Origin of the sequence: Streptomyces sp. NPDC053542 (genome assembly GCF_044544685.1) — a bacterium.
Lineage (GTDB): Bacteria > Actinomycetota > Actinomycetes > Streptomycetales > Streptomycetaceae > Streptomyces.
The window spans coordinates 328,547-385,931 of the sequence record NZ_JBITXL010000005.1 but is presented as its reverse complement, the minus strand read 5'-3'; the positions used below and the strand labels follow the sequence as shown (position 1 = coordinate 385,931).

Sequence of the window (57,385 nt, the reverse complement as noted above, 5' to 3'; positions counted from 1 at the left end):
CCCCGTCGATCTCTCGACGGGGCTTTCGGCGCACTGTGCGCTCGGCAGGATTCGAACCTGCAACCTTCTGATCCGTAGTCAGATGCTCTATCCGTTAAGCTACGAGCGCTTGACTTCCCGGCCATCTTCCGGCCGGTCGGCGTTGCGGGAACAACATTACATGAGCCGGGGCGTAGCGCGAAATCCATTGCCCGGGCCCCGTCCGACCTGCGAAAACAGCGAAGCCCCGACCAGCTGGCCGGGGCTTCACCCACAGTGCGGAGGCGGAGGGATTTGAACCCTCGATGGGCTTTAAGACCCAAACCGCATTAGCAGTGCGGCGCCATAGACCGGACTAGGCGACGCCTCCACGCAACGCCACCCGCGCGAACGCGATGTGGTGTGTGCAGATGATGGCACAGCTCAGCGTGCTGTCACCAATCGAGCTCTACGGTACTAGGCGCACGGGCCGCTCGGCAAAGCACTTCCCGCCGGTACGGACCGCCGATGGCGACCGATTCGCGGGGCTCGGTGGCGGTGCGCGGTCGCCCGGTTGCGCAACGTACGGCGCGGTGGAGCGTTAAGAGGACAGGGGGTGCCCGCCCCCTCCCGTCCCTGTGTCCCACGCCCTGGAGAGCCCGATGGCGCTGCGCCGCCTTGCCGCACTCGTCCTGACCGCCGCCACCTGCGCGATCGTGCCCGCCGTCGGCGCGCCGACGGCCGGTGCCGTCCCCCCGTCGGAGCAGCACCGGCTGATGCCGGTCCCGCTGTCGAACGGCGGGGACCACCTGACGGTGACCGTCACCGACTCCGGAAGTACCGCCATGGACGGAACGCACGAACTGAAGTGCCACCCCGCCGGCGGCGATCACCCCAAGGCGGCGGAGGCGTGCCGGGCGCTGGACAAGGTGACGCGCTGGGGCAAGGACCCCTTCGCGCCCGTCCCGCCCGACGCGCAGTGCACGATGCAGTACGGCGGACCGGCCACCGCGCACGTCACCGGCCGCTGGGCCGGGCGCCCGGTGGACGCCACCTTCAAGCGCGACAACGGCTGTGAGATCGGCCGCTGGGACAAGCTCGTCCCGCTGCTGCCCTCCGCCGCCTCCTAGGAGAGCCCGCCGCCGGAGCCCAAGTCGGCTCAAAAGTCGACGTCAGGGCGGTACCGGGAGACAGGGGCCGGAGGCGGGCCGGACAGAAGAGGGGGTTCCGCTTCCCGTGAAAACCGGTCGGACACGCGCGAAAACCGGCCGGGTTTCGTGACCAAGTAGGGCCTCAGATCCGGACGCGGGGCACATGTCGGGCGTGCGGCGAGTCGCACAGGGCCGTGGCATTACCTCCTCGTCATCCGCCTCCGCGTCCCCGCCCGGTGCCCGTAGACTCCCTTCCAGTGACACGCCACGGTGGGTTTCAGTCACACACCACGGTGGGTGTCGGCAAGATGCGGTCACCAGGGAGGAAGCGTCGTCGTGAGCAGCAGGCCATCCCGAGGCGCTGCTCGCCTCGCAGCCATACTCGACGCACTGCCGGACGCGTTGCTCCTCGTCAACTGCAACGGCACGGTCGTCAACGCCAACACCATCGCCCTGGAGACGTTCGAGGCACCGGGCACGGCCCTGGTGGGCCGCGGCCTGCTGGACCTGCTCCCGACGTTCGACTCCAAGCGCATCCCCGGGTCCATGCGGCGCCCCGACGACACGCGCGGGGCCGGGCGGCAGAAGCCGACACGGATGATCGCCCGGCGCACGGACGGCACGGAGATGCTGGTCGAGGTGACCAGCGCCAACCTGGAGGACGGCCGCACCCCGTACGAGTCGGCCTTCGAGGCCGCGTACGCGGACCACCGCTCCTCGTACACCGGCGACGAGCTGCTGATGCTCGTCGTCCGCGACCTGTCCGGACAGCTGGACATCGAGAGCGAACTGGCCCGCCAGCAGCGCCAGACCGAGATGATCCTGCGGGCCGCCGCCGAGGGCGTGGTGGGCGTGGACGCGGAGGGCAAGGTCGTCCTCGTCAATCCGTCCGCCGCGCAGATCCTCGGGTACCGGGCGAGCGAGCTGGGCGGCAAGGAACTGCACCCGCTCATCCACCACTCGCGCGCCGACGGCACCCCGCTGCCCTGGGCGGACACCCCGCTCGCCGACACCCTCAAGTCCGGCCGCAAGCACCGGGTCCGCGCCCAGGTCCTGTGGGCCAAGGACGGCCGCGCGGTCTCCGTGGACCTGACGACCGCTCCGGTACGGGACGGCGACCAGCTCGTCGGCGCCGTCATGACCTTCACCGACCGGCGCCCGATGGACGCGCTGGTGGCACGGCAGGCCCAGCTGCTCGCCGTACTGGACCAGTCGCTGCGCGGCCCGCTGGAGCAGCTCCGCACCGAGCTGGGCACCCTGGCGTCGGACCCCGCGGGCCAGCTCTGGCCGGAGGCCAACCAGGTCCTGCACCACCTCACGGCCGGGTACAGCCGGATGACGACGCTGGTGGACAACGTCCTCAGCTACCAGCAGCTCGACGCGGGCACGGACAAGCTGCAGCGGACCGAGGTCTCGCTGGACGCGGTGGTCGCCGCGGGCGTGGAGGGCGCGGTCGAGCTGATCGGCCCGGGCCGCGCGCAGTTCGCGGTGCACGCGCCGCCCCTGAAGGCCGAGGTGGACGCGGCGCGGCTGGCGCAGGCGCTCTCGCACCTGATCGCCGATGTCGCGGGCGTCGACTCGACGGGCAACACGCCCGCGGGCGCGGCGCCCGCCGGGGACTCCACGATCGTGGTCGCGGCCGCCAAGCGCGGCGCGGTCGTCCGCATCGAGGTGCGCGGTCCGTACAGCGGCGGCGACCCGGTGCACGGCCCGATCGTGCGCGGCATCGTCCGGCTGCACGGCGGCGTACTGCAGACCCACGAGGTGCCGGGCGGCGCGGGCGGCAGCGCGTACGTCCTGGAAGTACCGGTCAAGGCGGACGGCTCGGCGGTACCGAACCCGGCCGGCCAGCAGGTCGGCGGCACGGACGGGACGGTGGAGATGCCGGCGTCCGGGGCCGAGACCGGTGCCGGTGCCAGGACCGAGGGCGGCGCCAAGGCCGAGGGCGGTACCGGTGCCGGTTCCGGTACTGGTGCGGCCGCTGCGGAGGCCGTGCCGCCGGGCGGCCGGCGGCGGGGCAAGCCGGAGCAGGAGAGCGCGGGCGGCGGACTGCCCGCGCTGCCGGCCGCGCCCGCTCAGGGGGCCGCGGACGCGCAGCAGGGACAGCAGGGACAGCAGCCGGGTGGGCGTCGGGCCCGCCGTGCGCTGTCCGACACCGCGGGACGCTCGATCCCGAATCAGCTTCCGGCGCAGGTACCGGCCCAGGGGGCGAACGCGCCGCAGCAGGCGACGCAGGGCGGCCTCGAGCAGCAGCCGTCGCGCTCCGCCGCGAGCGCGCTGACCCCGGCCGCGGGGCCGGGGCGTCCGGGACCGGGCCGTCCGGGACCGGGGCGTCCGGGTCCGGGACAGCAGCCCGGTGGTCAGGGCCCTCGCGGTGATCAGGCGTCCGGCCAGGCCGGGCAGGGGCCCGCTGGGCTCAGCCCCGCGCGCTCCGGGGGCGCGCCCGCATCGGCGCCCGCCGGGCAGCAGGGGCAGCAGGGCCCGCGTACGCCCTTCGCGCTGCCGCCCGCCGCGGCCGACCAGCATCCGGCCCAGGCCGCCGCTCAGGCGCAGGCCCAGGCCGCTCAGGCTCATACCCCCGCCCAGCCGCAGCCCGGTGCGCGGCAGTCGCAGCCGCAGCCCCAGCCCGGCGCTCAGCAGCCGCGGCCCGCGCTGCCCGCCGCCGGGGCGCAGGCTCCCGACCCGCGGACGGCCGCCGCCCAGGCGCCCGGTCCGCAGCTCCCCGCCCAGGCCACGGGCCCGCAGGGTGCTGCCGGTCCGGGTGAGCCGGTGCCCACCGGTACCGGCCGCCGCCGCGCCCGCCGGGCTCCCGAAGAGGCAGCGGGGACCGCCGCGGGAGCGCCCGACGGCGCGCTGCCCGCGCTGCACGGTGCCGACGCCGGGGACACGCCGACCGGCCGCCGCCGCGCGCGCCGCGCCGCCGCCGAGGAGCGGGCCGCCGCTTCGATGGCCGACTCGGAGTCCACCGGTACGTTCGTGGTGGGCGCCGGAGGCCAGGTCACGCACCCCGAGGACGACACCGCGACCCCCGCGGCCCCCGCGCCGACCGGCCGCCGCCGCGGCCGCCCCAGCCCGGCCGAGGCCGCCGCTCCGCACGCCCAGGACGCCCAGGCAGCGCAGGCAGCTCAGGCAGCTCAGGCAGCGCAGAACGCACAGGCAGCACAGGCAGCTCAGCAGCCCGAGGACGCGCGTCAGCCTCAGCCCCAGACGCAGGCTCAGGCACAGCCCCAGGCGCAGGCACAGCAGCCCCAGCCCCCGGCCCCGGCCCCGGACGCCGGCCGCCGCGGCCCCTCCGTACCGCGTCAGTCCGCGCCCGGACAGCAGGGCGCCGCGGGCCGGCCCCTGCCCGTACCGGAAGAGGAAGCGGGGCCCGCGGCCGGGCAGTCGGACGGCCGGTCGTTCAGCGTGCGCACGCTCGGGCAGGGCGTCCCCTTCGCCCAGCAGATCGCCGACCAGCACCAGCCGGCCAACGGCCGCCCGGGCCGCCACGGCCAGCCCGCTCAGGGCGGACAGTCGGCCGCTGGCGCCAACGGCACCCTCGGTGGCGCCGGCAGCGCCGGCTCCGGCCGCCGCCGGAAGCTCGCCGCCCCGCCGCAGGACGGCGAACGCGGTGCCGGTACCGGTACCGGCACGGGTACCGGCTCCGGTTCCAGTTCCGGTTCCGAGATGGTGCCCGCCACCCGTGCCCCGCAGGGCGGCCAGCCGCAGCCGCAGCCGTCGCTGATGGAGTCCACGGAGGGCCGCGCGTTCGCGATCTCCGCGCCGGGCGAGGGCCAGGAGGGCCCCGAGCCGCTGGACGGCCCGAACGGCGCCATAGAGGTCATGGACCACCAGCCGCCGCCCATGGACGACGAGCTGCCGCCCGAGCCGCTGGACAACCCGCGCCGGCTGCTGGTCTGGCCGGCGCCGGACGCCTCGACCCAGCAGGCGCTGAGCGACCGCGGCTACCGCCCGGTGATCGTCAACTCCCGCGAGGAGGTGGACGCGCAGATCGCGGCGTACCCGGCCGCGCTCTTCGTCGACCCGCTGACCGGGCCGATCACCCGCAAGGCCCTGCAGTCGCTGCGCGAGGCGGCGGGCGCCGCCGAGGTGCCCGTCCTGGTGACGGCGGGGCTGGCCCAGGCAACCCGGGAGGCGGCGTACGGCGCCGACCCGGCCGTACTGCTCAAGGCGCTCGCGCCGCGCGACAGCGAGCAGCACCCGTCGCGCGTCCTGCTGATCGAGGAGAACGACGCCGTCGCGGGCGCGCTCACCACGTCGCTGGAGCGGCGCGGCATGCAGATCGCGCGGGCCGCGACGGACGCGGACGCGGTCAGCCTGGCCACCCAGATCCGGCCCAACCTCGTGGTGATGGACCTGATGCAGGTGCGCCGCCGGCGGGCCGGGATCGTGGACTGGCTGCGCGCGAACGGGCTGCTCACCCGCACCCCGCTGGTCGTCTACACCTCGGCCGACATGGACCCGGCCCAGCTGCCGCGGCTGGTGTCCGGCGAGACCGTACTGTTCCTCGCCGAGCGGTCCACCAGCCAGGACGTCCAGGGCCGCATCGTCGACCTGCTCGCCAAGATCGGCACCAACTGATCGGCACCAACTAGCGCACGGGGCGGGCCTCGCAGGGCCCGCCCTACGGCTTGCATGCCCGCCCTGCGGTTGCATGCCCGCCCTACGGCTTGCAGGACCGCCCTACGGCTTGCTGATGATCCGGCGCACCACCGTTCCGATCGACTCGCGCAGCCGCGCCCGCGCCTCGTCCGTGTCGCCGACCAGGATCTTCCGCATCTGCGGCATGGCCGCGTACCAGGCCGCCACGCCGAGCAGGATGAACGCCAGGTCGCGCGGCGGCAGGGTGGTGTCGATGACGCCGCGGCGCTGCGCGTCGGCGAACGCCTCGGCCTTGCGGTCGTAGTGCGAGCTGCGCTCGTCCTCGCGCGGCAGCGGCCCCGTGCCGTACTCCAGCCCCTCCCACAGCAGCAGCCGCAGCAGTTGCGGGTGGGTGTCGTGGTACTCCAGGAGCCGGTCGACCCAGGCGTCCGGGTCGTCGGCGTCGATCGGCAGGTTGCGGGCGTGGTCGAGCAGCCGCTCCTCCAGGACCTGCGCGAACAGCTCGCTCTTGTTGCCGAAGTAGGCGTAGATCAGCTGCTTGTTGGCCTTGGCCTCGCGGGCGATCCGGTCGATGCGGGCACCCGCGATGCCGTACGCGGCGAACTCGGCTGCCGCCGCTTCGAAGATACGGGCCTTGGTGGCCGCGGGGTCCCTGGTCCCTGTCATGGAATCAGCGTAACCAACCGTTTGGTTGACACTACCGGCGCTCGCGCGGAGACTTACAACCAACCAGTTGGTTGCTACCGGGGAGAAGCCACCGCCGCCATGCCCACCAAGCCATCGGCCACACCGTCCACCGCCACGGTCACCGACACCGGGCCCGCACCCACATCCGCGTCCGCGCCCGCATCGCCCGGCACGGAAGCGCCGACCGCCGCGCCGCAGGGCCGCACCGGCCCGCCGCCCGGCCTCCTCCTCGCCGTCATCTCCCTCTGCACCGCGGCGACGGTCGCCAACATCTACCTCGCCGCGCCCCTCCTGGGCCTGATAGCCCGCGGCTTCGGCCTGCCCGCCGCGGGCGTCAGCTGGATCACCGCACTCTCCCAACTGGGCTACGCCCTCGGCCTGTTGTCGTTCGCGCCGCTGGGCGACACGGCCAACCGGCGCCGCCTGATCGCCGTACTCTCCGTCGTCACCGCCGCCGCGATGGCCGTCGCGGGACTCGCCCCCGGCCTGCCCGCGCTGGGCGCCGCGCTGCTGGTCGCCGGCGCCACCACCGTCATCCCGCAGCTGCTCGTGCCGCTCGTCGCCGAGCGGGCGCCCGCCGCGCGCCGCGGCCTGCACGTCGCGGCCGTGGTCGCGGGCCTGTTCACCGGCATCGTCGCGGCACGCGTACTGGGCGGGCTGGCCGGCCAGGCGTACGGCTGGCGCGCCGTCCTCCTCGGCTCGGCCGTGCTCACCGCGCTGATCGGCTCACTGACCGCCGCGCTGCTCCCGCCCGAGCGCCGCGAGGTCTCCGGCGCGCTGCTGACCCGCATCGGCCGGGGCGTCGCGCAGGTGCCCGGCATGCTGCTCGCCTCCGCCGACCTGCGGCGGGCCTGCCTCCGCCAGGGCGGACTGTTCGGCGTCTGGAGCGCGCTGTGGACGGCGGTGGTCCTGCTGCTGACCGGCGCGCCGTACCACTTCTCCACCGCGACCGCCGGGCTCTTCGGCCTGTTCGGGCTGGTCTCCGCAATGGTGGCGCCGCTGGCCGGCGGCCTGATCGACCGCTTCGGCACGGACCGGGTGGTGGCCGCCGCCTACACGCTCACGCTGGTCTCCGTACCGCTCTTCCTGCTCGGCGGACACCAGCTGTGGGCCCTGTGCCTGGCCGCCGTCCTCGTACACGCCGGTCTGGTCTGCGGCCAGGTCGCCAACCAGACCCGCGCCCTGACCTCCACCGGCTCCCCCGCCACGGCCAACACCGCCTACATGGTCGCGGCCTTCTTCGCCGGCGCCCTGGCCTCCGCCCTCACCGGCCCGGTCTACACCCACTGGCACTGGCCCGGCGTCTGCGCCCTGGCCCTCCTCTGGCTCGCCGCGGGCCGCTTCCTTCCCCACCGCCGACCGGGCCGCCGCTGACGGCCCGGCGCATGGCGGCCGGGTCGCGGTACGTCCGCGGAGCGGCCCCCGGACGTACCGCTCCCCCGGTCATCTGAGCGGTCGTCCGAGCGGTCAGCCGAGCCGCGTCACGTCCAGCCCGCCGTCCGCGTACTGCTTCCGCAGCACCTTTTTGTCGAACTTCCCCACGCTCGTCTTCGGGACGGCCGGGATGACCGCCCAGCGCTCGGGGAGCTGCCAGCGGGCGATGCGGCCGGCGAGGAACTCCTTCAGGTCCTCGTAGCCGGTCGTGGCGCCCTCCTTCAGGACGACCGTGGCCAGCGGGCGTTCGCCCCACTTCTCGTCCGGGACCGCGACCACGGCGGCCTCGGCGACGTCCGGGTGCGCCATCAGGTGGTTCTCCAGCTCGACCGAGGAGATCCACTCGCCGCCGGACTTGATGACGTCCTTCGCGCGGTCGGTGAGGGTGAGGTAGCCGTCGGGCGTGATCGTGCCGACGTCGCCCGTGCGCAGCCAGCCGTCCGGGCTGAACTTGTCCTCGGGGCGGAAGTCCTCGCCGTCCGCGCCGCCGTAGTACGCGCCCGCGATCCACGGCCCGCGTACCTCCAGCTCGCCGGCCGACTCGCCGTCCCAGGGCAGGTACTCGCCGCCGGGCCCGGCCAGCCGCGCCTCCACGGAGGCCGGGAAGCGGCCCTGCGTACAGCGGTAGCGCCACTCCTCGTCGCCGGTCACGCCGGCCGGCGGGTGGGCGACGCTGCCGAGCGGCGAGGTCTCGGTCATGCCCCAGGCGTGCACGACGCGGATGCCGTGCCGGTCCTCGAACGCCTTCATGAGCGAGGGCGGGCAGGCAGAGCCGCCGATGATGACCGTGGCCAGGCAGGCGACGTCGCGCTTGGTGGCGTCCAGTTCGGCGAGCAGGCCCTGCCAGATGGTGGGCACCGCGGCGCCGATGGTGGGCCGTACGGTCTCGATCATCTCGGCGAGCGGGGCCGGCTGGAGGAAGCGGTCCGGCATCAGCAGCGAGGAGCCCGCCATGAAGGCGGCGTGCGGCAGGCCCCAGGCGTTGACGTGGAACATCGGGACCACCGGGAGCGCGATGTCACGGCTGGTCAGCGCGAACGCCTCGGCGTTGTTGACCTGCATGGAGTGCAGGTAGAAGGAGCGGTGGCTGTAGGTGACGCCCTTGGGGTCGCCGGTGGTGCCGGAGGTGTAGCAGAGCGCGGCGGCCTGCCGCTCGTCGGTCTCGGGCCAGGCGTACGTCTCGGGGCGACCGGCCAGCAGTTCCTCGTAGTCGTGGACCCGCGCGGTGGTGCCGTCCAGTACGGAGCGGTCGCCGGGGCCCGCGACGACGATGTGCTCCAGCGTGGGCAGCTGCGGGAGGAGGGGGGCGAGCAGCGGCAGCAGCGAGCCGTTGACGAGGACGACGCGGTCGGCGGCGTGGTTGACGATCCAGACCAGCTGCTCGGCGGGCAGCCGGAGGTTGAGGGTGTGGAGCACCGCGCCCATGGAGGGGATCGCGAGGTACGCCTCCAGGTGGACGGAGTTGTTCCACATGAGGGTCGCGACGCGCTCGTCGTCGCGTACGCCCAGGTCGTCGTGGAGGGCGTGGGCCAGCTGCGCGGCGCGCAGGCCGGTCTCCCGGAAGGTCTGGCGGTGCGGCTCGCCCTCCCCGGTCCAGGTGATCACCTCGGCCTCGCCGTGCACGGTGGACCCGTGGGCAAGGATGCGGGTCACTGTCAGCGGTACGTCCTGCATCGTGCTCAGCACCGGGCCTCCCGAAGACCAGTTACGGGTGAGTAGATTTCCGCTGATTCTGCTGCCGTACCAGGCGGTATGTCACTACTGTGCGAGAAAAACAGGCGTGTGACCCGTCACGCCGGTGTTCTGTTGACGTGCGGAATCGGTGGCGGGAGCACCCGTGGCACCGGCACACCGACGTGCGGGAGCACCCGTGGCAGCGCCGAAGCCACCGGCGCGGGCCACCCGCCCTCAGGCCGCCTGCGCCAGGTCGGGGTCCTCGCGCAGCTTGGCCAGCGCCCGGGAGACGGCGCTCTTGACCGTGCCCACCGAGACGTCCATCACCTCGGCGGTCTGTGCCTCGCTCAGGTCCTCGTAGTACCGCAGTACGACCATGGCGCGCTGCCGGTCGGGCAGCCTGAGCACCGCGCGCCACATCGCGTCCCGCAGTACCTGCCGCTCCGCGGGATCGGGGGCGGCCGTGACGGGGCCGGGCTCGGGCAGCTCGTCGCAGGCGTACTCCTCGATCTTCCGCTTGCGCCACTGCGAGGTACGGGTGTTCACCAGCGCCCGCCGTACGTAACCGTCCAGCGCGCGGTGGTCCTCGATCCGCTCCCAGGCCACGAAGGTCTTGGTCAGCGCGGTCTGGAGGAGGTCCTCCGCGTCGTTGGGGTTCGCGGTGAGCGAGCGGGCCGCGCGCAGCAGCGCCGGGCCCCGGTCCCGTACGTACGCCGCGAACGACGGGAAGGACGGGAACGAGGCGACGGAAGGGAGCGCCGAGGGCGACGGGAACGGCGTCGGCGACGGTGCCATCGCGGCGGTCGAGGCGCCCTTGCACACTGGCGTGGTCATGCCCTCCACGCTATGAGCGCCTGGCTCGGCGGGGATCGGCCCGAGGTGCCGAAGCCGCATCCGTCTCTGGTTGTACGGCTGGAGCTGCCCCCACCTCCTCAGGGCGGAGCGCGACCCCACCCCCGTCAGGGTCCGCCCGACGGAGCTCTCCCGGCCGGGACCGTCCCGACGGGGGTGGCCGGTCACTGGATCACCGCTACCGGAGCGTCGACCCAATTGCGGTCGATCCGCAGCGCGCGGCCGCCGTGCGTCTCCACGACGTGGCCGACGTACTGGTGGATCCGGCGGTTCGGGTGCCAGGACGCCGCCGGCAGCCACCGCTCACCGTAGGCGGACGGCGGCGTCTTCCAGCGCGCGAACCACATGATCTCCGGCAGGTCGGTGATCCCCTGCGCGCGCGCCTGCGCCATGTGCCGCACGCCGGCGTTCGCGCTGCTGTAGAAGCCCGTGAGGTAACCGGAGCGGCTCACCTCGCGGTTCCAGGAGCGGATGAAGCGCAGCGTGCGGTCCGCGCAGGCGCGGTTCGACAGGCTGTACGCCTCGATGTCCAGGTAGATCGGGCTGCGCGGCATGATCCCGTACGCGCGGGCCCGGTTCACCGCCACCCTGGCCTCGGTCACGCCCTGGCCGTAGGGGTCGGCGCCGATGGCGTACTTCCGCTTGTGCTTGTTCTTCACGCACGGCGCCTGCGAGCCGAGGTAGATGGGCAGCACCCGCCAGCCGGCCCACTTCGCGCCCTGGAACCACTGCGGGCTGAGATTGTGCTGCTTGGGACAGGCGCGGCCGCGCCCCGCGAAATAGACGCCGATGGCCCGGTACTTGGTGCCGTTCCAGGCCCGGAGCGAGCTGACCGCCGGGGCCTCGCACGTGTCGAGCCCGAAGCCCTTGTAGAGGTACGGGCCGTCCGGCGGGGCCTGGGCGGGGGCCCGGGCCGCGGGGCCGGGGGAAGCGGCGGGGTCGGCGGCCGCGGCCTCGGCGGCGCGGCCCGCCTTGCCGGCGCCGGACGCCTCCGCCGGCCGCGCGTCACCGGCCTTCGGGGAGGTGGAGAACCAGGACGGGATCAGCGCTGCCAGGAGGGCGAGGACCAGCCCGACGGTCGGCAGCAGCGCCAGCAAAACGATACTTTTTGCGGATTTTGTCCATCTCATACGCCGAGTGAACGGGGCACACTCCGCCACCCGGGAACGGACACGCCAAGGGGACCGCCCATTCAGTCGTATGCCGGGTGGGGGCTGCCGTGTGCGGGGGCGTGGGGCGGGTGTGTACGGGGGCGCGTGCGCGGGGGCGGCCGGTTGACGGACGTACGCCGTCCGCTCCTGGCCGTCAGCCCTCGTCCGTGGCCAGCAGCAGGCCCGAGGTCGGGACCCCGGTACCGGCCGTGACCAGCACCCGGGACGCCCCCGGCACCTGGTTCACGGACGTGCCGCGGATCTGCCGCACGCCCTCCGCGATCCCGTTCATCCCGTGCAGATACGCCTCGCCCAGCTGCCCGCCGTGCGTATTGAGCGGCAGCGCGTCCGCCGCGACAAAATCCGCCGCCTCACCGGGCGCGCAGAACCCGAATTCCTCCAGCTGCATCAGCACGAACGGAGTGAAGTGGTCGTACAAAATGCCGACGTCGATCTCCCCGGGCGTCAGCCCGCTGCTCCGCCACAACTGCCGCGCCACCACGCCCGTCTCGGGCAGGCCGGTCAGCCCGTCCCGGTAGTAGCTCGTCATCTGCTCCTGCGCGCGGCCCGCGCCCTGCGCCGCCGCATTGATCACGGCGGGCGGGCACCGCAGGTCCCGCGCCCGCTCGGCCGACGTCACCACGATCGCCTGCCCGCCGTCCGTCTCCTGACAGCAGTCCAGCAGCCGCAGCGGCTCGACGATCCAGCGGGAGGCGGCGTGCTCCTCCAGGGTGATCGGCTTGCCGTAGAAGTACGCGGCGGGGTTACGGGCGGCATGCCGCCGGTCGACCATCGCGACATGCCCGAACGCCTCCGGCGTCAGCCCGTACACATGCAGGTACCGCTGCGCCGCCATGGCCACCCAGGAGGCGGGCGTCAGCAGCCCGAAGGGGATGTTCCAGCCGAGCGCCGCGCCCTCCGCGGACGGCTCGCGCTGCTGCACGCCGGAACCGAAGCGGCGGCCCGAGCGTTCATTGAAGGCGCGATAGCAGACCACCACCTCCGCCACGCCGGTCGCCACCGCCATCGCCGCCTGCTGCACGGTCGCGCACGCCGCCCCGCCGCCGTAGTGCACACGCGAGAAGAACGACAGCTCGCCGATGCCCGCCGCCTGCGCGACGGTGATCTCCGGGCTGGTGTCCATGGTGAACGTCACCATGCCGTCCACGTCCCCCGGCGTCAGCCCGGCATCCGCCAGCGCCGCCCGCACCGCCTCGACCGCCAGCTTCAGCTCGCTCCGCCCGGAGTCCTTCGAGAACTCGGTCGCACCGATGCCCGCAATGGCCGCCCGCCCACCGAGCCCGTCCCCGCTCCGGACGCTCATACGGCGCCGCCTTCGAGGGCGACGGTGACGGTACCGGTCACGTGGTGTCCCAGCCCGTTCTCCCCGATCACCCGCACCACGGCCACCCCCTCTTCGCCCTCTTTCTCCATTACCGTGCCGCGCAATGTCATCGTGTCGCCCGGGTAATTGGGCGCCCCCAGCCGAATGGCCACCTTGCGCAGTACACACCCGGCCCCGAAATGATCGGTGACGTACCGCCCGACCAACCCATTGGTCGTGAGGATGTTCATGAAAATATCCGGCGACCCCTTTCCCCTGGCCGCCTCGGCATCGTGATGCACGTCCTGAAAATCCCGGGAGGCGACAGCTCCGGCAACAATCAGCGTCCGGGTGATCGGCACGACAAGAGGCGGTACTTCTTCCCTGGCGGGTGCGACGACTTCACCGACGGATCCAACGTCTTCACTGGCAGGTGCGACGTCTTCACTGGCGGGCCCGACGCCTTCACCGGCGGGTGCGACGTCCTCACTGGCAGGTGAGACGCCTTCACTGACGGGTGCGACGCCTTCACTCGCAGGTCCGACGGCGCGGAACACCGGCAGTACCCCCTCCTCCTCCCCCTCCACCCGCTGGAATTCCAGCCGTACAGGCATCCCGATCCGCACCTCGTCATGGGCCACGCCCACCACGTCGCTGACCATCCGCACGCCCTCGGCCAGCTCGATCACCGCCACCGCGTACGGCGGATCGAAGGCGGGAAACGGCGGGTGATGCATCACCACGTACGAGAAAACGACCCCGTCGCCCCCCGCCTCGACGGTCTCCCACTCCTGACTCCCGCACCTGTTGCACCCCGGCAGCCAGGGAAAACGCAGCCGCCCGCAGCCACCGCACCGCTGGATCAACAGCCGCTTTTCCGCGACCCCCGCCCAGAACCCGGCATTGTCCCGATTGACCACGGGCCGAGGCCGACGCGCGGATTCCGCACGCGCCCCGCCCGCTCTCCCCGCGGACGATTTCCCACCCGGCGCGTACTTGAGCACCCGGAACCGATGCGTCCCGACGACATCGCCCTCTCCGCCCTCCCCGCCCCGCCCGATCCACACATTCATCTTCGTCGTGACGAAGTAACCCTCCCCCAACTTCGTCGACTTCCGCCCCGACACCGACTCGATCACCGCGTCGAAACGGACCTCGTCCCCCGGACGCAGCACCCGCAGGTACTCCTGTTCGCAGTCGGTCGCGACCACCGCCGTGTACCCAGCGCCGTCCAGCAGCGCGAACAGCTCGTCGTACGCCGCCGACCTTCCCGTGTGCCCGGAGAGCCCGCCCATGGTCCACGCCTGGAGCATGGTGGGCGGCGCGATCGCCGCCTCGCCGGTGTACGCGGGGTTGGTGTCGCCGACCGCCTCGCACCAGTGCCGGATCATCGCCGCGTTGACCGGGTCCTTGCCGGTCCCGCCGGCCATGGCGGCCCGCCCCGCGTACGCCTTGAGCCGCTCGTCGAGCCCGGAATCCGTACCGCCCACCACCGCCCCCTCCGCAGCCGTACACGCAACACGCACCAGCGAGCGGTTCCTGACTGTCCGTCAGAAACCGCCCGCTGTCAAGGTACGAAGATTCGAAGGGGCAAAGGCGCGAAGGCGCAAAGGTACGGGCGGCCGGCTCTCCCCAGCGCCGGCCGCCCGTCGTCCTCAGGTCACCGAAGAGGTCACCAGAGGTTCGTGAAATTCACCGTCGAGTTCGACTGGTCGACGTGGGTGAACCCCGAGCCGTTCACGCTCGCGGTGTTGTTCTGGTTGGACGCTCCGTCCCCGTTCGCGACCTGCTGGGTCGTGGTGGAGTTGCCGTTGTTGTCGTTCCCGACGCCGGTGCCTTCCTGGCTCGCCGACACCGCCCCCGACCCGGCCGACGCGAACGAGCCGTTGTCCGCGTGCGCGACCCCTGCGAACAGGGCCGCTGCGAGCGGCAGTGCGGCAACGGCGGCGATGGTGCGAGCGGTACGGATGCTTGCCATGACTTCCTCCTGCGGAACCACTTGGACGGGTAACCCCTGGGTGGTTGGCCGACCCCCCCGGGCCTGTTGCGTAACGACGTCGCGCCACCAGAACTGCCCATGCGACACCCCCCGAACCGACAACCACCCCCGATTCCCCCGCAAGCGTGACCCCCACCCCTCAAACACCCCGATCAACGCACGCCGGGGGCGCAACGAGGCACACCGAACTCCCGCTGATCGCCCACGACCTGCCCGCGCGCTGCGAATCTGAGAGTACGAGGGCGGAACCTCCGACAAGGAACCAGAAATCCCGTCGCCACGGTTCGTCACACACTCAAGGCAGCAATAAGGAAAGCAGGATAGAGAACCCCAATAGCGCCGCCGACGAGACCAAAAACGCACTGGCCGCGCTTTATCTTGCTGACGAGCCCAAGCACACCAAAGACGACAGCGAGTATCCCAGCGAGCAGCGGGACAGCGAGCCCAATGAACCCACTGAGCCCTGCCGCCACGACAGATGCGACACCAAGAACGATCGAGACCGGACCATAGAGAGAGGCGGGAGAATCAGCCGAACCGACAGCCATGCCGCATTCCTTGCTCCTAGGCGACGAAACCCTGCACGCAAGGAACACAGCCCCCGCACGCCCATCATGGCATTGGCTCCCACGACCCTTACCTGCCCGGCCCCGCTCCGGCCGTGCCCCTTACGCGCCCCACCGCTGCCGGCAATCACGGAGAACGGCACCCGACTGCAGCGCACGCCCATGAGAAAGGCCCCCGACCAAATTCCCTGATCAGAGGCCATTCATCTGCGGAGGCTGTGGGATTTGAACCCACGGTGGCGTTGCCGCCACGACAGTTTTCAAGAGAAGGCTGATACGAGAGTCAACATAGGCGCTGACCTGCGGGCATTCCGACGCCCGCTATCAGCCACTGCGGCTCGGTCCACAGGTGGTCCACACCTTCAGGTGCAGCCAGCTCAGCACCTCATGGCGTGCCCACGCAGCCGTTGCTCTCCGTCGGAGTTGGACCTCAACAACCGTGGATGGCCCGTTCCACCTCGATCACGCGGTCCCGCCCTTTGAGCGGTCCACCCACAGGTGATCTTGAAAATGTGCAGCCATCACGCTTGTAGTGATCGCTGAACAGTGTGAACAGCCGGTGCCACGCCGCTCGCCGGCCCCCGCCGCAGGACCGCCATCGACGGCTGTTCCCTGCCGAGACGCGCTATAGCAGCGAGGGCCAACGTGGAGCTCGCACGTCGCGCGCAGCGGTGAACCTCCAGGACTTACTTGATTCCCCGCGCTGGAGCCACTCGGTGGCGCTAGCCTTGTGCTGTGACGAGCCAAAACTTTGCAATCCAGGAAACCCAGGTGGTTGTTCTTGCTGCTGGCGACACCCCACAGGCTGCCGCCAACGCCAGAGGGCATTTGTTTGAGTTGTTTGTCGCCCGGATGCTTCAGCATTTCGGTTACGAAGATCCCCGGTTCGACAACCTGAACGTCACATCCGATGGAATCGAGTTGGACGTCGTCGCTCGCCATCGCCTCACTCGCCGTACGGCGATGGCTGAGTGCAAGGCGTACACCTCACCGGTTGCCGCGAAGGAGCTAGTAGCTTTTTACGGGAAACTCCACACGGAAAGAATAACCAGCGACGACGACGAAATAGACGGTTTCTTCTTCGCTCTTCCGAGGATCACACAGCATGGCGTAGAGAAAGCGCGCGCGATCGAGTCCAAGGACACATCATTCCGTTATCTCAACGCAGACAGTATCGCTGATATTGTAATGCAATCCGGCATGACCGCCTCTGCCCCCTCCAGCATATCAGGTGTTCTGTCATCGGATCCTGCCATAGTGATCACAGAGTATGGCATTTATTCTGCGGTAAAGTCGTTGGATCCCGAATCCAGGACTACTCGTGAAGTATTGGTATGGGGCGCCTCTGGCAATGTTCCCTCTCCCGTTTTGTCCCTGCTAAGGGGTTCGGAATATGCGAGTAGCGCTGTAATCCGGGACGCGAGATTTACCGAAAGGTCGCCTAAAGAGCGGCCGACTGAAGGATCTGAGTCCCTGGTGATCGAGGTCAAGGGAAGCGCATCGGACTTCGAGTACCAGTTGCCGGCATCTCCTCAGTATTTCGTTGGCAGAAGAAAGGTGGTGGAAGAAGTAGAAGGGGTCATCTCGACGGGATCAGCAGTTTTGGTCGTGAACGCGCAATCGGGGTGGGGTAAGAGTTCCCTAGCATTGAGACTCAAGCAGTCCGCCCAAAAGAAGGGGGGAGCGTGTGTTGTATTCGACACAAGGACGGCTACGAACTCTAACTACGTTTCCTCCGCGCTGCGAAAGGTAGCTCTGCAAGCTCAGACACGGGGATTGCTTCAACTGCCGGATGAGTCATCTTGGGCCAGCTTGGCTAGCTCATTGGAGACGCTAAGGGCGGCGAGGTGGGATGACACAGCTGGCCCTGTCCTCGTCTTTTTTGACCAGTTCGAGAACGTCTTTCAGGACGAGGCCCTGACTCGGGAGTTCCGAGATCTCGCCCTCGGAATACAAGAGATCGACAGTCCGCTAAGTATCGGCTTCGCTTGGAAGACTGACCTAGTAGGATGGACAGAGAGCCATCCGTATAGGCTTCGCGACGAAATTAGATCGAATGCTCGTGTCATCCATTTGGCCCCACTGGGCCCGAGCGAAGTAGATACGCTACTCCGAAAGCTAGAAAAGAGCCTCGACACGACCCTGGTGCGGGACTTGAAAGAACGCCTGCGGGAGTACTCCCAAGGACTTCCCTGGCTCTTCAAGAAGCTAGCAGGTCATGTATTGAGCGAGGTCAAGGATGGCGTCAGTCAGGCACAACTGGTAAGCGAAGCCCTCAACGTCCAAAGCCTCTTCGAGCGAGACCTTGCCGAGTTGACCCCAGGAGAGCGAGAAGGGCTTTCCCAGATCGCGCGATTCGCCCCAGTTGCAGTATCTGAGGTAATGGAGAGAATACCTACTGAGGTAGTGCAGCCTTTGCTCGACCGAAGGCTCATCGTGCAGGTAGGAGAAAGACTGGACACCTACTGGGATATTTTTCGCGACTTCTTGATAAACGGCACTATCCCAATTGAAGACTCCTTCATCCTGCGCCAAGTCCCCACGTCTGTAGGCCGCCTCCTCAGAGAAGTAGTGGCGCTCGGTGGAGACGTTGCAGTTTCTGAACTCGCGCATCTCATGGACATCAGCGAGGCGGTTGTTTATAACTTGAGCCGTGACGCTCGACATTTCGGAGTTCTAGCGTACGAGCCGACCCGTATCCGGTTGGTAGAAACATTCATCGAGAGCGGCAGTAAAGAAGAGTATTTGCGCGCCAGAGTAGCAGTATCGCTACGTAGGCATAGGGCGCACTCGACCCTGACGCGGCTTTTCGAGCAGAGTAACGGATCCGTCTCGCTACAAGCCTTTGCAAGTGCCCTCCCAGGCGCCTTCCCCGCTGTTGCGGCCAGTGAAAAATCCTGGGGGATTTACGCCCGCGCGTTCGCTCAGTGGTTCGACTATGCCGGAGTCGCCAAACTGGAGAACCAGTTTCTTCGCGTCATCGAGGAGACAGACATTTCCCCTGCCTTTGACATTCTCACCGGCAGTCGGGGCAGCAACGCACGCAGGGTTTTCCCTAAGGGGACTCCTGGACCTGCAATTAAGCTAATGAAGTCTCTATGGAGTGGCGAGCGCGTGAAACTGACATCTAAGAATAAACCGGCGAACGAGTTGCTACTGCTCGGCATCGCAAGCGTAAATTCGGATGGCAATCTGTTCCTTGCGGATGAGGCGCCGATAGACGACGATGGGGAACTCGTCCCCTCTAAGCTACTAGAGCTGATTAAGCGACCACCAGGTATGGAGCAAGCCATTGAGGCTCTCATGGCAGACCCTCAAGCAAAAACGCATTACCTCGGCGAGTTTATCAGAAGCGCCGCGAATGCCGATTGGGCGCCGGGTACTGTGGCGCTCACGGGAAAGCAAGTTCGGGGTTGGGCGAAAATGGCTGGCGTTCGCGTGAAGCATGGGCTGGCGAGCACGTGATCCCGGATTACGCACCAGCCGATGGTGGGCATTTTCAACTCTCCCTAGAAAATCTACGGGGCGGGGCATCGTCGTATCAGGGAGCCGACGGACCTTGTAGAAGCCAGCCACGTCGCCTGGATACCGCTGGCAGACGTATCCGAACTCATGGCTAAGGGGCAGCTGATGGGCTCGGACACGCACGTGGCCCTGCTTCTGGCCAGCGGGCCTACATCTGCCCCGTAAGCAGGTCAATTCGACGCCGCTGGCGCATTGAGCCGGTACGGCTCGCCAGTCGCCGAGGCTGGCCCAAGAGGTGCCCTCCGCAGCTCACGCGGTCTCGAGTAGGTGGCGACCGTCATGGGCGCGTACGTGAGGGGCCGTGGCGGAGTTCAAAGCGTCGAGAACGCGCACCGCGTAGACCTCGGCCATCCTCGTCTCGACTTCAGCAGGAGTCAGCCACTCCACGGCCGTCGATTCGCTCGACGTGCGCTCCACGCCATCGACCGGCCGGCACCGGAAGACCAGGGCCACGATGCCTCGCGTCATGTTCTTGTAGACGCCGGTCAGGCGCTCGACTGAGACGTGGATGCCCGTCTCTTCCAGCACCTCACGTGCGGCGCCGTCCTCTGGGCGCTCGTCCAGTTCAAGCACGCCGCCGGGAGGCTCCCACGTGCCGTTGTCTGCGCGTCGGATCGCGAGTACACGGCCGTCGTCACGGACAACGACGCCGGCGACCGAGACCGAGTGAAGCGGCATAGACGCGCCCTCCAGGTAGCGTTGCTTATGTACAGGAGCTTAGGAGGTCCAGAAGGACATGGCGCCCACACCCTCCAGGGATGCCGGGAAACCACGGTACCTACAGATCGCTGATGACCTGATCCAGCAGATTGAGGAGAAGGTTCTGCCTGCTGGTGAGCAGGTGCCCAGCGAAGCTGAGCTCATGAAGAAGTACGCCGCGTCGCAGGGCACGGTCCGTAAGGCGATCGGCGAGCTGCGTACGACGGGCCTCGTGGAAACGCGGCACGGCAAGGGGTCGTACGTGAAGCGCCGGCCCCCGGTACGGCGGAAGTCCTCCGACCGTTTCCGCCGCTCGCACCGCATGGCGGGCAAGGCGGCCTACTTGGCCGAGGCAGAGCAGTCGGGCAGCAAGCCCACCGTGAGCGTCCTCTACGTCGGGCCGACCGATGCTCCGGAGGAGATCGCCGAGAGGCTGTCGGTGCCGACAGGCACGAAGGTCCTCTCCCGTCGTCGGCTCTACTTCAGCGACGGCATCCCGACTGAGGAGGCCACGTCGTACCTCCCGTGGGACATCGCCCAGGACATCCCGGAGCTGTTCGAGGAAAACCCCGGGGGCGGGGGCATCTACGCCCGGCTGGAAGAGCACGGGCACGTCCTCAAGGAGCTGACAGAGACGCTTCGCGTCCGACTTGCCACGAAACAGGAGGTCGCGGCACTGAGCCTGAGCCCTGGTTCGCCCATCATTCACCTGACGCGCAACGCAGAGTCCGAAGCGGGCCGGGTGGTGGAGGTCTGCGACACCTACATGGCCGCTGACCAGTTCGTTTTGGAGTACCGCGTCCCGGCTGGTGACTGACTCGCCCAGCTTCTGAGTACCTGACCCGCCGCGGCAATCTGCGCGGCGGGTTGACTCATGTATAGGAGTTGGGCACTCTTCTGCATGTCACTCCTGCACATAAGTGCATGAGTGCAGGTGCTGCTGTTTCCGCGGCGGCACCGTCATGCCCGGTTCGAGATAGCTCGCGGTGCGCTGCGGGTCCTCGCGCTGGTCGTTCCTTGAGAACTCAACAGCGTGACGAGGCCCGCCGCCTCCTCCGATAAGGCGGCCAGCGCGGGACAAGGCCCGCGCATCAACCTCTTCGCAGCACTTCACGCTGCGGCCGGTTGCCTCCTCCGCCCGTCCGGCCCCTGTGGCCGTACGGGCGGGGCTGAGGGGAGCCGGAACCTTCTTGACTCCGCACGAACGCGGCCCCGGTGCTGGCACACCGGGGCCGCTTCCTTGGGCCGTCCCACAACGAGAGGAGCCCGACCCATGAAGCACATCGGCACCGTTCACAGCCCTGTTACCGACCGCGAGCCGACCGCCGCGGAACTGGACGCGATCGAGCACGAGATGCCGCTCATTGAGGCGGAGGTCGAGCTGCTGGACGCCTACATCGTCACCCTCTACCGGCCGGCCTCCGAGCTGGACACCCGCCGCCTCCTCCGCACCCGCCGCAAGGTGCTGGCCGCCCGCCGCGCCATGGCCCACCGCCGCGGCCTGGACGGATCGCCGGAGGCTGCCTGATGCCGAAGACATTCCAGGCCCAGATGGCCAACAACGGCGGCCGGTGGCACCTGTACGTCGTGCTGCTGAGCACGCCGGTCAGACAGTGGCCCGAGCACGCATGGCCCCGCACTGCTCCCACCCCGACGCTCACCGAGCGGGCCCGGACGCTGGCCGGCCTCGGCTATGAGGTCGCCCCCGCGGCCGAGTGGGAGTGGATCGAGGACAGCGACACCCCCGGCGACCCGGCGTCGCCGGTCCGGCTGATCGCCACCGTCACCGTCCGCCCCCTCCGCAAGGAGGGGAGGGCATGATGAGAACGGTAACGACGCCGCTGGTGGAGCAGATCAGGGCGTTGAACAAGCTCCAGGCCGGGCTGACCGCCGTCCTGATCGTGGTGGCAGTGATCGCTCTGGTCTTCACCGCCACCAACGTGACCACCTTCGCTACCGACCACCACGTCTCCCCCTGGATCGCCTGGCTGCTGGACCCGATGGTGGCCCTCGCCCTGGGGGCGGTGCTCATCTTTGACGGGCGGCTGTCGGAGTACGGGGTACACCCGTCCGGCTGGGCCACTGGGCTGCGCTGGTTCGCCGGTCTGGGCACCTGGGTCATGAACTGCTGGGGCTCGCTGTGGCCGGAGGGCACGCCTTTCGGTGTTCCCCGCGCGGTGGATCCGGCGGGGCTGGTCCTCCACTCCATCCCCCCGGCTCTGCTGATCATCCTGGCCGAGGCCATCACCCACTACCGGCGCGCGATCCTGGCGAAGATCGCCGAGCTTCGCGCCCAGGTGGACACCGCACCGGCCGAGGGGGACGCGGTGGTGGAGAAGGTGGACGGCCCGGCCGTCCACGCGGCGTCCGCTCCACCGTCCACCTCCCGCCAAGCCCCGGTGGCCACTGAGGCTGCGGTGCTGCGGGGGCGGCGGCCTTCGCTGGTCATCTGCGGTGACCGTCGGGTGTATCCCCTCGCCGTCCCTGCGGCGTCCACCCCGGAGCCGGAGGAGGCGCCGGAGCCGGAGAAGCTGCCCTCTGTTGAGGCGATGAACGTCATCCGGACGTGCTGGGTGATGGGCGAGACCATCGCCGAAGCGGCCCGGAAATCCACCCGGTCCACCTCCTACGTCCACAAGGTCTACCAGCGCCTGACCAAGGAGCAGGAGGCCGCCGAAACGGTCCAGGAGGCCGACCGGTACGCGCTGGAGGCCGCCGGATGACCGTCCTCATTTTGGCCTGGTGGGCGGTCACGGCCCTGGCGCTGACCGGCCTGGCAGCCATCTCGCCCCGCCGCATCCTGCCCGCCCTGTGCACCACCGCCGTACTACTGCCCGTCGCCGTGGGCCTCGCCCTGGCCTGCGCCGCCCTGTGAAGGAGGGCTCCATGACCACCCCACCACCGATGCCCTCCGAACCGCCCACCGTCCACCTCCCCGAGCAGGGGGACGCCTCGGACGACTGGTGGAACCGCCTGTACGCCGACGAGGACCAAGCCCCCACCGAAGACCCGGCCCCGCGCCGGATCGCCGTGCCATCGGATCGCCTCCCGGACTGGTGGGCAGACAAGCCCGTCCACCTCAGTCCGGAGGAGGACACCGAGCCGGAGCCGGTGGATACCGACGCCGACGAGGTGGACGAAGAGCCGGAGGAGCTGGAGGAGGACGAGGACCAGGAGGACGACCTCGCCGCTCCGGCTCCGGTCTCGAAGGCTCCGGCCGCCGACTCCTTCTGGCGGGGCTGGGCGCCTGCGGGCACGGTCGGCATGCAGCTGCTGCACCCGACCCGCGGCCGCAAGGTCCTCTACAACGTCTCGGCCGCCGCCCTGGGCTGGGGCATGAACGCCGTCCAGCCGCTTGAAGAGCTCATCGAAGCGTGCGGCCGGGAGTACGGCCGGGTCGGCGCCGTGGTGCTGGGCGGCGTCGTCGTGCTCGCTGTCGGCGTGCTGATCGACCACAAGACCCGGCACTGGTGGCCGCCGCTGGCCTGGATGTGCCGCATCCCCCTGGCCACCACCGTCCTCGCCTTCCTCCTCGCCCAGTTCTAAGGAGCCCACGTGAACACCCTCGCCGCTGCCGGCATCCAGTCCGGGCAGATCCTCGGCACCCTCGGCGCCTCCGGCGCCGCCCTGGCCGCCACCGTCTTCCTCATCGTCGGCATCAAGGGCAAGCACAAGATCAAGCTCGACGCCGACCAGGCCGCCATCGTCGGCCTGATCGCCGGGACCCTGTACGCCACCGCTGCCGCGGTATGGAGCACGCCGGGCAGCATCGCCAAGGGCATGGCCGCCGCCGTGCAGTCCGGCGTCGGCGGCAACGTCGGCATGGGCGCCATCGCCCTGGTCATCGTGATCGTCCTCTACGGGATGAAGCTCAAGCCCCGGACCGCCGCCCTCCTTGGCATCGCCGCCGCGAGCATCTTCGCGGCCGCCGGCGGCATCTGGGGCATCGTCTCCACCTTCCTGGCCTCCGGCCTCAACCAGGTCCTCGGAGTGGCCTGATGACCGACGAAACGACAGGGGAGCGGCCCATCGAGGAGGCCGCCCCCGACCGGGCCCGCATCGACCTGCGGCCCTACCTGCCCAACCGGGAGGCGTTCGAGGCGCTGTTCACCGGCTCCACCGCGCTGATCGGCCGGGGCTGGGCGTGGATCACGGCGGAGGACTGGAAGGAAGCCCTCACCCGTCTCGGCTACGTCGCCGGGGGCGGGTACGTCGCCGCCTACCTTGTCTGCACCCATCCCGCCTACGGGATGCCGGTCGCCGTGATCGGCTGGTGTGCAGCGGCCTGGATGCATGCCCCCTCCCCTCCCCCGGCCGAAAGGCCGGCGCCGTTCGACGAGGACGACGACCAGGAGGAGCTGGAGCTCGACGAGGGCCTGGAGGAGGACGTCTGCCCCACCCCGGAGCTGGTCGCCGCTCTTGTACGGAAGCTGGCGGGCACCGAGCACCAGGGCGCCCACCTCGCCCAGCTGCTCGACACCGGCCTGCTCGGCGACTGGGACCAGGACGACCTCAAGACCGCACTCGCGAGCTGGGGCATCCCGACGGACAAGTTCAAGCTCTACCTCGGCGGCCGCCAACGGGTGCGAGTAGGGGTGCGGGTGCGGGACCTCCCGGCCGGGCTCGGGGAGGTCCCCACCGCGGCCGGGGAGGGGGACCCCTCGGCCCCCGCCCTGGCGCCCGCTGTGGCCGCCGCCCACACCCCGCCAGCGGCCGCCGCGGTGGAGGCCGATGCGGCCGCCGCTGAGCCCTCCCCTCCCCTCGCTCCCAGCCCCTCTCCTGAGACCGGGGTAGCGAGGTAGAAACCGCAGGTCACAGCGGCCGCTACCTGACCGGCTACCTGCCCGCTACCCACCCCCGCTACCACTCCGAAAGGGGCTTCGGTGACCCTTCACCGCTACCGCTGCGACCGCTGCCGCAAGACCTGGCCGCCCGTCGCCACCCCCGAAGAAGCCGACGCCCAGCGCGCCCGGCACCGTGCCATCGCGCACAGCGGGGCCGCCCCGGACGGCGACGACATTTGGCGAGTGGAGGAACGGCCGGTCGACGGTGTCGGCCTCTCCCGCCCGGCCCGCCGGATGCTCATCGGCATCGGCGTCGGCGGCACGGTAATGGCCGTCTGGAACTGGGTCCACGGCCGGTGACGGTTGCCTGTCCGCCCCGCGGCCATCGCCGGGGCGGGCGGGGAGCCGGACAGCGGTCCGCTCCATGAAAAAGGCCGGGACGACCGCGACTTGGCGGAAGAGGTCGTCCCGGCTCCCATCTCGCAGAGACAGGAGCTCCATAGTGGCATTACGCCGAGACATGCCCATCAGCGACCCCGGCCGAGACGGCGAACGCCCTGCGGACGTACGGGAGTACAGCCAAACCACCGGCGGCTGGACCCGCGACCCCAGCACTCGTCCCGTTCCCGGCACCCCGCAGAACACGGGCAAGGGAGGCCGGCAGTGAGCGAAAAGGAAACCCTGCCCCCGGTCGTGTACGAGTGGTGCGCCACCTGCGGCCAGTGGGTCCCGGCCGGTCATCAGTGCGGTCAGGGGTAGCCGATGGACAGGAACAACCCGGCTGATCGCATCTGCCGCATCCAGCGTTTTGGCAGCACTCGCGTCACGCCCCAGCAACGAGCCGCCGCCATCACACTCCTGCGGAGTCTGCTGCGGGCCTCCTCGTCCCACGGCATCACCCTCGCTGACTGGGACAAGGTGACCGACCTTCCCGCCGCCTGCCTCGGCGTGATCATCACCCACCACTGACCCACACCACGAACAAGGCCCCGCGCATCGGGCAGGGCCTGCACATCGCGCATGACAAGAGCGGCCCGCGTCTCGCCAAAGGGTGGGCCGCTCTCGTCTGCCAGAACTCCCCAGAGAACTGGAGACCTCCAGCATGACCCACCCCACCGACATCCGGCGAGCCTCCGGCAAGAGCCCGCGTGGCGAAGGGGGTGCCGGCAAGTGAGCGCCCCGCCCCCGCCCCGCTACGACAACGTCCGTGCCCTGCCCAGCGTCCCGGAGCCGCGGACCGACCGAACGCCGCCGCAGAATCTGGAGGCCGAGCAGTCCGTCCTGGGCGCCATGCTGCTCTCCACCGAGGCCATCGCCGACGTAGTCGAGACGCTCGATCCCGGCGACTACTATCGGCCCGCCCACGAGACGATCCACCGCGCGATCTGCGAGCTGCACGACCAGGGCCAGCCCGCCGACCCCATCACCGTCGCCGACTACCTGGGCAAACGCGGTGATCTCAACCGTGTCGGTGGCGCCTCCTACCTGCACACCCTCGTCCAGTCCGTGCCGACCACGGCGCATGCCGAGCACTATGCCGAGATCGTGCGGGAGAAGGCCGAACGGCGCCGCCTGATCGAGGCCGGCATGCGCCTGGTCCAAGCCGCCTCGTCCGCGGATACCGACACCGACCAGCTCCGCACCGCCGTGGTCGAGCAGGTCACCGAACTGACCGCCCGGCCCGCCGACACTGCCAGCGCGGACGTGGCTCCGCCCGGGCCGCCGAACCCCTTCTACGACCGGCAGCCGGGCCTGCACCGCCCCCACCGGCCCGGCCCCACCCCGCACCCGGATGTGTTCTGCGGCTGGGCTGGCGAGACGGTGCGCGCGCTGGACCCCACCACCGAGGCGGACCCCGTCGCGGTACTCGTGAACCTGCTCTCCGCAGCGGGCGCGATCATCGGCCGCCGCCCGCACCTGATGATCGGCAATGACCGGCACCCCACCCTGCTCTGGGCCCTGACCATCGGGCCGACCTCCTCCGGCCGCAAGGGCTCGGCGACGTCGACCGCGAGGCGGGTGCTGGCCGAGGCCCTGCCGGACTTCTTCGGGCCCGAGCACACGCCACGTGGGCTGAACTCCGGGGAGGGGCTTATCGAGTACGTGAAGGACGACGACAGCGAGGAGGCGTCGCCAGCGAGCTTCGACAAGCGGCTGTGGGTGGTGGAGTCGGAGTACGCGGTCACCATGAGCCGCGGCCGCCGGGAAGGCAGCTCGCTGCCCGGTGTGCTGCGGCAAGCATGGGACGGCGACTCCCTCGGCTCGATGATCCGCGATTCGCTGAAGGCGACGGATCCGCATATCGCGATCCTGGGGCACATCACCCCCGAGGAGTTCCGGGCCAAGATGCAGGACTCGGAGATGGCGGGCGGCACGTACAACCGCTTCCTGCCGATGTTCTGCCACCGGAACCTCATCCTGCCCGGCTCCCGCGGCGCCAGCCCGGAGTTGGTGGCCAACCTCGCCGCAGGGTGGCGGACCGTCCTGGACGATGCGGCCCGTGTTGAGCAGGTGAAGTTCAGCCCAGCCGCTTGGGAGTTGTACTGCGACCAGGTCTACCCGGCCCTCAGCGACGACTCCGCGGGCGGCGTCATCGCTCAGTTCACCGCGCGGGCCGCGCCGTACGTTCAGCGGGTCGCCATGGTCTACGCCCTGTGCGACCACACCGACACCATCTCCGAAGCCCACATGCGAGCCGCGTGGCAGCTGCTCAACTACGCCCGCGCCTCCGCCGTTCACCTGCTCGGCGACACCACGGGCGATCCGAAGGTGAACAAGCTCGCCGAGGCCGTCCGCGCCGCTGGCCCCGACGGGCTCACCGCTGACCAGATCCGCCGGCTGTTCAAGAACAGCACGCGCGCGGAGCGGGACCGGCTGGCCGCCGAGCTGCTCGACCTGCCCGGCTATGCCCGTCGCCAGAGGGCCACCGGCGGCCGCCCGACCACCGTCCTGACCTACGCGGGCTGAGGGCGGTAAGGGCGAAAAGGTCGATAAGCCTGCTGACCTGCGTAAACGACGGGGCGATAAGGGGTGCGATAAGCGGGGCGGTAAGTCAGCCGCTCCGCAGGGCCGGGACTTATCGCACCCCTTTCCGCACCCCTTATCGCCCCCATGAAAGCCCAGGTCAGACGGCTTATCACCCTTACCGCCCTTATCGCCCCGCCAGCGGCCAAGAACCAATACCTCACCGCACCGCAGAGGAGACACCAAGGTGTCAGCCCGGAAGACGCTCAAGCTCCACGAAGTCCTCGAAGAGATCGACATGAGCCGTGCCGCCTTCTACCGACTGCGCGCCCGCGGCCAGGCTCCCAAGATGTACAAGCTCCCGAACGGTCAGCTCCGATGCCGCCGCAGCGACCTGGACGCCTGGTGGGAGAGCTGCGAGCAGCCCGCCGCCTGACTGACCCTTCCGCCGTTCCATCAGGGGCCCGCCGACGCGGTTCGGCGGGCCCTTCGCCGTACGGAGCCCCATGCCTCTGACCTTCGAATTCGCTATCTACACCATCCGCGAGCGGGCAGATCGTCCCAAGCCGTTTCAGCTCCGCTGGAAAGTTGGCCCACGCCCGCACTCCAAGAGTTTCAAGACCAAGACGCTCGCTGATGGCAGGCGGGCACAGCTGATGGCCGCAGCGCACCGCGGCGAGATGTTCGATGTGGAGACCGGGCTGCCGCAGTCCGAACTCCGAGCCCTGACGCCGCAGGTGACCTGGTTCGAGCATGCCAGGGACTACGCCGGCATGAAGTGGAAGCGATCGTCTGCGAAGGGGCGCTCTACGCGTGCTGACGCTCTCGCCACCATCACCCCTTCCTTGGTCCTGGACACCAAGGGTGCGCCCAAGCCCGCCGTCCTCCGCCGCGCGCTGTCCTGCTGGGCATTCAACTTCTCCGACCAGCAGGGAGAGCCGCCGGCTCCTATCGCATCAGCCCTGGAGTGGGTTGCCCGGAAGTCCCTCCCCATGTCTCGCCTGGAGGATTCCGACACCGTACGGGCCGCGCTGGAGGCATTGAGTCTGAGGCTGGACGGGAAGACCGCTGCGGCCAACACGATCACTCGGAAGCGGATGGTCTTCAACAACGCTCTGCGCTACGCGGTCGAGCGGAAACTGCTGCCGGCCAACCCGCTGCAGTTCGTGGACTGGTCCCCGCCGAGTACGGACGACGAGATCGACTGGCGCTACGTTCCCAACCCGCGGCAAGCCAGGGCGCTCATCGATGCGGTCGGAACGCTGGGGCCGCGTGGCGAGCATCTGCAGGCGTTCTTCGGGTGCATCTACTACGCGGCCACCCGCCCGGCCGAGGCCATGAACCTCAGGGTCACGGACTGCACGCTTCCTGAGACCGGGTGGGGCGTGGTGCTGCTGTCCGGCAGCTCCTCACGGGTCGGCTCGGCCTGGACGAATGACGGCAAGTCCTACGAAGAGCGGGGCCTGAAGCGCCGGGCGCGCGCCTCGGTGCGCGACGTGCCGATTCCGCCGGAGCTGGTGAGGATGCTGCGTACCCACATCGACAGGTACGGGGTGGCGCCGGACGGACGACTGTTCCGGGCAGCGCGGGGCGGCGTGGTGCTCAGCAAGGAGTACTCGGACGTCTGGCAGGAGGCCCGCAAGGTAGCGCTGTCCCCGCACCAGTTCGACAGCCCGTTCGCGGACGTGCCCTACTGCGGGCGGAAGGCCGGCATCTCGCTGTGGCTCGCCTCTGGTGTCGACCCCGTCGAGGTGGCCCGCCGCGCCGGCCACAGCGTCGCCGTGCTCTACCGGTTCTACGCCAGGGTGCTGGACGGCCGCCGTGACCAGGCCAATGAGGCGATCGAGCAGGCACTTCGCGAGGCCGACTGAGCCGGATTCTGGTCCACGCCTGGTCCACACGGGCTGATCCAGAGCGGTATATGGCGGCTCTGGGTGAGACAGGGTGAACGCAAAGAGGGGTGCCCGCATCGGCTGGGCACCCCTTCTGACCAGCTACTTTGCTGACCTGGGCGGAGGCTGTGGGATTTGAACCCACGGTGACGTTGCCGCCACGACAGTTTTCAAGACTGTTCCCTTAGGCCGCTCGGGCAAGCCTCCCCGCGGCACCTGTCGGCGGTCGGCCGACGGTGACGCGGGGATCAGGGTAGCGCGTCAGCTCGCTCCGTGCGCTGTCCGAGCGGCCGGTCCCCGGGATCGGCGGGCGGGCCGTCCGCGCACGTCAGCGGTTTCCGGGCGGGTCGGGCCCAGCACCTCAGCGGTTTCCGAGCGGCCCGGACCCACGTCAGCCGTCTCCCGGCCAGCCGGGAGCGAGCGTCAGCCACCTCCGGCCGGGCCCCTCCGGCCGGGCCCCTCCGCCGGGCCGGGTTCGCGACGGGACGCGCGTCCCCGTCAGCTGTCCCCCACCCGCTGGCCGAGGGTGATCTTGGTGGTGTGCTGTTTGCCGGCGCGTTCGTAGGTGAGGGTTACCTTGTCGCCGGGGCGGTGTTGCCAGATTTCGCTGATCAGGGTCGGGCCGCTGTCGATGACGGTGTCGTCGAGCTTGGTGATCTTGTCGCCGGGCTTGAGGCCGGCCTTGTCGGCCGGGCCGTTCGGGGTGACGGCGGCCGTCCCGCCGTTGCCGCGCTGGGCGATCGTCGCGCCGTCGCTCGTCTCCCGCATGCCGACCTGCACGCCGATCTGGGGGTAGATCGGCTTGCCGGTGCGGATCAGGTCGTCGGCGACCCGCTTGGCCTGGTCGATCGGGATGGCGAAGCCGAGGCCGATGCTGCCGGACTGGCTCTCGCCGCCGAACGGGTCGCCGCCACCGCCGCCGCCCGCCGACTGGATCGCGGAGTTGATGCCGATCACGTTGCCGGAGGCGTCCATCAGCGGGCCACCGGAGTTGCCGGGGTTGATCGACGCGTCCGTCTGCAGCGCGGACATGTACGAGGCGTTCGTGCCGCCGCCGTCGCTGGAGGCCACCGGGCGGTCCTTGGCGCTGACGATGCCGGTGGTGACCGTGCCCGACAGGCCGTACGGGGCGCCGATGGCGATGGTCGCGTCGCCGACGGCCACGTTGGCGGACTTGCCGAGCGGGAGCGGGGTGAGCGTGGCGTCGTCGGGGTTCTTGAGCTTTATGACGGCGACGTCGTAGCCCTGGGCGCGGCCCACGACCTCGGCGGCGTACTTCTTGCCGTTGGAGAACGTCACCGTCAGCTTGCCGCCGTCCGCCGCGCTCGCCACGACGTGGTTGTTGGTGAGGATGTGGCCCTGCTTGTCGTACACGAAGCCGGTGCCCGTGCCGCCCTCACCGCCCGCGCCCTGCGCGTCTATGGTCACGACGCTGGGCAGCGCGCGCTGGGCGATACCGGAGACCGAGGTCGGCTTGCGGTTGAGGGCTTGCGGGTCGCCGGAGGCGGAGACGGTCGTGGAGGACGTGTCGTTCTCGCCGGCGGCCCAGTAGCCGATGCCGCCGCCCACGCCGCCCGCGACCAGCGCTGCCACCAGTACGGCGGCGATCAGGCCGCCGCGGCGGCGCGGACCGGCGGGCGGGCCTGCCGGGGCACCCCAGCCGCCACCGCCGTACGGGGGCTGCGGCGGGCCGCCCCAGCCGCCCGCGCCGCCACCGTACGGAGAGCCGCCGCCGTGCGGTCCGTCGCCGCCCGGCGGGACGGGCGGAAAGGCCGCCGTGTGCTGCGGGTCGGAGCCCGGCACCGGCTGAGCCCCGGCGCCGGTGCCCTCGGGCGGCTGAGCCCCGGCACCGGCGCTCTCCGGCGGCAAAGCGCCGGTGGACGCGCCGGCGCTCGGCAGCTGCTTGGGCGCGGGGGCCGAGCCGGCCGCCGGCGCGAAGGCCGGCGGGGGTGGTGCGGTCCGGGGCGTCTGCGGAGCCTGCGCGCCGGACGCAGGCGCGGCCGACCCCTGGGCCCCGGCGGGTGCCTGCGGCTCCGCCTCCGGCGGGACGGCGGCGCCCTCGTTCTCGGTGCTCACAGCTCTCTCCTCAGCTTCCTGACCATTCCGGCCCGATATCGGGGCCGGCATGTTCGAGCGATGCGTGGCGTATCGGCTTGACGGTGACATGTCGGCGTGACGTTATACGGGAGTGTCCGGTTCAAGCCTTTCCCACGGGGCGTCAGGGCGCCGTAAGCCAAGGCTGTGACCTTGCCTTCATCCTTTATCCCGGACATTTGCGGCGCATCCCCGGGTAATGCTTCAGGTGCGCCCGGACGGTCCGTCACCGCGCGATGGCACGATAACTCGGTGACCACTGCGCGCTCGGTACAAGGTGTCCACCCCGACCCGCCCGCCATTTCCGTCATCGCACACCGCGGGGCCTCCGAGGACGCCCCGGAACACACGCTGGCCGCGTACCGCAAGGCCATCGAGGACGGTGCGGACGCCCTGGAGTGCGACGTCCGGCTGACCGCCGACGGCCACCTCGTGTGCGTGCACGACCGCCGGATCAACCGCACCTCCAACGGGCGCGGCGCCGTCTCCGCCCTGGAGCTGTCCGATCTGGCCGCGCTGGACTTCGGCTCCTGGAAGGACGACGCGGCCGGTGAGGCGCCGGACGGCCGCCACCCGGAGCTCGGCAGCGACCACGAAGCCGCGGGCGATACCGAGCGTACGTCCGTACTGACCCTGGAGCGCTTGCTGGAACTGGTCGCCGACGCCGACCGCCGGGTGGAGCTGGCCATCGAGACCAAGCACCCGTCGCGCTGGGCGGGCCAGGTCGAGGAGCGGCTGGTCGAGCTGCTGGAGCGGTTCGGGCACACCAAGCCGCCGCCCGGCACGCCGTCCGCAGTCCGCGTCATGAGCTTCTCGGCCCGCTCGCTGCAGCGCGTACGGGCCGCGGCCCCGGCCGTGCCCACCGTGTACCTCATGCAGTTCATCACCCCGCGGCACCGGGAGGGGCGGCTGCCTCCGGGGGTGCAGATCGCCGGGCCGAGCATCCGGATACTGCGCGCGCACCCCGATTACGTGGCCAAGGCGCACCACGCGGGGCACGAGGTGCACGTATGGACCGTGAACGAGGAGGCGGACGTCGCCCTCTGCCGCGAGCTGGGAGTGGACGCAATCATTACGAATCGCCCCAAGGAGGTGAGGAATCAGCTGAATCTGACGTAAGGGGCGACAACCGATAAACGGTGGCCCGGAAATCCCCGCGCGGACATATCGGCGGCTCATCGTTCACAGGGAGTGCACCGGCGCATTCAGAACGTGTCTGATCGTCCCGAGTGCGTCACCGGACACGGATTGGCCGGTTTCCGGTCCATCCCAATGGGGCATTCATCCCGTGGCGTGGGGCAAAGGAGGTCTCGGGGGTGGCGTTGGTGGTGGCACAGGAGGTGCCGACGTCGTCGACCATGGCCGTACCCCATGGTCCTGCGGGCGTGGGCTCGGCCAGGCGGCGTATGCGCGATGAGCTGCTGACAAGTGGAGTTCAGGACACGGTCGTCGATGACGCCGTACTCATTCTTTCCGAACTGCTCAGCAATTCCTGCAGACACGCGCGTCCGATATGCGCGGACGGCTCACCGGATGGCGAAGCCAATTCGGTCCGGGCCGCCTGGCGCATCGACGCGCGGGGCCAGTTGACCGTTTCGGTCACCGACGGAGGTGGCCCGACCCGACCACTTCCAGCCACTCCCTCGGTCACCGCACGTGGTGGCAGAGGGCTGGCCATCATCCGCTCGCTCGCCAAGGACTGGGGCGTACGGGACGGGCACGGCGAGGTCACGGTGTGGGCGACGCTGTCGCTGCACGACGCGTTCGCGACCCGCATGGACCTGGCGGCCGGTCTCCCGGCCGAACTGACGAAGGCCCTGGCGGACCTGGACGAGCCGGCGTAGCGCGCGCGAGCGCGGCGCACGGGACCCATGGCGCGGCGCCCGGAACGCCTGCCCGGCGCCAAGGCCGGGCCAGGACGCGGCACATGCCCTAGGCTCGCGCCGATACGCGTCGGAACGACCAGGAGAACCCCTCGCCATGGGCAAGAAGCGCCGTCCCCAGACCAAGGCCGCCACCCCGCAGATCACGGACGGCGAGGTGCCGGTCGTCGGCGCCCGCGAGCCCTGCCCCTGCGGGTCCGGCCGCCGTTACAAGGCATGCCACGGACGGGCCGCGGCGCACGCGGTGACCGAGCTGGTGCAGCGCCCCTTCGAGGGCCTGCCGGGCGAGTGCGACTGGGTGGCGCTGCGCGAGCTGGTACCGGCCGCCACCGCCCCGCTGTCCCTGAAGGGCGGCCTGCCCGAGGGCGTGCCCGCGGTGACGCTGGCGACCGTACTGCCGATGGCCTGGCCCGCGCTGCGCCGCGACGACGGTTCGGTACTGCTCGGCCTGCAGAACGACACCGCGTCCGGTGACCTCAGCCGCGACCTCGCCGACACGCTCCAGCGCGCGCTGGCCGCCGAGCCGGGCACCCCGGTCGCGGCGGGCCGGGCCCCCGCCGACGGCCCGCGCCTGCAGGACCTGCTGGACCTGGACGCGGCCTTCGAGCCCACCGTGCACAGCGGCTTCGAGTTCTGGATCGAGGACGCCGAGAACGCCACGCCCGAGGTCGCCGCCTCCCTGGAGCGGGCCAACGCGGCCGCCCTCCCCACCGCCCGGCTGGCCGGCCTCGCGGGCGCGTACTGGTGCGACGCGGGCGAGAAGAACCACCTGCGCTGGGTGATGGACCACCCCGAGGAGCATCTGCTGGACGCGCTCGCCCGGCTGCACGCCGCGGACGCCTCCTCGCTGGGCGAGGGCACCCGGCTGGTCGGTTCGTTCCGGGCGCACGGCCTGGTCGTACCGGTCTGGGACCTGCCGACGGACCTGACTGCCGAGGAGATCACCAAGCCGGCCACGGAGTTCGGCGAGCGGCTCGCGGCGGCACTCGCCGCGGATGCGCCCCTCACGCCGGCCGAGCGCCGGGCGCGCGGCGGGCTCACCAACCGTCAGGTGACGCTGAGCTGACAGTAACCACGCCTGAAACGTTTGCAGTGAGTCCGGTCACACCGACCGTACTCACCGGTAAATAAGCGTCCGGAATTTCGCGATCGAATTTGCGAACGGCCGATCTCTTGTTACCGTTCTAGGAGCCCGGTCGCTGGTGCATCCCCCGTCGCCAGCGACCGGGCGCTTCCATGTCCGGACCCGGTCCGGCTTCGGACCGGACTCGCTCAGCGGGCCGAATCCGCTTCGGGCGGCGCGGAGTTGCTCCCCGCCCGCAGCAGCAGCCGATCACTTTGAACGTCCGCGATCTCCGCGACCGCCGCGTACGGCGCGCTCCCCCGCACGGTCGCCCCGGACGGCGTCGCACACGTACCGGGCTCGCCCGCCGCCGGCAGCACGCAGTGCGTCTGTACGGTCCGGCCGTCCGGCCGCATCAGGGTCAGCACCGCGCGCAGCGGGCCGCCCGAGGCGTTGCGGTAGTACAGGACGCCGCTCGTGCGGCCACCCTCGGCCACCACGCAGGTCTGCGCCCGGATGCCGTGCGGCGAGGAGAGCTCGGGGCCGCAGCGGGCGGTGCGGCCGTCACCCAGGCCCCCGCCCAGTCCGAGGTCCCTCAGCAGAGTGCCGGGCTCGGTGCCCTCACGTGCCGCGCCGTGCCCCGCCATGGCGCTGTGCCGGGCGCCGTCCTGCGCGGGCCCGTGACGGCCGGGCAGCGGGGCGTGCTGGGCCGAGCCTCGAGGGGAGCCGGGCAGCAGCTCACTCCCCTGCCGAGTGGCGGCCTCGCCGCGGGACTGCGACGACGCGGACGGCCGTGCGCCGGACGACGGTTCGCCGGGCTCCGAGGGGCCGGCGATGGCGGCGGCCAGCGGGAGGGTGAGGGCGAGCGCGATGGTGCTCGCGAGCGCGATCATGCGGACGTTCGACTCGCGAACCATGGGACCCACCTGCGGTTGAGAGCACGCGGGGCGCCCCGGTGGCCGGGGGACCGCGCACGGACTCTGGAGACGCCGCCGGGAGGTCCGGTGGGCCTCCGCCACACATACGCGGAGAGCCGCCGGGCACCCCGAACGGCTGGACGGTGGGCCGAACATATCGAGGACGGGGCGCCCTTCCGGGGGCCTCACACCCGTTTCCCGAGAATGGACGCCTCGCTCACACCCGTACGAGTGAATCTTCCGCGCGCCGTGCCATCCGTGAGAGGGACGAGTCGGCGATTCCGGAGCGACTGAAACGGTTACCTGCCGCGGCGCCCGAAACCGTTGTGTGGGGGGTGTGGGAGCGGGAGTGCGGTCAGTACGCGAGCCGGCTGCCGCCGCCCGGCGCGCCGGCGCTCGCCTCCACGAGCGCGTCCACCACCGTGGCGACGTCGGGCAGCCAGGGTGCGCCGGAGCGCGCTGCCGAGGCGCGCGCGGCCGGCGGGCGCTCCCAGCGCACCTTGCCCGCGCCGGTCTGCGACGGCGGCAGGACGACGTAACCGCCCTCGCCGTGGAAGCGCAGCGAGCTGGGCACCAGGTCCTGTGCGTACAGCAGTTCGCCCAGCTCGGGCAGGGAGTACGGCGCGACCAGCAGCGTCCAGCGGGTCGGGGTCGCGACGACCGGGCCGACCGCCACGCCCGTACGGTCCAGCTCGGCGAGCGCCCGCGCGCCCGCCACGGCCGGCAGGCTCACGGCGCAGGGCGCCTTGCCGCCCGTGGCCAGTACGACCGGGGCGTCCGGGCGGTTCGTCCACCACCAGCGCACCATCCGCGCGTCGGTCGTGGCGGCCAGCAGGCCGGGGTCGAAGGGATGCGCTCCGGGCACCGCACAGTCCGGGTCGGGGCAGCCGCAGGGCCGCTGCTGCTGCGCGCCGCGGGCCGCCTTGCCGCCCGAACGCAGGCCGACTCCGGGGAGCACGGGCCAGTGCCACTCGGTGGCGCACTGGAGCGCCGCGCCGAGCAGTGCCGACCGTCCGCCGCGCCGGAGCTGGAACTTGCGTCGCCTTCCGAGGATCTCGCGCATGAGCGCTCGTTCCTTTCCGTAAACGCCGAGGGCCATGTCCATCGCACTACATGCCGGTTCATACCGCTGTGCGGTGCGCCGCCGCGCCGGGCGCGGATCACACCACGTACTACGTGGATCAGTCATCACTGCGCGTACAAGGCAGCGCATCACGCCGTACGCCGAGCGTGGAACATGGCGGAGGGTGGCGCGCGCATGGCGCTTGCCTGTCCTGTGGTGCAATCCCGCCACGTGGGGGTGCGGCCCGGTCGTCACCGCGTAAGACGCCCGCGCCCTTCGGAGAGTTCCGGCACGGCCCCAACTGGCCCCGCACCTATCCGAGTACGTACCCCCATGGTGGAGATGACGCGCTGTTGATCGCCGTCAGTCGACCGCAAATTGACCTTCCAGGGGCTATTTTTCGGCCAACCTGTTCGCCACACTGACACCATAATCCTCACCAGGGCAATGCTGGACACGCAACAACGCGGCGTGTACATGTGGATCCCATTGATAGCGGAGCAGCATGACATGGGGGTTTGCGATGCTATTGAGCGTAAACAACTGGCGGGCAAATCAGACAAATGCCCGCACAAAACCTCTGCGAACCTCCCCGGACGACGCTTCCACCTCGGATGACGCCCGGGCTGACGTAAGCCGCCGGCCATGACGACCCCCCACGTCCCGAAAGTGGCCGGAATCGAACCCACTCTTCCGGCCCCGGCGCACACTGCGGCCCCCGCCGCCCCGGAAACCCGCCCGTTCGCTCAACTCGCCGCCGCCCATGAGCGGCTGGCCGCCCGCCTCTCCGACCTCACGGCTCTCCACGATCTCACCGGCCGGCTGGCCCGTACGGACACCCTCGAGGCGGCGCTCCACGAAGTGCTGCGGGCCGGGGCCGCCCTGGTCGGCGCCCGCCGCGGCCTGATCACCCTCGAACCGCCCGACGGCCTCGGCCCCGAGACCACCGTCGGCCTGGGGATCGGCCCCGCGGACATCGGCCCCCTGGAGACGGTCCCGCGCCGCGCGATGCCCGTGGGGCGGCTCCTGGACGGGCTGGGGGCGGCTTCCGACACGGACGTGGAGACGGAAGCGGGCACGGGTACGGACGGGAGTACGGCCGCGGCCCCGGAAACGGGCGTCGCCGGGCAACCGCCGCCCGGCGGGAGCACCCGGCCGCTGCCCGACGGGAGTACCCGGCCGTCGCCCGATGGGACTGCCCGGCCGCGGCACGGTGGGAGTACCGCTGTCCCCATCGAGCTCGCGCAGCCCGATCTCGCGGGCGAGCCCGGGCTCGACCCCCGGTTGCGCGAGGTCGCCGCCCGTCTCGGATACGCGGCGAGCTACGCGGTACCGCTGGTCACCGACCCGCCGGCCGACGGCCCCGAGGGGACCGCCGGCCGCCCCCTCGGGGCCGCGGTCTGGCTCTACGACGAGCCCGCCGAACCCAGCGAACGCGGGCGCCGCCTCCTCGCCCTCTACCGCGCCTACGCCACCCGGCACGTCTCCCGCCTGATCGAACTGCACCGAAGACGCCACGCCGAGCGGACCCTGCGCCACGAGATGCTGCCCGCCCGGCTCCCCCGGGCGCCCGGCGTCCGGCTCGCCGTACGGCACGCGGCCGGGCCGTACGGCGGCGGCGACTGGTACGACGCGCTGCCGCTCCCGGACGGCGCGCTGAGCCTGTCCGTCGGCTCCGTCACCGGCTCCGGGCCGAGCGCGGTCGCCGCGATGGGGCGGCTGCGGGCCGCACTCCGCGCATACGCGGTCATGGAGGGCGAGGACCCGGTCGCGGTCCTCTCCGACCTCGAAGTGCTGCTGCGGCTGACCGAGCCGGCGCGCAGCGCGACCGCGCTGTTCGCGTTCGCCGAGCCGCCGGTGGCCGACCCGCTCGGCGGGCCGCCGGCCCACAAGATCGTGCTGGCCGGCGCGGGCCACTGCCCGCCGCTGATCATCGGCGAGCACCGCACGGAGTTCGTGGAGACCTCGCTGTCCGCGCCACTGGGCGTGCTCACGTGCTGGGAGGCGCCGAGCGTGGAGCTCGCGCCGCTGCCCGGCGAAACCCTTCTCCTGTACAGCGACGGGCTGCTGCACCGCACCGGGGAGCCGGTGGACCGCGCCTTCTCCCGGCTGCACGCCGCGGCGGCCGGTCTGCCGAAGTCCGTACGCCAGGACCCGGAGGCCCTCGTCGACCACGTCGTACGGGCGATGCTGCCGCAGGGGCTCGCCGATCCGGGCTCGCCGGAGGACGTGGTCCTGCTGGCGGCGCGCTTCGTGGGGTGAGGGCGGCCTGCGGCTTACGAGGGCCTGCGACATATGAGGGCCTGCGACATGCGAGGGCCCTGCGGCCGGGCCTCATGGCTGGGCCTTACGGATGGGCCCTGCGGCCGGGCCTTACGGACGGGCCTTGTGGCCGGGCCTTGCGGCTGGGCCTGTGGCTCGGCTTTCAAGGCCGGGATGCCTGAGAAGTCACAGCTTCCTGCCTCTGGATTGCTTTCCGTCCACACATACGATGGGAGGCGGTTCAGTCCTTAACGAGGAGGCATAGTGACCGACGAGCTCAGCCCGCAGCCCCCGGAGACCCCGGAGGGCGACGAGCAGCCGATCAAGCAGCGCAAGAACGGCCTTTACCCGGGCGTTTCCGACGAGCTCGCCGAGAACATGAAGTCCGGCTGGGCCGACACGGAGCTGCGCGACCTGAAGCCCATCGAGCAGGCCGCGAACGCCGCCGAGCGGCGCGCCGCGCTCTCCCGCCGGTTCCCCGGCGAGCGCCTGGTGATCCCCGCGGGCAACCTGAAGACGCGGTCGAACGACACCGAGTACTCCTTCCGCGCCGCGACCGAGTACGTCTACCTCACCGGCGACCAGACCGACGACAGCGTGCTCGTCCTGGAGCCCCGTACGGACGGTGCGGACGGGCACGACGCGACGCTGTACCGCCTCCCCCGCTCGAACCGCGAGAACGGCGAGTTCTGGCTGAACGGCATGGGCGAGCTGTGGGTCGGCCGCCGGCACAGCCTCACCGAGGCCGAACTGCTGTACGGCATGCCCTGCAAGGACGTGCGCGAGCTCGCCGACGCGCTGCGCGAGGCCACCGGGCCGGTCCGCGTCGTCCGCGGCCACGACGCCGGCATCGAGGCGGCGCTGACCGACAAGGTCACCGCCGAGCGCGACGAAGAGCTGCGCGTGTACCTCTCCGAGGCGCGCGTGATCAAGGACGACTTCGAGATCGGCGAGCTGCAGAAGGCCGTCGACTCGACCGTCCGCGGCTTCGAGGACGTCGTGAAGGTCCTGGACAAGGCCGAGGCGACCAGCGAGCGCTACATCGAGGGAACGTTCTTCCTCCGTGCGCGTGTCGAGGGCAACGACGTCGGCTACGGCTCGATCTGCGCCGCGGGCCCGCACGCCACGACCCTCCACTGGGTCCGCAACAACGGTGAGGTGCGCTCCGGCGACCTGCTGCTGCTCGACGCGGGCGTCGAGACGAACTCGCTGTACACGGCGGACGTCACTCGTACGCTGCCGATCAACGGCCGGTACACCGACCTCCAGCGCAAGATCTACGACGCGGTGTACGCGGCGCAGGAGGCCGGCATCGCGGCCGTGAAGCCGGGCGCCGGCTTCCGCGACTTCCACGACGCCGCGCAGCGCGTGCTCACCGAGCACCTGGTGGAGTGGGGCCTGGTCGAGGGCCCGGTCGAGCGCGTACTGGAGCTGGGCCTGCAGCGCCGCTGGACCCTGCACGGCACGGGTCACATGCTCGGCCTGGACGTCCACGACTGCGCTGCCGCGCGCACGGAGGCGTACGTCAACGGCACGCTCGAGCCGGGCATGGTCCTGACCGTCGAGCCCGGTCTGTACTTCCAGGCCGACGACCTGACCGTGCCGGAGGAGTACCGCGGCATCGGCGTCCGCATCGAGGACGACATCCTCGTGACCGAGGACGGCAACCGAAACCTTTCGGCGGCGCTTCCGCGGCGGTCGGACGAGGTCGAGGCGTGGATGGCGCGTGTGAAGGGCTGAGGGCACGCGTGCGGCGCTGAGCTGCGCGGATGGCCGGCGGTCCGTCGGCCGACGCACTCACGGGTGGGCGTTCCTCGGAGCGCCCACCCGTTGTGCTTGCCCGGTGCGGGCTTCGCCCGGCTGGGCCTAGCCGGTGCGGGCTTCGCCGGTCTGGGCTTGCCCGGCTTGGGCTTCGCCGGTTTCGGCTTGCCCGGGCTGCGTACTTCCGGTTCGGGCTTCGCCGGATTGCGCTTCGCCGGTGCGGACGTACGCGCCTGCCTTGGCCGCGGCGTACGTCGCGAACGTGGCCTGCTCCACGAGCTCCAGGTCCACCGGCCGGCGCACGATCAGCATCCGGTAGTAGAACGGCGCGCCGAGGGCGCCGACGACCGCCTCCGCGTCCGTACCGGGCGGCAGCTCGCCGCGGTCCACCGCGCGCCGCACCATGACGCCCGCCACGCCCAGGCGGTCGTCGAAGAAATCCCGCAGCACTTCCTCCGCCCGCGGGTCGCGGGCCGCGGCGGAGACCACCGCTTCGATCATGGCCCGGTTGCGCGCGTCCTCGTAGAACACGCCGATACCGCGGGCCAGCGTGCGCAGGTCGCCGCAGAGGGTGCCGGTGTCGGGCACCGGGACGCTGCCGCTGCGCTCGGTCAGCAGCGCGCAGACCAGGCCCTCCACGGTGCGCCAGCGGCGGTAGATCGTCGCCTGGTGCACGCCCGCCCGCTGCGCGACGCCCTCCATCGTCAGCGCGGCGAACCCCTTGTCGCCCAGCTCATCGAAGGCGGCGGCGAGCACGGCAGCACGGGTGCGTGCGGTACGGCCCCCGGGGCGGGCCCTGCCCGGGGGGTGCTGCGCTGTGCTCATGAACGCGCTCCGGATTGCCAGCGATCGATCACAACAAGTATTGTCCAGACCGCTAACGCGAGTCACTTCGCGTTAGCCCGCGCCCTGAGGCGCGCCCACCGGGGGACGCCGAGCACGGGGGACTCGGCATGGGGGCGCGCCCGGGGCGGTTTACGCTCCGCGGAAGCGGGCGAGGCGTTCCTGGGAGATGCGCGTCCACGGATGCTCCGGCCCAAGAACCTCCATCCGCCCATCGACCACGGCTTCCGCGTGTTCGAGGGCTTCCGCGCGCAGGCCGACCTCGTCCAGCACCCGGCTGAGGAGGGCCCGGCATGCCAGCGTGACCGGGTACGTGGGCCCGAAGACACGCTCGTGACCGGCAAAGGCTTCGCGGGCAATGGGGAGCGCTTCGGCGGACTGACCGGCCTGCGTCAGCGCAAAGGCGTAGTCGAGGTCCGCGGTCAGCGTGAGCGGGTGGTCCGCCCCGAACTCCCGGCGGCAGTCCTCGGCGAGAAGCCGCCCGGCCGCCAGGTCCTCGGCGATCTCGACCACGGAAGCTCTCGCCACGAGCGTCAGGGGATGCAGGGGGCCGAGGACCTCGGTACGCCCCTGCGCAGCCCGCTGGGTCAGCTCGATGGCCTCACGGGTCTTGTTCACCTGCCAACAGGCCCGCGACAGGTAGAGGCAGCTTTCCAGCGTCTCCAAGCTGAGCGGTCCGGAGACGCGCTCGCACCCTTCGAGGACCTGTCGGTGTACGGCTTCTGCTTCCGCGAAACGACCGAGCCGGTAGAGCGCGCGCCCTCTGCGCGCGCGGAGCCTGAGTACCGCCAAGTGCTCCTGGCCCAGACGCTGTGCTCCGAGCGTCGCCGCCTCGTCCGCGATGGTGAGGGCCGCCGCGTAGTCACCGGACCGGTGCACCGCCACCGCCAGCCGCAATACGGCTCCGGCCACGGCCTCCACCGCCTCCCGGCCGACAGCCCTGTCAACCACCACCCGACGCAGCAGCCCCAACGCGTGCGGTGCGAGCAGCGGCGTACGCGGGTCCGCCTCGCCTCGCTCCGGAACCTCCGGGAGTACCGACAGCAGCTGGCTGGCCGCCGTCAACGCCAGCGCGTCGCGCTGCTCGGCCGGGACGCCGCGCCACACGCTGTCCAGCAGCACCCCATGCGTGCGCAGGCACCGGATGCCGCCGGGGACGATCTCCGTCAGGGACTGGTCGAGGAGGCCGCGCAGGGCCACCTCCACTCGCCGCCTCGGGAGTGCGTCGCCCATGTCGACTCCCGAGAGGAGCGAGAGGGGGAGCGGGTCGCCCGACCAGCAGGCGAGGAGGCGGAGGAGGGTGACGGACTCGGGGAGGCCCTGGGCGACCAGCGCGTTCAGGGAGAACTGCCATGTGCTGCTCACCAGATGGCGAGAGTCCGCGCCCGCGGACAACGCGCCTTGGTCGAGGAGGTCGATCGGATCGACGCCGGGGCCGCCGTCCAGGTTGCGGCCGTACTCCGTCATCGTCCAGGGGTCGATGACCTGGTGGGCGAGGAAGCCGCCGGCGAGGGTGAGGGCGAGCGGGAGGCGGCCGAGGCGTTCGGCGACGGCCTCGGCCTCTTCGACCGTGCCGGCCTCCGGAGCGAGGTCGCACAAAACCTGAGCCGCGTCCGCCTTCGGCAGCACGCCGACCTGCAATAGTTCCGCGCCCGGCCACCAGTGGCGGGCCGCTTGGCGCGTCGTCACCAGGACCGTCCCCCGGGGGCTCGTCCGGAGCCAGCCGCCGTCCCGGAGGACCGCGGGGTCGTCCGCGTTGTCGAGGACCAGGAGCCAGGGGTGGTCGGAGCGGTCGAGGTGGTCCCAGACCAGGTCGGCCGCGGCGCGCAGGCCACTGCGGGCCGCCGTTAGTTCGCCTTCGTTCGCGCCTCGGTCGGCGGCTACCGCGAGCATGCCCGTACGGAGGGAGGCGGTGTCGGAGGCGTTGACCCATAGGCCGATGCGGCCCGCGGGGCCCGTTGCGTACTGGAAGAGGGTGTAGGCGACCGCTGTTTTGCCGCAGCCGCCCAGGCCGTGGAGGACGTAGACCTGGCTGCCCGAAGCGTCGGGGCCTACCGAGGCCCGCAGGCGCTCCATCAATTCGGTGCGGTCGCGCAGGACGGCCGGCGCGCGGCCCACCGAAGGCCAGCGGACCGAGTCCAGGCCGGACCATACGCCGGCGGTGCCCGGACCGCCCTCTGGGCCATGGTGATGGTGTTCGATGATGTGTTGATCGCCGGACGCCTGATAGACCCGGCCCCCGCCGTCCGCCCGTGCGTCGTTGCCGCCGTTCACCGTTCCCCCTCCGGCCCCAATGCCCCCGTATGACACGGCTGTTCAGACTAAGTCGGTGAACCCGGCACGTACAGCGGGGATTTACTCGGCCCCCCGCCCCTCGCGGAAGTCGGCCAGGAAGTCCTCGGCCTCGCGGGTCCAGGGGTGGGTGGGGCCGAGTGTGCGGGCACGGCCTTCGACCACGGCCTCGCCGTGGGCGATCGCCTCGGCCGATTCGCCGAGGGCGTCCAGGACGGAGCTCAGGAGGGAGCGGGTGTTGAGGGTGAGCCAGTAGTCCGGGCCGTAGAGACGTTCGGCGAGCGCGACCGCGCTGCGGGCGGCGGGGAGGGCCTGGTCGGGGCGGCCGGCGTAGAACAGGCCGCGGGCGCAGGACGCCGCGCAGGTCGCGGTGATGGCGTGGTCGGGGCCGAGGGCCCGGTGGCAGTCCGCGATGAGGGATGCGGCGTTGTCGGCCTCCGCCACGAGCTCCGGGCCGGTCGGTACGTCCAGGAGGAAGGCCCGGGCCAAGAGGGTCAGGGGGTGGTCGGGGCCCAGTACCGCGGTCCGGCCGGCCACCGCGCGGCGGACGAACGTCGTGGCCTCGGGAACCCGGTCCAGGGGCTGGAGCGGGTACGCCAGTGCGATGCAGCTGGTGAGGGTGTCGGGCGCGTCCGGGCCGAGGACGCGCTCGCGGTCGGCGAGCACCTGCTGGTGCAGCGCCTCCGACTCCTCGAAACGCCCGAGGCGGAAGAGCGCCCGCCCCATGCGCTCCCGCAGTCGCAGGACGGTGGGATCGTCCGCACCGAGCCGGCGCGTCGCCCGCTCCACCGCCTCCTGGGCCACCGTCAGCGCGGGCGCGTAGTCACCCGCCCGGTGCAGCGCCGTCACCAGCCGCAGCAGCGATTCGGCGACCGCCCCGACGGTCGGCCCGGTCACCTCCGGCCACGCCGCGACCCGGCGCAGGAGCGCGACCGCGTGCGGTACGAGGAGAGTGGTGCGGAGATCCGGCTCGCCACGCTGGGGTATCTCCGGCAGGACCTTCAGAAGCTGACCCGCGGCCGTGGCGGCGAGGGTGTCGCGCTGTTCGGGCGGGATGGTGCGGGCGACGCTGTCCAGGAGCACGCCGTGGGTGCGGAGGGAGCGCACCCCGCCCTGGACCAGTTCGGTCAGGGACTGGTCCATGAGGCCGCGGAGGGACACCTCCACGCGGTGGGGCGGGAGGCCGGCGGCCATGTCCACACCGGAGAGTACGGAGAGCGGGAGCGGGTCGTTCGACCAGCAGGCAAGGAGGCGGATCAGGGTGACGGCCTCGGGCAGGCCCTGGCGTTCGAGGGCGGTGAGGGAGAACTGCCAGGTGCTGCTGATCAGATGGCGGGAGTCGCCGTCGCCGGTGGCCGCCGCGCCCTGGTCCAGGAGATCGATCGGGTCGGTACCTTCGTCGCCGGCCAGGTTGAGGCTGTACTGGGCCATGGTCCAGGGGTCGATGACCTGGTGGGCGAGGAAGCCGCCCGCGAGGGTCAGGGCGAGGGGCAGCCGGCCGAGGCGTTCGGCGACGACCTCGGCTTCCTCGAGCGTGCCGGCCTCCGGGGCGAGGTCGCACAGGACCTGCGCGGCGTCCGCCTTCGGCAGCACGCCGAGCTGGAGCAGCTCCGCGCCCGGCCACCAGTGGCGGGCCGCTTGGCGCGTCGTCACCAGGACCGTCCCTCGGGGGCTTGTGCGGAGCCAGCCGCCGTCTCTCAGCACCGCGGGGTCGTCCGCGTTGTCGAGGACCAGGAGCCAGGGGCGGTCGGAGCGGTCGAGGTGGTCCCAGACCAGGTCGGCCGCGGCGCGCAGGCCGCTGCGGGCGGCGGTCAGTTCGCCTTCGTTCGCGCCGCGGTCGGCGGCTACCGCGAGCATGCCCGTACGGAGGGAGGCGGTGTCGGAGGCGTTGACCCACAGGCCGATGCGGCCCGCGGGGCCCGTGGCGTACTGGAAGAGGGTGTAGGCGACCGCTGTTTTGCCGCAGCCGCCGAGGCCGTGGAGGACGTAGACCTGGCTGCCCGGAGCGTCGGGGCCTACCGAGACCCGCAGGCGCTCCATCAGTTCGGTGCGGTCGCGCAGGACGGCGGGTGCGCGGCCCACCGAAGGCCAGCGGACCGAGTCCAGGCCGTGCCATTCGCCACTGGTCCGTTCACCAGCGGTCCGTTCACCGCCGTAGTAATGGTTCTCGATGATGTGCTGATCGCCGGACGCCTGGTAGATGCGGCTGTGGCCCTCGGCCCGCGCGTCGTTGCCGCCGTTCGCTGGTCCCACGCCGCCGTTCACCGTTCCCCCTATGGCCCCAATACCCCCGCACGGCACGGAGGTTGAGGTCAGACTAGATCACGGCGGGCAGGGGCCGTCAGGGCATGTGCAGCAGTGCGCCCTCGCGCCACTTGAGGATCTTGTCGAAGCTGACCACCGCGCCCCGGCGCCCCGTGCGGTTGCGGTAGCGGACCTGGTCGGTGAGGGCCTCGATCAAGAAAAGCCCCCGTCCGTGCTCGGCCTGGGCGGGGGCGGGGGCGTGTCGGCGGGGTACCGCGGGCTCCGTCCGCGGCGAGCGGTCGTGGGGGCCGGGGCCCGAGGCCCGGTCCTGGAATCCGGGGCCGGAGTCCGTGACCTCGATGCGGCACGTGTCGCCGTCGATGAAGGCAGTGACGCGGTACTCCTCGGCGGCGCCGTCGCCGTGCTCGACGGCGTTCGCGCAGGCTTCGGAGAGGGCGAGCGAGAGGTCGTAACAGACGTCCGGGTCGACGCCCGCGGTCTCCATCGTCCCCAGCAGCAGCCGGCGCGCGAGCGGCACGCTCGCTGCCTCCCGCCGAAGATGGAGGGACCACCAGATGCTCATCGCTCCAGCCTCCTGGCCGCGGCTCGACATATCGATACGTATTGCCGCGCTCCATGGTCGGTAAGCGTGGGTTTGACGTGACTCCGCCCATTCGGCGGACGCGGCCATTGAGCGTACCGGTGTAAAAGGCCCGTGGGCGCGCCCCTTCGCGCGCCCCTGCAATTGCGGTAGCCGGACTCCGGCCGATCTCCCGCGGGTTCTCCGGGCACGCGGGACACCGTCGTACCGATCACCCTGGTCACGGGGCGTGTGCACCCCGCCTTGGGTGACCATTTGAAACCGCTTACTGTCCGTCTAAGACCGTTTGCATCTTTCTACTGTTTGTCGGTGCACAGGCGGTCGGGAACACCAGCGCGAAAGCACGCGCGGTACCGCCGTCTGGATGCCCGTAGCCACCCCAGGATCACCCGTTCGGCGGAGCGCCGAAATGTCCGGAAGCGGCTACGGCCTCTGGACGGCCGCGCGCGTGCGCTCTTTCTCTCCCTATACCCCGCCCCGTACCGGTTACCGGATGCCCCGCCCCCCGCCATCCTGTCCGGGAGCGCCCGCCCTGCCGTATGCGTCCGGTAAGCGCAGTGGGATGATGGCGGCCGCCATGCATACTCCCGAGGGGCGCGCCGCGGCCGATCTGCGGTTGCTCAGGGCCGCGGTGTTCACCGCGGCCTGCGTCGCGCTGGCCGCCGCGGGACACATGATCGGTTCCTGCGCCACCGTCCCGCTGTGGACGCTGGGCGCGGGCTGCGTCGGCGTACTGGCCGTCGCCGTCCCCCTCGCCGGCCGCGAACGCACGCTGCCGGGCATCGCCGTCGCCCTCGCCTTCGGACAGCTCGTCCTGCACGCGCTCTTCATGGCCGGACAGCGCGGCATGGCGGTACAGCTGCCCGCCGAGGGTGTGCGGGGGCTGAGCGACCGCGCGGCGATCGGGCTCGCCCGCCAGATGACCTGCGGGTTCGGCGGCGCGCGACTGGACGCCGCCGAGGCACGCGAGATCCTCGCCGGGGCCGGGATCGACCCCGGTACGGCCACTCACGCGGCGCACGGCGCGGCCGGGAACGGCACGGCCATGCATCAGATGGCCGGGCATGACATGGCGGCGCACGGCGCGACCGGGACCGGTGGCGGCAGCGGTACCGGCTCCGGACTGTCCGCCCTCGTGCACCACTTCGACTTCGGTTCCCTCGTCGGGCTGCTGCCCTCGCTGCCCATGCTGCTCGGGCACCTGCTCGCGGCGCTGGCCGCCGGCTGGCTGCTGCGCCGCGGCGAGGCCGCGCTGTGGCGGCTGGTACGGCTGTCCGCGCCTGCCGCGCGGGAAGCAGCGACGGCCGCGACGGCCACGACGAGCGCGTTGCTGGGCGCACTGCGTACCGCGCTGCGCCTCGTGTGCGCGCTGTGCGCCGGGCTGCTGGGCGCCGCGGACAGTACTCCGCGCGCTTCCGTTTCGTACCCGCATGACAAAGCCCGGCCCGAAGAGCTCGCGCTCCAGCACAGTGTCGTCAGGCGGGGGCCGCCCCGCTTCGCCCTCGCGGCCTGACGTCACGCGCAGCTCACGCACGCCCGCAGGGCGGGACCCCCGGACGCGGTCCGGGCGGGCTGACGTGTCGTCGCCGCACGCGCGCCATCAGCCCCTTTCCCTCCTGTCTTGAGGAGTGTCCTGCCATGGACAACACCCTGCCGAACAACAGCCGGGCCGCTGCCCCCTCCCGGCGCCGTACCGTCCTGCGCCGCCTTCCCGTCGTCGGCGGCGCCGCCGCGGGCGCCGTCCTGCTGCTCGCGGGACCCGCGTTCGCACACGTCAGCATCCAGCCCGGCCAGGCCGCCAAGGGCGACTACGCGACCGTGAACTTCAAGGTCCCCAACGAGCAGGACGACGCCTCGACCGTGAAGCTGGAGGTCGACCTGCCCACCGACCACCCGCTGGCGTCCGCGATGCCGCAGCCGGTGCCCGGCTGGGACGTGAAGGTCACCAAGACCAAGCTCGACAAGCCGATCGAGGCGCACGGCGAGAAGCTCACGGAGGCCGTCACCAAGATCACCTGGACCGGCGGGAAGATCGAGCCCGGCCAGTTCCAGCAGTTCCCGGTCTCCCTCGGCGCCCTCCCCGAGGACGCCGACCAGCTCGTCTTCAAGGCGCTGCAGACGTACGACAACAAGGACGTCGTGCGCTGGATCGAGCCCCAGAAGGAGGGCGCGCCGGAGCCCGAGAACCCCGCGCCGGTACTGAAGCTCGTCGACGCGGGCGCCGCTGAGCAGGGCGGCGGTACGGACCCGGCGGCCGCCAAGGACGCCAAGGACGGCGCGGACGCCGGGACGAGCAGCACGACCAGCGCTGCCGACAGCACCGACAACACCGCTCGCGTGCTCGGCGTGATCGGCATCGTGGTCGGCGTCATCGGTGTCGGCTTCGGCGTCTTCGCCGGCCGCCGCCGCACCACCTGAACCGCCGCCGCCTCCTGAACCGACCGGCCGGCACCCGAGCCGGCCGGTCGGTCACCACAACGGATATGTCGGTCACCACAACGGACATGTCGGCCACCACAACGGACATACGGGATACCACTGAGCAATGCGCAGAACACCCAAGCTCACCGCAGCCGCCCTCGCGGCGGTCGCGGCCCTCACCCTCACGGCCTGCGGCAGCGACAGCGGCGGTGACAGCGGCGCCCCCGCCGCCAGCGTCTCCGGCGCCCAGTCGAAGCCGATCGTCACGCTCGACGACGCGATGGAGAAGCCGGATCTCGTCCTCACGGACAGCGACGGCAAGAAGTACGACCTGATCAAGGAGACCAAGGGGCGGCCGACGCTGATCTACTTCGGCTACACCCACTGCCCCGACGCCTGCCCGGCCGTCATGGGCAACATCGACGTGGCGCGCAAGCAGCTTCCCAAGGCGGAGCAGAAGAAGCTGCGGATCGTCTTCGTCACGACCGACCCGAAGCGGGACACCCCGGAGCGGCTGAAGTCCTGGCTGAACGGTTTCGGCGCCGACATCGTCGGCCTGACCGGCGACTTCGCCACCATCCAGGGCGCCGCCTCGGCCGTGAACGTCGGTGTCTCCAAGCCGGTCAAGAAGAAGAACGGCGACATCCTCGTCGACCACGGGCTGCAGGTCCTGATGGCCTCCCCGAAGGACGACAGGATCCACTGGCTCGGCATGAAGGACGCGGGGGCCGAGGACTACGCCCGCGCACTTCCCAAGATCATCAAGGGGCAGAACCCGTGAACCGCCGTACCGCATTCGCCGCCGCGCTCGCCGCCACCGCCGGACTCGCCCTCGCCGGCTGCGGCGGGGACAGCGCGCCCGAGCTGAAGGTCTCCGGTGCCTACATGCCGCAGCCCGTCATGAAGGACATGGCCGGCGGCTTCCTCGTCATCAAGAACACCGGTGACACCGCCGACAAGCTGACCTCCGTCACCAGCGACCTCTCCGACGACGTGACGATCCACCGGACCGTCGGCGCCAAGATGGAGCAGGTCAAGTCGCTGAACATCCCCGCGCACGGCGAGCTGAAGCTCTCCCGCGGCGGCAACCACCTGATGTTCATGGCGCTGAAGAAGAAGCCCGAGAACGGCGACAAGGTCTCCGTCGAGCTGCACTTCGACAAGGCGAAGCCGATCAAGGCCGAGATGCCGGTCAAGGCCACCAACTACAACCCGCAGCACGCCGGGCACCAGTAGGGGGAGAACCGCCATGCCGCTCACCGTTCCCCGCGCCGGGGCCGGAGCCCGTCGGCCCGGCCCGAGTGCCGTACCGCGCCGCGGCCGGACCGCCGCGGCGCTGCGCCTGCTGGTCCTCGCCGCCGCGCTGCTCGGCGTCCTGCTGGGCGGTGCCGCGCCGGCCTCCGCGCACGCCGCGCTGACCGGCAGCTCACCGGCGCAGGGAGCGGTGCTGCAGAAGGCACCCGCACAGGTCACGCTCTCCTTCTCCGAAGGCGTCGCGATGGGCGACGACTCCATCCGCGTACTGGACCCCAAGGGCAAGCGCGTCGACCGCGGCAAGCTGCTCGACCTGTGCAGCGGCAGCACCGTGAAGTACGGCACGGGGCTGCCGCCCGGCCTCCCCGACGGCACCTACACCGTCGCCTGGCAGGCCGTCTCGGCCGACAGCCACCCGGTCTCCGGCGCGTTCACCTTCTCCGTCGGCGCGCCCTCCAAGTCCGCCGCCGTGGTGCCCCAGGAGGAGGCCGGGGGCGGGCTGGTCGGCGCGCTCTACGGCATCGGGCGGTACGTCGCGTACGCGGCGTTCGCGCTGCTCGTGGGCGGTGCGTGCTTCGTACTGGCCTGCCGTCCCGCGGCGGCGCGCAGCCGTCCGGTGCAGCGGCTGGTCGTCCTGAGCTGGGCGACGCTCACCGCCGCCACGATCGTGCTGCTCCTGCTGCGCGCCCCGTACACCGGGTCCGGTGATCTCGCCGACGCCTTCGACCTCGGCGGCCTCAAGGAGGTACTGGGGACCAAGCTCGGCGCGGCGCTGGTCTCGCGACTGCTGCTGCTCGCCGCGGCCGCCCTCTTCATGGCCGTCCTCTTCGGCGCGTACGCCCGGGCCGGCGAGCAGGGCGACGACAAGCGCCGCAAGGACCTGGCGTTCGGGCTGGGCGTCGGCGGAACGGTCGTCGCGGCGGGCCTCGCCGCGACCTGGGCGATGGCCGAGCACGCCTCCACCGGCCTGCAGACCGCCGTCGCGATGCCCGTCGACGTCGTGCACCTGCTGGCCGTGGCCGGCTGGCTGGGCGGCCTGACCGCCCTGCTGGTCTCGCTCTACCGCGATCCGGCCGCCGTCGACGGGGCGGCCGTCCGCCGCTTCTCGCGCCTCGCCTTCGGGGCCGTACTCGTCCTGGTCGCCACCGGCGTCTACCAGTCCTGGCGGCAGGTCGGGTCCTGGCGTGCCCTCACCGACACCTCGTACGGGCAGCTGCTGCTGCTCAAGGCCGGGCTCGTCGTCGTGCTCGTCGGGATCGCGGGGGCGTCGCGGCGGTGGACGGGGCGGCTGGGCGGGGCGGCGAATGCCGCTGCGGCAGACCCGGCCGCTGCCGCCATCCCGGCCCAGGAGGGAGCCGAGGAGGGCTCCCTGGAGGGCGCGCCCGCGCCCGTACCGGTGTCCTCCGCGGCCGCCGAGGGGGAGGCCGAAGCGGCGCACTCCCCCGAGCGTGCCGCGCAGCTCGCCCGGCAGCGGGCGGCCGTCGCCGACGCGCGGCGCAAGCGCGTCCGGGACGCCGATCCGGTGCGGTACGGGCTGCGCCGCTCCGTCCTCGCCGAGAGCTGCGTCGCCGTCGTCCTGTTGGCCGTGACCACCGTGCTGACCAGCACGGAACCGGCCCGCACGGAGCAGGCGGTGAAGGACTCGGGCCAGTTCGCCGCGGCCGCCCGGCCGGTCTCCGTGACCATCCCGTTCGACACGCTGGGCCCGAAGGGCAAGGGCACCGCACGGCTCGACCTCGACCCGGCACGCAGCGGCCAGCCCAACGACCTACACCTGCGGATCTCCGGCCCGGACGGTGCCGCGCGGGACGTCCCCGAGGTACGGGTGTCGTTCACCTCCAAGGCGAAGAAGCTCGGACCGCTCACCGCCGCACTGAAGCGCACCGGTACCGGACACTGGACTGCGCGGAACGTCCAGCTGCCGGCGGCGGGCAGCTGGCAGCTCTCCCTTGTAGTCCGCACCTCCGACATCGATCAGGTGACCGAGACCAGGAACGTGAAGATCAGCTGATGACCGAGAACGCGACCAGAAACACCAGCACGGCAGCCCGGTCGGACCGTGTTTCACGTGAAACCACCGGCAGCGACTCCACTCCCCCGATGGAGATCTCCCGCCGCCGCCTCATCGGTACCGTCGGCGCGGCCGGCGCGGCCGGGCTCGTCGTCGGCGGCGCGGGCGGCGCGTTCGGCGTCTCCGCCGCGCAGGACGACGCACCCGCGCTCAGTACGCTCGGCGCCACCGAGGTCGCGTTCCGCGCCGACCGCCGTACGCCGCAGGCCGGCATCACCACCCCCCTGCAGGCCCACGGCCACCTCGTCGCCTTCGACCTGGCGCCGGGTGCCGGGCGCAAGGCGGCGGCCGCCCTGATGCGCCGCTGGTCGGCGCTGGCCGAGAAGCTGATGGCCGGCGAGGTGCCCGCCGACGACACCGGCGTGGCGCTGGACGCGGGCCCCGCCTCGCTCAGCGTCACCTTCGGCTTCGGCCACAGCTTCTTCGGCCGTACCGGGCTGAGCGCGCGGCGCCCCCTGCAGCTCGACCCGCTGCCGCACTTCTCGGCCGACGCGATCGACCCGAAGCGCAGCAACGGCGACCTGTGGGTCCAGATCGGCGCCAATGACGCGCTGGTCGCCTTCCACGCGCTGCGTACGCTCCAGAAGGAGGCCGGCGACACCGCGCGGCTGCGCTGGCAGATGAACGGGTTCAACCGCAGCCCCGGCGCCACGGCGCACCGGATGACCACGCGCAACCTCATGGGCCAGGTCGACGGCACGAACAACCCCAAGGAGTCGGACAAGGATTTCGAGGAGCGGATCTTCGTCGGGCGCGACACGGACCAGCAGTGGATGCGCGGCGGCTCGTACGTGGTCGTGCGCCGCATCCGGATGCTGCTGGACGACTGGGAGAAGAAGTCCCGGGCCGAGCAGGAGAAGGTCATCGGCCGGCGGAAGTCCGACGGCGCGCCGCTGACCGGCGGCGACGAGCACACCCCGATGGACCTCACCAAGAACGGGCCGGACGGCTTCCCCGTCATCCCGGCCGACGCGCACGCCCGTATCGCGGCGCCCGAGTCCAACCAGGGGGCCGCGATGCTGCGCCGCCCGTTCTCGTACCACGACGGCTTCCGCGACGACGGCGCTCCGGACGCCGGGCTGCTCTTCATCTGCTGGCAGGCCGACCCGCTGCGCGCCTTCACCCAGATCCAGCGCAAGCTGGACAGGGGGGACGCGCTCTCGCCGTTCCTCCGGCACGAGGCGAGCGGACTGTACGCGGTACCGGCGCTGGAGCCGTCGGGGTACGTGGGGCAGGCACTGCTGGAGGGCTGAGCGGGCGCGGCGGCCGACGGTCGGCCGTCAGCGGTCGACCGTCGGCGGATGATCGCCGGTGGCGGCGGGCGGCCCCGCGGCGGGCGAGTACGGTAAAGGTTCCCCAGCGCCCGGGACAGCAGCGAAGCCCGGAGAAGGAGTGACCGGATGTCGGCCAGCCGCTATACGTACCTCGGACCCGCGGGCACCTTCACGGAGGCCGCCCTGCGCACACTGCCCGAGGCGGCGACCCGCGAGCTGGTGCCGATGGTGTCCGTACCCGCCGCGCTGGACGCCGTCCGCGCGGGCGAGGCGGCCGGCGCGCTGGTGCCGATCGAGAACTCCGTCGAGGGCGGCATCACCACCACCCTCGACGAACTGGCCGCCGGCGGGCACCTGATGATCTACCGCGAGGTGCTGCTGCCGATCGCCTTCGCGCTGCTGGCCCGGCCCGGTACCGCGTTCTCGGACGTGAAGACCGTGACCGGGCACCCGGCGGCCCAGGCCCAGGTACGCAAGTGGCTCGGCGCTCACCTGCCGGAGTCGGTGTGGGAGTCGGCGGCGTCCAACGCGGACGGCGCGCGGCTGGTGCAGGAGGGCCGGTACGACGCGGCGTTCGCCGGCGAGTTCGCGGCCGCCACGTACGGCCTCGAGCCGCTGGTCACGGACATCCACGACGCGCAGAACGCGGCGACCCGGTTCGTCCTGGTGGGCAAGCCCGCGCGGCCGGCGGCCCGGACGGGCGCCGACAAGACCTCGGTCGTGCTGTGGCTGCGCGAGAACCACCCCGGTGCGCTGCTGGAGCTGCTGCAGGAGTTCGCCAGCCGCGGGGTCAGCATGATGCGGATCGAGTCCCGGCCGACCGGCGAGGGCATCGGCCAGTACTGCTTCTCCGTGGACTGCGAGGGGCACATCACCGACCGGCGGGTGGGCGAGGTGCTGATGGGGCTGAAGCGGATCTGCCAGGACGTGCGCTTCCTCGGCTCCTACCCGCGCGCGGACGAGGTCGCCGCCGAGGTCCGCCCGGAGACCGCCGACGACGCCTTCATGGAGGCGACGGACTGGCTGAACCGGTGCCTGGACGGGCGGGCCTGAGCGGCCGCGCTCCAGGCCGCCCTCAGTTGTCCCCAAGTTGCCCACAGGCTTGTCCACAGAGTTATCCACAGGCTCGGTTCTCGACCTGGGGACAAGTCGATTCCGGGGTGTCGCACAGTCGACAAATCGCCCTACCGACCCCACACCCGTCCACAGGCGCTCACAGCCGCCCACCACGGGGCCCGTCAGCATAATTCCCAGGAACAATCCTTTAGGGCGAGGAAATCCCACACGAAAGAGTACCCGAACGGGGTTTCAGCAAGGATTTCTTCGCCCGGGATTCAGGAAACGGATGCCGCTTTCCGACTTCCACAGAAGCAACGCACAGCCTGTGGATAACTTTTCCGAAGCAGCCCGGAGCTGTGGACAACCGGCTGTGCACAGGCCCCCAACTCCCCGCTCACGCAGGTCGGATCAGCCCTTCGGGAAACTCGCCCGCCGCCCCGCGGACACCTCCGAACCACTCCCGCGCCACCCTGCCGACGACTTCACGGACGCTCACGTCCGGCACTCCGCGGGAATTCTTTCCCGCAATTCCCCGCCTTCCCAGAACACCACATAAACAACTCTAAACCGGACAAATTGCCCCGCAGCGGAATATCGCGTCGAGCGGCCCGGTCCGGCCCCGGTAGCCTGGTGGGGTGATTGACCTTCGCCTGCTCCGTGAGGACCCCGACCGTGTGCGCGCGTCCCAGCGCGCCCGTGGAGAGGACGTCGCGCTCGTCGACGCACTCCTCTCCGCCGACGAGCGGCGCAGGACCTCCAGCGTCCGCTTCGACGAGCTGCGTGCCGAGCAGAAGTCGCTCGGCAAGCTCATCCCCAAGGCCACCGGCGACGAGAAGGCCGAGCTGCTGAAGAAGGCCGGCGAGCTCTCCGCCGCCGTCAAGGCCGCCGACGCCGCCCAGGACGAGGCCAGGGAAGAGACCCAGGCGCTGCTCCTGAAGCTGGGCAACCTCGTCCACCCCGACGTCCCCGTCGGCGGCGAGGAGGACTTCACGGTCCTGGAGACGCACGGCACGATCCGCGACTTCGGCGCCGAGGGCTTCGAGCCCAAGGACCACCTGGAGATCGGCGAACTGCTCGGCGCGATCGACGTCGAGCGCGGCGCCAAGGTCTCCGGCTCGCGCTTCTACTACCTGACGGGCATCGGCGCGCTCCTGGAGCTCGCGCTGGTCAACGCCGCGATCGCGCAGGCCACCGAGGCCGGCTTCACGCCGATGCTGACCCCCGCGCTGGTCCGCCCGCGCGCCATGGAGGGCACCGGCTTCCTCGGCCAGGCGTCGGAGAACGTGTACCACCTGGAGAAGGACGACTACTACCTGGTCGGCACCTCCGAGGTCCCGCTCGCCGCGTACCACATGGACGAGATCGTCGACGCGGACAAGCTGCCGCTGCGGTACGCCGGTTTCTCGCCGTGCTTCCGCCGCGAGGCCGGTACGTACGGCAAGGACACCCGCGGCATCTTCCGCGTGCACCAGTTCGACAAGGTCGAGATGTTCTCGTACGTCGCGCCCGACGACGCCGAGAACGAGCACAAGCGCCTCCTGGACTGGGAGAAGCAGTGGCTGACCGGCCTGGAGCTGCCGTTCCAGGTGATCGACGTGGCCACCGGCGACCTGGGCGCCTCCGCCTCGCGCAAGTTCGACTGCGAGGCGTGGATCCCGACGCAGGGCAAGTACCGCGAGCTGACCTCCGCGTCGAACTGCGACGAGTTCCAGGCCCGCCGCCTGTCCGTCCGGATGCGCGAGGGCAAGAAGGTGCAGCCGCTGGCCACGCTGAACGGCACGCTCTGCGCCGTACCGCGCACGATCGTGGCGATCTTCGAGAACCACCAGCTGCCGGACGGCTCGGTGCGCGTCCCCGAGATGCTGCGCCCGTACCTGGGCGGCCGCGAGGTCCTGGAGCCCGTCGCCAAGTGACCCTCAGCCCCGCTCCGGCCTCCTCCTTCCCGTACAAGCTCGTCGCGACGGACCTCGACGGCACGCTGCTGCGTCCCGACGACACCGTCTCGGCGCGCACCCGTGAGGCGCTCGCCGCGATCACCGCGGCGGGCGCGGCGCACATCGTCGTCACCGGCCGCGCGGTGCCCTGGACCCGGCACATCCTGGCCGACCTGGACTACCAGGGCCTCGCGGTGTGCGGGCAGGGTTCGCAGGTCTACCACGCGGGCGAGAACCGGCTGCTGACCTCCGTGACGCTGGACCGTCAGCTGGCCGGGCTGGCCGTCGCCAAGATCGAGGCGGAGGTCGGCCCGCTGTACCTGGCGGCGAGCCGGGACGGGCTGGACGGCTCCGTCGTGGTGGCGCCGGGCTACCGGGTCCACGAGGGCCCGCTGCCGAACGTCATGATCGACAACCCGGCCGACCTGTGGGCCGACCCGATCAACAAGGTCTACATCCAGCACTCCGAGCTCTCGGACGACGCGCTCGCCGCGGCCGCCCGCGAGGTGGCCGGTGACCTGGTCGGCGTGACCATGGCAGGCCCCGGGATCGTCGAACTGCTGCCGCTCGGCCTGAGCAAGGCCACCGGCCTCTCCCTCGCGGCCCGCAGGCTGGGCGTCAAGGCCGCCGACACCATCGCGTTCGGCGACATGCCGAACGACATCCCGATGTTCGCCTGGGCCGCGCACGGCGTAGCCATGGCCAACGCCCATGACGAGCTGAAGGCCGTCGCCGACGAGATCACCACCTCGAACGAGGACGACGGCATCGCGGCGGTACTGGGGCGCTTCCTGACGGCGTGAGCCGGTCGGAGTCGCCCACAGCAAGCTGTGGGCAGCTCCCCGCACCGCCGCTTGTAGGATGACTGGGCAACCGGGGAACTACGGACTGGACTGAGGAGCGGGGATGGCGTTGCAGGCCGCGGGTCGGCAGTCACTGGTGGACACCGTGGTCGACGCGCTCCGCGCGCAGCTGACCGCCGGGGAGTGGCAGGTCGGCGACCGCATTCCCACGGAGCACGCGCTCGCCGAGCAGCTGCAGGTGGGGCGGAACACCGTGCGCGAGGCCGTGCGCGTCCTCGTGCACG

The 57,385-nt window shown here is 71.1% G+C and carries 47 protein-coding genes, 4 tRNA genes and 1 pseudogene (1 of these 52 only partly in view); 32 read left to right on the top strand and 20 right to left on the bottom strand.

The window, feature by feature from the left end; genetic code table 11:
• Positions 1-36 precede the first annotated feature (36 nt).
• Together ACIGXO_RS16655 and ACIGXO_RS16650 are read right to left on the bottom strand one after the other, a co-directional pair.
• Positions 37-109: transfer RNA gene (locus ACIGXO_RS16655), tRNA-Arg, on the bottom strand.
• Positions 110-258: 149 nt separating this feature from the next.
• Positions 259-349 (bottom strand) — tRNA-Ser (locus ACIGXO_RS16650).
• A 271-nt stretch (positions 350-620) separates the two neighbouring features.
• Between ACIGXO_RS16650 and ACIGXO_RS16645 the strand changes: the two genes are divergently transcribed.
• Together ACIGXO_RS16645 and ACIGXO_RS16640 are read left to right on the top strand one after the other, a co-directional pair.
• Positions 621-1,088: an SSI family serine proteinase inhibitor gene (locus ACIGXO_RS16645; protein WP_399786488.1), complete on the top strand. Its 468-nt coding sequence runs from the start codon at positions 621-623 to the stop codon at positions 1,086-1,088.
• A gap of 357 nt (positions 1,089-1,445) precedes the next feature.
• Positions 1,446-5,690, top strand: coding sequence for a PAS domain-containing protein (locus tag ACIGXO_RS16640; protein ID WP_399786485.1), 4,245 nt, complete (start codon positions 1,446-1,448; stop codon positions 5,688-5,690).
• A gap of 102 nt (positions 5,691-5,792) precedes the next feature.
• Here ACIGXO_RS16640 and ACIGXO_RS16635 read toward each other — a convergent pair whose 3' ends face one another.
• Positions 5,793-6,377, bottom strand: coding sequence for a TetR family transcriptional regulator (locus ACIGXO_RS16635; protein ID WP_399786484.1), 585 nt, complete (start codon positions 6,375-6,377; stop codon positions 5,793-5,795).
• A 99-nt stretch (positions 6,378-6,476) separates the two neighbouring features.
• Here ACIGXO_RS16635 and ACIGXO_RS16630 point away from each other — a divergent pair, with 99 nt between their 5' ends.
• Positions 6,477-7,772: an MFS transporter gene (locus ACIGXO_RS16630; protein ID WP_399786481.1), complete on the top strand. Its 1,296-nt coding sequence runs from the start codon at positions 6,477-6,479 to the stop codon at positions 7,770-7,772.
• A gap of 93 nt (positions 7,773-7,865) precedes the next feature.
• Here the strand turns inward: ACIGXO_RS16630 and ACIGXO_RS16625 are convergent, their stop codons facing one another.
• From ACIGXO_RS16625 to ACIGXO_RS16590, 8 genes and pseudogenes are all read right to left on the bottom strand, one after another.
• Positions 7,866-9,518, bottom strand: a complete 1,653-nt coding sequence (locus ACIGXO_RS16625; protein ID WP_399786479.1) for a long-chain fatty acid--CoA ligase — start codon at positions 9,516-9,518, stop codon at positions 7,866-7,868.
• Between the two features lie 222 nt (positions 9,519-9,740).
• Positions 9,741-10,340: a SigE family RNA polymerase sigma factor gene (locus ACIGXO_RS16620; protein ID WP_399786477.1), complete on the bottom strand. Its 600-nt coding sequence runs from the start codon at positions 10,338-10,340 to the stop codon at positions 9,741-9,743.
• A 182-nt stretch (positions 10,341-10,522) separates the two neighbouring features.
• Positions 10,523-11,455, bottom strand: a complete 933-nt coding sequence (locus ACIGXO_RS16615) for a DUF1906 domain-containing protein (protein ID WP_399786475.1) — start codon at positions 11,453-11,455, stop codon at positions 10,523-10,525.
• A 208-nt stretch (positions 11,456-11,663) separates the two neighbouring features.
• On the bottom strand, positions 11,664-12,833 hold the full coding sequence (locus tag ACIGXO_RS16610; RefSeq protein ID WP_399786473.1) for a lipid-transfer protein: 1,170 nt from the start codon (positions 12,831-12,833) through the stop codon (positions 11,664-11,666).
• Positions 12,834-13,378: 545 nt separating this feature from the next.
• Positions 13,379-14,263: pseudogene (locus ACIGXO_RS16605) on the bottom strand (bifunctional MaoC family dehydratase N-terminal/OB-fold nucleic acid binding domain-containing protein); the annotation flags it as partial.
• Between the two features lie 242 nt (positions 14,264-14,505).
• Positions 14,506-14,811, bottom strand: coding sequence for a hypothetical protein (locus tag ACIGXO_RS16600; protein ID WP_399786470.1), 306 nt, complete (start codon positions 14,809-14,811; stop codon positions 14,506-14,508).
• A gap of 308 nt (positions 14,812-15,119) precedes the next feature.
• Positions 15,120-15,380 carry a hypothetical protein gene (locus ACIGXO_RS16595; RefSeq protein ID WP_399786467.1) on the bottom strand — a complete coding sequence of 87 codons (261 nt, stop codon included), beginning with the start codon at positions 15,378-15,380 and terminating at the stop codon, positions 15,120-15,122.
• A gap of 231 nt (positions 15,381-15,611) precedes the next feature.
• Positions 15,612-15,736 (bottom strand) — tRNA-OTHER (locus ACIGXO_RS16590).
• 397 nt (positions 15,737-16,133) lie between these two features.
• Here ACIGXO_RS16590 and ACIGXO_RS16585 point away from each other — a divergent pair.
• Complete coding sequence (locus tag ACIGXO_RS16585) at positions 16,134-18,863, top strand: restriction endonuclease (protein ID WP_399786463.1); 2,730 nt, start codon at positions 16,134-16,136, stop codon at positions 18,861-18,863.
• A 309-nt stretch (positions 18,864-19,172) separates the two neighbouring features.
• Here ACIGXO_RS16585 and ACIGXO_RS16580 read toward each other — a convergent pair whose 3' ends face one another.
• Complete coding sequence (locus ACIGXO_RS16580) at positions 19,173-19,601, bottom strand: NUDIX hydrolase (RefSeq protein ID WP_399786460.1); 429 nt, start codon at positions 19,599-19,601, stop codon at positions 19,173-19,175.
• Between the two features lie 58 nt (positions 19,602-19,659).
• On the opposite strand from ACIGXO_RS16580, the gene ACIGXO_RS16575 reads away from it, so the two are divergent.
• The 13 genes from ACIGXO_RS16575 to ACIGXO_RS16515 all read left to right on the top strand — a co-directional run bounded on the left by ACIGXO_RS16575 (position 19,660) and on the right by ACIGXO_RS16515 (position 29,241).
• Entirely contained in the window at positions 19,660-20,439 is a 780-nt protein-coding gene (locus ACIGXO_RS16575; RefSeq protein WP_399786457.1) for a GntR family transcriptional regulator, read from the top strand.
• 456 nt (positions 20,440-20,895) lie between these two features.
• On the top strand, positions 20,896-21,150 hold the full coding sequence (locus ACIGXO_RS16570) for a DUF6284 family protein (RefSeq protein ID WP_399786455.1): 255 nt from the start codon (positions 20,896-20,898) through the stop codon (positions 21,148-21,150).
• The gene (locus ACIGXO_RS16565) at positions 21,150-21,443 is read left to right on the top strand and encodes a DUF6303 family protein (RefSeq protein WP_399786452.1); all 294 of its coding nucleotides are present in this window, start codon (positions 21,150-21,152) and stop codon (positions 21,441-21,443) included. The genes ACIGXO_RS16570 and ACIGXO_RS16565 overlap by 1 nt, the downstream gene beginning before the upstream one ends.
• Positions 21,440-22,345, top strand: a complete 906-nt coding sequence (locus ACIGXO_RS16560; RefSeq protein WP_399786449.1) for a hypothetical protein — start codon at positions 21,440-21,442, stop codon at positions 22,343-22,345. Before ACIGXO_RS16565 ends, ACIGXO_RS16560 begins: the two co-directional genes overlap by 4 nt.
• On the top strand, positions 22,342-22,497 hold the full coding sequence (locus ACIGXO_RS16555; RefSeq protein ID WP_361559111.1) for a hypothetical protein: 156 nt from the start codon (positions 22,342-22,344) through the stop codon (positions 22,495-22,497). Before ACIGXO_RS16560 ends, ACIGXO_RS16555 begins: the two co-directional genes overlap by 4 nt.
• An 11-nt stretch (positions 22,498-22,508) precedes the next feature.
• Positions 22,509-23,168 (top strand): hypothetical protein, encoded by a 660-nt coding sequence (locus ACIGXO_RS16550; RefSeq protein WP_399786444.1) that lies wholly within the window; start codon positions 22,509-22,511, stop codon positions 23,166-23,168.
• Between the two features lie 9 nt (positions 23,169-23,177).
• Positions 23,178-23,621 carry a hypothetical protein gene (locus ACIGXO_RS16545; protein ID WP_399786442.1) on the top strand — a complete coding sequence of 148 codons (444 nt, stop codon included), beginning with the start codon at positions 23,178-23,180 and terminating at the stop codon, positions 23,619-23,621.
• Positions 23,621-24,424 carry a hypothetical protein gene (locus ACIGXO_RS16540; RefSeq protein ID WP_399786439.1) on the top strand — a complete coding sequence of 268 codons (804 nt, stop codon included), beginning with the start codon at positions 23,621-23,623 and terminating at the stop codon, positions 24,422-24,424. Before ACIGXO_RS16545 ends, ACIGXO_RS16540 begins: the two co-directional genes overlap by 1 nt.
• An 81-nt stretch (positions 24,425-24,505) precedes the next feature.
• Positions 24,506-24,766: a hypothetical protein gene (locus ACIGXO_RS16535; protein ID WP_399786436.1), complete on the top strand. Its 261-nt coding sequence runs from the start codon at positions 24,506-24,508 to the stop codon at positions 24,764-24,766.
• A 402-nt stretch (positions 24,767-25,168) separates the two neighbouring features.
• Positions 25,169-25,375, top strand: a complete 207-nt coding sequence (locus ACIGXO_RS16530; RefSeq protein WP_399786433.1) for a hypothetical protein — start codon at positions 25,169-25,171, stop codon at positions 25,373-25,375.
• A 201-nt stretch (positions 25,376-25,576) separates the two neighbouring features.
• Positions 25,577-27,373: a DnaB-like helicase N-terminal domain-containing protein gene (locus ACIGXO_RS16525; RefSeq protein ID WP_399786430.1), complete on the top strand. Its 1,797-nt coding sequence runs from the start codon at positions 25,577-25,579 to the stop codon at positions 27,371-27,373.
• Between the two features lie 244 nt (positions 27,374-27,617).
• Positions 27,618-27,806, top strand: a complete 189-nt coding sequence (locus ACIGXO_RS16520; RefSeq protein ID WP_399786427.1) for a helix-turn-helix transcriptional regulator — start codon at positions 27,618-27,620, stop codon at positions 27,804-27,806.
• Positions 27,807-27,876: 70 nt separating this feature from the next.
• Positions 27,877-29,241: a tyrosine-type recombinase/integrase gene (locus ACIGXO_RS16515; RefSeq protein ID WP_399786425.1), complete on the top strand. Its 1,365-nt coding sequence runs from the start codon at positions 27,877-27,879 to the stop codon at positions 29,239-29,241.
• A gap of 141 nt (positions 29,242-29,382) precedes the next feature.
• Here the strand turns inward: ACIGXO_RS16515 and ACIGXO_RS16510 are convergent.
• Positions 29,383-29,469, bottom strand: a tRNA-Ser gene (locus tag ACIGXO_RS16510).
• A 291-nt stretch (positions 29,470-29,760) separates the two neighbouring features.
• Positions 29,761-31,338: a trypsin-like peptidase domain-containing protein gene (locus ACIGXO_RS16505; protein ID WP_399786422.1), complete on the bottom strand. Its 1,578-nt coding sequence runs from the start codon at positions 31,336-31,338 to the stop codon at positions 29,761-29,763.
• Positions 31,339-31,608: 270 nt separating this feature from the next.
• Here ACIGXO_RS16505 and ACIGXO_RS16500 point away from each other — a divergent pair, with 270 nt between their 5' ends.
• From ACIGXO_RS16500 to ACIGXO_RS16490, 3 genes are all read left to right on the top strand, one after another.
• Positions 31,609-32,475, top strand: coding sequence for a glycerophosphodiester phosphodiesterase (locus ACIGXO_RS16500; protein WP_399786419.1), 867 nt, complete (start codon positions 31,609-31,611; stop codon positions 32,473-32,475).
• A gap of 110 nt (positions 32,476-32,585) precedes the next feature.
• Positions 32,586-33,200 (top strand): ATP-binding protein, encoded by a 615-nt coding sequence (locus ACIGXO_RS16495; protein ID WP_399786416.1) that lies wholly within the window; start codon positions 32,586-32,588, stop codon positions 33,198-33,200.
• 136 nt (positions 33,201-33,336) lie between these two features.
• Positions 33,337-34,305, top strand: a complete 969-nt coding sequence (locus ACIGXO_RS16490; protein ID WP_399786413.1) for a DUF5926 family protein — start codon at positions 33,337-33,339, stop codon at positions 34,303-34,305.
• 206 nt (positions 34,306-34,511) lie between these two features.
• Here the strand turns inward: ACIGXO_RS16490 and ACIGXO_RS16485 are convergent, their stop codons facing one another.
• Positions 34,512-35,219: a hypothetical protein gene (locus ACIGXO_RS16485; RefSeq protein ID WP_399786410.1), complete on the bottom strand. Its 708-nt coding sequence runs from the start codon at positions 35,217-35,219 to the stop codon at positions 34,512-34,514.
• Positions 35,220-35,574: 355 nt separating this feature from the next.
• The gene (locus ACIGXO_RS16480; protein ID WP_399786407.1) at positions 35,575-36,282 is read right to left on the bottom strand and encodes a bifunctional DNA primase/polymerase; all 708 of its coding nucleotides are present in this window, start codon (positions 36,280-36,282) and stop codon (positions 35,575-35,577) included.
• A gap of 645 nt (positions 36,283-36,927) precedes the next feature.
• Between ACIGXO_RS16480 and ACIGXO_RS16475 the strand changes: the two genes are divergently transcribed.
• Entirely contained in the window at positions 36,928-38,544 is a 1,617-nt protein-coding gene (locus ACIGXO_RS16475) for a PP2C family protein-serine/threonine phosphatase (protein ID WP_399786404.1), read from the top strand.
• A 264-nt stretch (positions 38,545-38,808) separates the two neighbouring features.
• Positions 38,809-40,284, top strand: coding sequence for an aminopeptidase P family protein (locus ACIGXO_RS16470; protein ID WP_399786402.1), 1,476 nt, complete (start codon positions 38,809-38,811; stop codon positions 40,282-40,284).
• Positions 40,285-40,410: 126 nt separating this feature from the next.
• On the opposite strand, the gene ACIGXO_RS16465 is transcribed toward ACIGXO_RS16470, so the two are convergent.
• From ACIGXO_RS16465 to ACIGXO_RS16450, 4 genes are all read right to left on the bottom strand, one after another.
• Entirely contained in the window at positions 40,411-41,130 is a 720-nt protein-coding gene (locus ACIGXO_RS16465) for a TetR/AcrR family transcriptional regulator (RefSeq protein ID WP_399786398.1), read from the bottom strand.
• 150 nt (positions 41,131-41,280) lie between these two features.
• Entirely contained in the window at positions 41,281-43,422 is a 2,142-nt protein-coding gene (locus tag ACIGXO_RS16460) for a tetratricopeptide repeat protein (protein ID WP_399786395.1), read from the bottom strand.
• 81 nt (positions 43,423-43,503) lie between these two features.
• Positions 43,504-45,480 carry a tetratricopeptide repeat protein gene (locus ACIGXO_RS16455; protein ID WP_399787111.1) on the bottom strand — a complete coding sequence of 659 codons (1,977 nt, stop codon included), beginning with the start codon at positions 45,478-45,480 and terminating at the stop codon, positions 43,504-43,506.
• A 301-nt stretch (positions 45,481-45,781) separates the two neighbouring features.
• A complete protein-coding gene (locus ACIGXO_RS16450; protein WP_399786392.1) occupies positions 45,782-46,267 on the bottom strand; it encodes an ATP-binding protein in 486 nt (161 codons plus the stop codon).
• Between the two features lie 595 nt (positions 46,268-46,862).
• Here ACIGXO_RS16450 and ACIGXO_RS16445 point away from each other — a divergent pair.
• The 10 genes from ACIGXO_RS16445 to ACIGXO_RS16400 form a co-directional block, all read left to right on the top strand.
• Positions 46,863-47,798 (top strand): hypothetical protein, encoded by a 936-nt coding sequence (locus tag ACIGXO_RS16445; RefSeq protein WP_399786389.1) that lies wholly within the window; start codon positions 46,863-46,865, stop codon positions 47,796-47,798.
• Between the two features lie 125 nt (positions 47,799-47,923).
• Positions 47,924-48,703 carry a YcnI family protein gene (locus tag ACIGXO_RS16440; RefSeq protein WP_399786386.1) on the top strand — a complete coding sequence of 260 codons (780 nt, stop codon included), beginning with the start codon at positions 47,924-47,926 and terminating at the stop codon, positions 48,701-48,703.
• Positions 48,704-48,830: 127 nt separating this feature from the next.
• On the top strand, positions 48,831-49,487 hold the full coding sequence (locus ACIGXO_RS16435) for an SCO family protein (RefSeq protein WP_399786383.1): 657 nt from the start codon (positions 48,831-48,833) through the stop codon (positions 49,485-49,487).
• On the top strand, positions 49,484-49,942 hold the full coding sequence (locus tag ACIGXO_RS16430; RefSeq protein ID WP_399786380.1) for a copper chaperone PCu(A)C: 459 nt from the start codon (positions 49,484-49,486) through the stop codon (positions 49,940-49,942). The genes ACIGXO_RS16435 and ACIGXO_RS16430 overlap by 4 nt, the downstream gene beginning before the upstream one ends.
• Positions 49,943-49,955: 13 nt before the next feature.
• Positions 49,956-51,971 (top strand): copper resistance CopC/CopD family protein, encoded by a 2,016-nt coding sequence (locus ACIGXO_RS16425; RefSeq protein WP_399786377.1) that lies wholly within the window; start codon positions 49,956-49,958, stop codon positions 51,969-51,971.
• 89 nt (positions 51,972-52,060) lie between these two features.
• Positions 52,061-53,284, top strand: coding sequence for an iron uptake transporter deferrochelatase/peroxidase subunit (gene efeB / locus ACIGXO_RS16420; RefSeq protein WP_399787108.1), 1,224 nt, complete (start codon positions 52,061-52,063; stop codon positions 53,282-53,284).
• A 147-nt stretch (positions 53,285-53,431) separates the two neighbouring features.
• Positions 53,432-54,358 (top strand): prephenate dehydratase, encoded by a 927-nt coding sequence (gene pheA, locus ACIGXO_RS16415; protein ID WP_399786374.1) that lies wholly within the window; start codon positions 53,432-53,434, stop codon positions 54,356-54,358.
• Positions 54,359-54,999: 641 nt separating this feature from the next.
• The gene (gene serS, locus ACIGXO_RS16410; protein WP_399786371.1) at positions 55,000-56,277 is read left to right on the top strand and encodes a serine--tRNA ligase; all 1,278 of its coding nucleotides are present in this window, start codon (positions 55,000-55,002) and stop codon (positions 56,275-56,277) included.
• Complete coding sequence (locus ACIGXO_RS16405) at positions 56,274-57,101, top strand: HAD family hydrolase (RefSeq protein WP_399786368.1); 828 nt, start codon at positions 56,274-56,276, stop codon at positions 57,099-57,101. Before serS ends, ACIGXO_RS16405 begins: the two co-directional genes overlap by 4 nt.
• Positions 57,102-57,204: 103 nt before the next feature.
• On the top strand, positions 57,205-57,385 hold the beginning of the coding sequence (locus ACIGXO_RS16400) for a FadR/GntR family transcriptional regulator (RefSeq protein ID WP_399786364.1). It continues 530 nt past the right edge of the window; 181 of the gene's 711 nt are visible here — the first part of the coding sequence; it begins with the start codon at positions 57,205-57,207; the stop codon falls past the right edge of the window.

What these genes read in the sequence shown, in the direction of transcription:
- ACIGXO_RS16455 (WP_399787111.1), bottom strand. Translation starts at nt 45,480, where the DNA reads ATGGAGCGCCTGCGGGTCTCGGTAGGCCCCGACGCTCCGGGCAGCCAG.
- efeB (WP_399787108.1), top strand. Translation starts at nt 52,061, where the DNA reads ATGGAGATCTCCCGCCGCCGCCTCATCGGTACCGTCGGCGCGGCCGGC.
- ACIGXO_RS16645 (WP_399786488.1), top strand. Translation starts at nt 621, where the DNA reads ATGGCGCTGCGCCGCCTTGCCGCACTCGTCCTGACCGCCGCCACCTGC.
- ACIGXO_RS16445 (WP_399786389.1), top strand. Translation starts at nt 46,863, where the DNA reads ATGCATACTCCCGAGGGGCGCGCCGCGGCCGATCTGCGGTTGCTCAGG.
- pheA (WP_399786374.1), top strand. Translation starts at nt 53,432, where the DNA reads ATGTCGGCCAGCCGCTATACGTACCTCGGACCCGCGGGCACCTTCACG.
- ACIGXO_RS16560 (WP_399786449.1), top strand. Translation starts at nt 21,440, where the DNA reads ATGATGAGAACGGTAACGACGCCGCTGGTGGAGCAGATCAGGGCGTTG.
- ACIGXO_RS16485 (WP_399786410.1), bottom strand. Translation starts at nt 35,219, where the DNA reads ATGGTTCGCGAGTCGAACGTCCGCATGATCGCGCTCGCGAGCACCATC.
- ACIGXO_RS16540 (WP_399786439.1), top strand. Translation starts at nt 23,621, where the DNA reads ATGACCGACGAAACGACAGGGGAGCGGCCCATCGAGGAGGCCGCCCCC.
- ACIGXO_RS16515 (WP_399786425.1), top strand. Translation starts at nt 27,877, where the DNA reads ATGCCTCTGACCTTCGAATTCGCTATCTACACCATCCGCGAGCGGGCA.
- ACIGXO_RS16565 (WP_399786452.1), top strand. Translation starts at nt 21,150, where the DNA reads ATGCCGAAGACATTCCAGGCCCAGATGGCCAACAACGGCGGCCGGTGG.
- ACIGXO_RS16480 (WP_399786407.1), bottom strand. Translation starts at nt 36,282, where the DNA reads ATGCGCGAGATCCTCGGAAGGCGACGCAAGTTCCAGCTCCGGCGCGGC.
- ACIGXO_RS16550 (WP_399786444.1), top strand. Translation starts at nt 22,509, where the DNA reads ATGACCACCCCACCACCGATGCCCTCCGAACCGCCCACCGTCCACCTC.
- ACIGXO_RS16450 (WP_399786392.1), bottom strand. Translation starts at nt 46,267, where the DNA reads ATGAGCATCTGGTGGTCCCTCCATCTTCGGCGGGAGGCAGCGAGCGTG.
- ACIGXO_RS16490 (WP_399786413.1), top strand. Translation starts at nt 33,337, where the DNA reads ATGGGCAAGAAGCGCCGTCCCCAGACCAAGGCCGCCACCCCGCAGATC.
- ACIGXO_RS16435 (WP_399786383.1), top strand. Translation starts at nt 48,831, where the DNA reads ATGCGCAGAACACCCAAGCTCACCGCAGCCGCCCTCGCGGCGGTCGCG.
- ACIGXO_RS16600 (WP_399786470.1), bottom strand. Translation starts at nt 14,811, where the DNA reads ATGGCAAGCATCCGTACCGCTCGCACCATCGCCGCCGTTGCCGCACTG.
- ACIGXO_RS16465 (WP_399786398.1), bottom strand. Translation starts at nt 41,130, where the DNA reads ATGAGCACAGCGCAGCACCCCCCGGGCAGGGCCCGCCCCGGGGGCCGT.
- ACIGXO_RS16595 (WP_399786467.1), bottom strand. Translation starts at nt 15,380, where the DNA reads ATGGCTGTCGGTTCGGCTGATTCTCCCGCCTCTCTCTATGGTCCGGTC.
- ACIGXO_RS16425 (WP_399786377.1), top strand. Translation starts at nt 49,956, where the DNA reads ATGCCGCTCACCGTTCCCCGCGCCGGGGCCGGAGCCCGTCGGCCCGGC.
- ACIGXO_RS16575 (WP_399786457.1), top strand. Translation starts at nt 19,660, where the DNA reads ATGGCGCCCACACCCTCCAGGGATGCCGGGAAACCACGGTACCTACAG.
- ACIGXO_RS16580 (WP_399786460.1), bottom strand. Translation starts at nt 19,601, where the DNA reads ATGCCGCTTCACTCGGTCTCGGTCGCCGGCGTCGTTGTCCGTGACGAC.
- ACIGXO_RS16630 (WP_399786481.1), top strand. Translation starts at nt 6,477, where the DNA reads ATGCCCACCAAGCCATCGGCCACACCGTCCACCGCCACGGTCACCGAC.
- ACIGXO_RS16620 (WP_399786477.1), bottom strand. Translation starts at nt 10,340, where the DNA reads ATGACCACGCCAGTGTGCAAGGGCGCCTCGACCGCCGCGATGGCACCG.
- ACIGXO_RS16530 (WP_399786433.1), top strand. Translation starts at nt 25,169, where the DNA reads ATGGACAGGAACAACCCGGCTGATCGCATCTGCCGCATCCAGCGTTTT.
- ACIGXO_RS16610 (WP_399786473.1), bottom strand. Translation starts at nt 12,833, where the DNA reads ATGAGCGTCCGGAGCGGGGACGGGCTCGGTGGGCGGGCGGCCATTGCG.
- ACIGXO_RS16570 (WP_399786455.1), top strand. Translation starts at nt 20,896, where the DNA reads ATGAAGCACATCGGCACCGTTCACAGCCCTGTTACCGACCGCGAGCCG.
- ACIGXO_RS16555 (WP_361559111.1), top strand. Translation starts at nt 22,342, where the DNA reads ATGACCGTCCTCATTTTGGCCTGGTGGGCGGTCACGGCCCTGGCGCTG.
- ACIGXO_RS16440 (WP_399786386.1), top strand. Translation starts at nt 47,924, where the DNA reads ATGGACAACACCCTGCCGAACAACAGCCGGGCCGCTGCCCCCTCCCGG.
- ACIGXO_RS16635 (WP_399786484.1), bottom strand. Translation starts at nt 6,377, where the DNA reads ATGACAGGGACCAGGGACCCCGCGGCCACCAAGGCCCGTATCTTCGAA.
- ACIGXO_RS16475 (WP_399786404.1), top strand. Translation starts at nt 36,928, where the DNA reads ATGACGACCCCCCACGTCCCGAAAGTGGCCGGAATCGAACCCACTCTT.